Source organism: Bradyrhizobium sp. USDA 4354 (assembly GCF_054060315.1).
Genome location: NZ_JBSSDC010000001.1, coordinates 5959711 through 6014176, shown reverse-complemented (window position 1 = coordinate 6014176; position 54466 = coordinate 5959711). Strand labels below are relative to the sequence as shown.

The 54466-nt window shown below is 64.5% G+C and carries 58 protein-coding genes and 2 pseudogenes (2 of these 60 running past the window's edge); 31 read left to right on the top strand and 29 right to left on the bottom strand.

The genetic code is table 11. From position 1 onward, the window contains the following. The 3 genes and pseudogenes from ACVIIV_RS28105 to ACVIIV_RS28095 all read left to right on the top strand — a co-directional run. Nucleotides 1-200, top strand: partial view of a hypothetical protein gene (locus ACVIIV_RS28105; protein WP_172786391.1) — the 3' portion only. It extends 88 nt beyond the left edge of the window; only the last 200 of its 288 coding nucleotides appear in the window; its start codon lies beyond the left edge, outside the window; it ends in the stop codon at nt 198-200. After that, nucleotides 197-628 carry a PIN domain-containing protein gene (locus ACVIIV_RS28100; protein WP_456747043.1) on the top strand — a complete coding sequence of 144 codons (432 nt, stop codon included), beginning with the start codon at nt 197-199 and terminating at the stop codon, nt 626-628. The genes ACVIIV_RS28105 and ACVIIV_RS28100 overlap by 4 nt, the downstream gene beginning before the upstream one ends. Before the next feature lie 283 nt (nt 629-911). Then, nucleotides 912-2133, top strand: a pseudogene (locus tag ACVIIV_RS28095) (MFS transporter). A gap of 21 nt (nt 2134-2154) precedes the next feature. On the opposite strand, the gene ACVIIV_RS28090 reads toward ACVIIV_RS28095, so the two are convergent. Together ACVIIV_RS28090 and ACVIIV_RS28085 are read right to left on the bottom strand one after the other, a co-directional pair. Continuing rightward, nucleotides 2155-2541 carry an ester cyclase gene (locus ACVIIV_RS28090; RefSeq protein ID WP_456747042.1) on the bottom strand — a complete coding sequence of 129 codons (387 nt, stop codon included), beginning with the start codon at nt 2539-2541 and terminating at the stop codon, nt 2155-2157. A 56-nt stretch (nt 2542-2597) separates the two neighbouring features. Further along, nucleotides 2598-3470, bottom strand: a complete 873-nt coding sequence (locus tag ACVIIV_RS28085; protein WP_456747041.1) for a GNAT family N-acetyltransferase — start codon at nt 3468-3470, stop codon at nt 2598-2600. A gap of 151 nt (nt 3471-3621) precedes the next feature. Here ACVIIV_RS28085 and ACVIIV_RS28080 point away from each other — a divergent pair, with 151 nt between their 5' ends. From ACVIIV_RS28080 to ACVIIV_RS28055, 6 genes and pseudogenes are all read left to right on the top strand, one after another. Next, on the top strand, nt 3622-5286 hold the full coding sequence (locus ACVIIV_RS28080) for an acetolactate synthase large subunit (RefSeq protein ID WP_456747040.1): 1665 nt from the start codon (nt 3622-3624) through the stop codon (nt 5284-5286). Between the two features lie 226 nt (nt 5287-5512). Next, nucleotides 5513-5860 carry a Lin0512 family protein gene (locus ACVIIV_RS28075; protein ID WP_092295005.1) on the top strand — a complete coding sequence of 116 codons (348 nt, stop codon included), beginning with the start codon at nt 5513-5515 and terminating at the stop codon, nt 5858-5860. Between the two features lie 4 nt (nt 5861-5864). Beyond that, nucleotides 5865-6557, top strand: a complete 693-nt coding sequence (locus tag ACVIIV_RS28070; RefSeq protein ID WP_456747039.1) for a GNAT family N-acetyltransferase — start codon at nt 5865-5867, stop codon at nt 6555-6557. A gap of 69 nt (nt 6558-6626) precedes the next feature. Next, nucleotides 6627-7812: pseudogene (locus ACVIIV_RS28065) on the top strand (serine hydrolase domain-containing protein). Between the two features lie 96 nt (nt 7813-7908). Continuing rightward, nucleotides 7909-8118, top strand: a complete 210-nt coding sequence (locus tag ACVIIV_RS28060; protein WP_456747038.1) for a YgaP family membrane protein — start codon at nt 7909-7911, stop codon at nt 8116-8118. Beyond that, nucleotides 8115-8636: an RNA polymerase sigma factor gene (locus ACVIIV_RS28055; protein WP_456747037.1), complete on the top strand. Its 522-nt coding sequence runs from the start codon at nt 8115-8117 to the stop codon at nt 8634-8636. The genes ACVIIV_RS28060 and ACVIIV_RS28055 overlap by 4 nt, the downstream gene beginning before the upstream one ends. Before the next feature lie 51 nt (nt 8637-8687). On the opposite strand, the gene ACVIIV_RS28050 is transcribed toward ACVIIV_RS28055, so the two are convergent. Together ACVIIV_RS28050 and ACVIIV_RS28045 are read right to left on the bottom strand one after the other, a co-directional pair. Then, the gene (locus tag ACVIIV_RS28050) at nt 8688-10028 is read right to left on the bottom strand and encodes an RtcB family protein (protein WP_456747036.1); all 1341 of its coding nucleotides are present in this window, start codon (nt 10026-10028) and stop codon (nt 8688-8690) included. A 116-nt stretch (nt 10029-10144) separates the two neighbouring features. Beyond that, the gene (locus ACVIIV_RS28045; RefSeq protein WP_456747035.1) at nt 10145-11470 is read right to left on the bottom strand and encodes a TROVE domain-containing protein; all 1326 of its coding nucleotides are present in this window, start codon (nt 11468-11470) and stop codon (nt 10145-10147) included. A gap of 1130 nt (nt 11471-12600) precedes the next feature. On the opposite strand from ACVIIV_RS28045, the gene ACVIIV_RS28040 reads away from it, so the two are divergent. Then, nucleotides 12601-13314, top strand: a complete 714-nt coding sequence (locus ACVIIV_RS28040) for a DUF429 domain-containing protein (protein WP_456747034.1) — start codon at nt 12601-12603, stop codon at nt 13312-13314. Between the two features lie 7 nt (nt 13315-13321). Here ACVIIV_RS28040 and ACVIIV_RS28035 read toward each other — a convergent pair whose 3' ends face one another. Next, nucleotides 13322-13549, bottom strand: a complete 228-nt coding sequence (locus ACVIIV_RS28035) for a hypothetical protein (RefSeq protein WP_456747033.1) — start codon at nt 13547-13549, stop codon at nt 13322-13324. Between the two features lie 401 nt (nt 13550-13950). On the opposite strand from ACVIIV_RS28035, the gene ACVIIV_RS28030 reads away from it, so the two are divergent. Beyond that, nucleotides 13951-14655 (top strand): glutathione S-transferase family protein, encoded by a 705-nt coding sequence (locus ACVIIV_RS28030; RefSeq protein WP_456747032.1) that lies wholly within the window; start codon nt 13951-13953, stop codon nt 14653-14655. A gap of 2 nt (nt 14656-14657) precedes the next feature. Here ACVIIV_RS28030 and ACVIIV_RS28025 read toward each other — a convergent pair whose 3' ends face one another. Then, nucleotides 14658-15029, bottom strand: coding sequence for a tRNA-binding protein (locus tag ACVIIV_RS28025; protein ID WP_456747031.1), 372 nt, complete (start codon nt 15027-15029; stop codon nt 14658-14660). Between the two features lie 104 nt (nt 15030-15133). On the opposite strand from ACVIIV_RS28025, the gene ACVIIV_RS28020 reads away from it, so the two are divergent. Beyond that, on the top strand, nt 15134-15493 hold the full coding sequence (locus ACVIIV_RS28020; protein ID WP_456747030.1) for an ArsC family reductase: 360 nt from the start codon (nt 15134-15136) through the stop codon (nt 15491-15493). 3 nt (nt 15494-15496) lie between these two features. Here the strand turns inward: ACVIIV_RS28020 and ACVIIV_RS28015 are convergent, their stop codons facing one another. Beyond that, nucleotides 15497-16177, bottom strand: a complete 681-nt coding sequence (locus tag ACVIIV_RS28015; protein ID WP_456747029.1) for a hypothetical protein — start codon at nt 16175-16177, stop codon at nt 15497-15499. Between the two features lie 309 nt (nt 16178-16486). On the opposite strand from ACVIIV_RS28015, the gene ACVIIV_RS28010 reads away from it, so the two are divergent. The 7 genes from ACVIIV_RS28010 (at nt 16487) to ACVIIV_RS27980 (ending at nt 22971) form a co-directional block, all read left to right on the top strand. Next, nucleotides 16487-17242, top strand: a complete 756-nt coding sequence (locus ACVIIV_RS28010) for an ABC transporter ATP-binding protein (protein WP_456747028.1) — start codon at nt 16487-16489, stop codon at nt 17240-17242. Continuing rightward, entirely contained in the window at nt 17235-17981 is a 747-nt protein-coding gene (locus tag ACVIIV_RS28005; RefSeq protein ID WP_456747027.1) for an ABC transporter ATP-binding protein, read from the top strand. The genes ACVIIV_RS28010 and ACVIIV_RS28005 overlap by 8 nt, the downstream gene beginning before the upstream one ends. Nucleotides 17982-18031: 50 nt before the next feature. After that, a complete protein-coding gene (locus ACVIIV_RS28000; protein WP_456747026.1) occupies nt 18032-19255 on the top strand; it encodes an ABC transporter substrate-binding protein in 1224 nt (407 codons plus the stop codon). A gap of 64 nt (nt 19256-19319) precedes the next feature. Further along, nucleotides 19320-20183, top strand: coding sequence for a branched-chain amino acid ABC transporter permease (locus ACVIIV_RS27995; protein ID WP_212371003.1), 864 nt, complete (start codon nt 19320-19322; stop codon nt 20181-20183). A gap of 1 nt (nt 20184) precedes the next feature. Next, entirely contained in the window at nt 20185-21153 is a 969-nt protein-coding gene (locus tag ACVIIV_RS27990; protein WP_456747025.1) for a branched-chain amino acid ABC transporter permease, read from the top strand. Between the two features lie 155 nt (nt 21154-21308). Beyond that, nucleotides 21309-21953, top strand: coding sequence for a DUF47 domain-containing protein (locus tag ACVIIV_RS27985; protein ID WP_027574217.1), 645 nt, complete (start codon nt 21309-21311; stop codon nt 21951-21953). Between the two features lie 13 nt (nt 21954-21966). Further along, nucleotides 21967-22971 (top strand): anion permease, encoded by a 1005-nt coding sequence (locus tag ACVIIV_RS27980; protein ID WP_456747024.1) that lies wholly within the window; start codon nt 21967-21969, stop codon nt 22969-22971. Here ACVIIV_RS27980 and sugE read toward each other — a convergent pair. Then, nucleotides 22964-23278, bottom strand: coding sequence for a quaternary ammonium compound efflux SMR transporter SugE (sugE, locus tag ACVIIV_RS27975; protein ID WP_456747023.1), 315 nt, complete (start codon nt 23276-23278; stop codon nt 22964-22966). The genes ACVIIV_RS27980 and sugE overlap by 8 nt on opposite strands. 173 nt (nt 23279-23451) lie before the next feature. Here sugE and ACVIIV_RS27970 point away from each other — a divergent pair, with 173 nt between their 5' ends. Together ACVIIV_RS27970 and ACVIIV_RS27965 are read left to right on the top strand one after the other, a co-directional pair. Next, the gene (locus ACVIIV_RS27970) at nt 23452-25074 is read left to right on the top strand and encodes a peptide chain release factor 3 (protein ID WP_456747022.1); all 1623 of its coding nucleotides are present in this window, start codon (nt 23452-23454) and stop codon (nt 25072-25074) included. 300 nt (nt 25075-25374) lie between these two features. Then, entirely contained in the window at nt 25375-25953 is a 579-nt protein-coding gene (locus tag ACVIIV_RS27965) for a hypothetical protein (RefSeq protein ID WP_456747021.1), read from the top strand. 49 nt (nt 25954-26002) lie between these two features. Here the strand turns inward: ACVIIV_RS27965 and ACVIIV_RS27960 are convergent, their stop codons facing one another. Beyond that, a complete protein-coding gene (locus tag ACVIIV_RS27960) occupies nt 26003-26995 on the bottom strand; it encodes a TIR domain-containing protein (protein ID WP_456747020.1) in 993 nt (330 codons plus the stop codon). Between the two features lie 98 nt (nt 26996-27093). Here ACVIIV_RS27960 and ACVIIV_RS27955 point away from each other — a divergent pair, with 98 nt between their 5' ends. The 7 genes from ACVIIV_RS27955 to ACVIIV_RS27925 all read left to right on the top strand — a co-directional run bounded on the left by ACVIIV_RS27955 (nt 27094) and on the right by ACVIIV_RS27925 (nt 34232). Beyond that, nucleotides 27094-27744, top strand: coding sequence for a queuosine precursor transporter (locus tag ACVIIV_RS27955; protein WP_456747019.1), 651 nt, complete (start codon nt 27094-27096; stop codon nt 27742-27744). Between the two features lie 64 nt (nt 27745-27808). Further along, nucleotides 27809-28393, top strand: a complete 585-nt coding sequence (locus ACVIIV_RS27950; protein ID WP_456748849.1) for an NnrU family protein — start codon at nt 27809-27811, stop codon at nt 28391-28393. Between the two features lie 73 nt (nt 28394-28466). Next, nucleotides 28467-30059 (top strand): class I adenylate-forming enzyme family protein, encoded by a 1593-nt coding sequence (locus ACVIIV_RS27945; RefSeq protein ID WP_456747018.1) that lies wholly within the window; start codon nt 28467-28469, stop codon nt 30057-30059. A gap of 168 nt (nt 30060-30227) precedes the next feature. Further along, complete coding sequence (locus tag ACVIIV_RS27940) at nt 30228-30881, top strand: tetratricopeptide repeat protein (RefSeq protein ID WP_456747017.1); 654 nt, start codon at nt 30228-30230, stop codon at nt 30879-30881. 59 nt (nt 30882-30940) lie between these two features. Beyond that, nucleotides 30941-31492: a hypothetical protein gene (locus ACVIIV_RS27935; protein ID WP_456747016.1), complete on the top strand. Its 552-nt coding sequence runs from the start codon at nt 30941-30943 to the stop codon at nt 31490-31492. A 104-nt stretch (nt 31493-31596) separates the two neighbouring features. Continuing rightward, on the top strand, nt 31597-32979 hold the full coding sequence (gene der, locus ACVIIV_RS27930; RefSeq protein ID WP_456747015.1) for a ribosome biogenesis GTPase Der: 1383 nt from the start codon (nt 31597-31599) through the stop codon (nt 32977-32979). Beyond that, the gene (locus tag ACVIIV_RS27925; protein ID WP_456747014.1) at nt 32976-34232 is read left to right on the top strand and encodes a TCR/Tet family MFS transporter; all 1257 of its coding nucleotides are present in this window, start codon (nt 32976-32978) and stop codon (nt 34230-34232) included. Before der ends, ACVIIV_RS27925 begins: the two co-directional genes overlap by 4 nt. A gap of 104 nt (nt 34233-34336) precedes the next feature. On the opposite strand, the gene ACVIIV_RS27920 is transcribed toward ACVIIV_RS27925, so the two are convergent. The 15 genes from ACVIIV_RS27920 to ACVIIV_RS27850 form a co-directional block, all read right to left on the bottom strand. Further along, nucleotides 34337-35563: an ABC transporter substrate-binding protein gene (locus tag ACVIIV_RS27920; RefSeq protein WP_456747013.1), complete on the bottom strand. Its 1227-nt coding sequence runs from the start codon at nt 35561-35563 to the stop codon at nt 34337-34339. A 398-nt stretch (nt 35564-35961) separates the two neighbouring features. Continuing rightward, complete coding sequence (locus ACVIIV_RS27915; protein WP_456747012.1) at nt 35962-36702, bottom strand: SDR family NAD(P)-dependent oxidoreductase; 741 nt, start codon at nt 36700-36702, stop codon at nt 35962-35964. Between the two features lie 159 nt (nt 36703-36861). Further along, complete coding sequence (purF, locus tag ACVIIV_RS27910) at nt 36862-38385, bottom strand: amidophosphoribosyltransferase (protein WP_456747011.1); 1524 nt, start codon at nt 38383-38385, stop codon at nt 36862-36864. Nucleotides 38386-38413: 28 nt separating this feature from the next. Beyond that, entirely contained in the window at nt 38414-39043 is a 630-nt protein-coding gene (locus tag ACVIIV_RS27905; protein WP_158668178.1) for a CvpA family protein, read from the bottom strand. 167 nt (nt 39044-39210) lie between these two features. Then, nucleotides 39211-40656 (bottom strand): DNA repair protein RadA, encoded by a 1446-nt coding sequence (radA, locus tag ACVIIV_RS27900; RefSeq protein WP_456747010.1) that lies wholly within the window; start codon nt 40654-40656, stop codon nt 39211-39213. 68 nt (nt 40657-40724) lie between these two features. Next, nucleotides 40725-41135, bottom strand: a complete 411-nt coding sequence (locus tag ACVIIV_RS27895; RefSeq protein WP_456747009.1) for a hypothetical protein — start codon at nt 41133-41135, stop codon at nt 40725-40727. Nucleotides 41136-41166: 31 nt separating this feature from the next. Then, complete coding sequence (locus ACVIIV_RS27890) at nt 41167-41886, bottom strand: sulfite exporter TauE/SafE family protein (protein WP_456747008.1); 720 nt, start codon at nt 41884-41886, stop codon at nt 41167-41169. Nucleotides 41887-41943: 57 nt separating this feature from the next. Continuing rightward, nucleotides 41944-42861 carry a ribokinase gene (locus tag ACVIIV_RS27885; protein WP_456747007.1) on the bottom strand — a complete coding sequence of 306 codons (918 nt, stop codon included), beginning with the start codon at nt 42859-42861 and terminating at the stop codon, nt 41944-41946. Nucleotides 42862-42870: 9 nt separating this feature from the next. Continuing rightward, entirely contained in the window at nt 42871-43317 is a 447-nt protein-coding gene (gene rpiB, locus ACVIIV_RS27880; RefSeq protein WP_456747006.1) for a ribose 5-phosphate isomerase B, read from the bottom strand. Nucleotides 43318-43386: 69 nt separating this feature from the next. Next, on the bottom strand, nt 43387-44181 hold the full coding sequence (locus ACVIIV_RS27875; RefSeq protein WP_456747005.1) for a transporter substrate-binding domain-containing protein: 795 nt from the start codon (nt 44179-44181) through the stop codon (nt 43387-43389). Nucleotides 44182-44201: 20 nt separating this feature from the next. Beyond that, a complete protein-coding gene (locus ACVIIV_RS27870) occupies nt 44202-44957 on the bottom strand; it encodes an amino acid ABC transporter ATP-binding protein (protein WP_456748848.1) in 756 nt (251 codons plus the stop codon). Nucleotide 44958: 1 nt separating this feature from the next. Next, a complete protein-coding gene (locus ACVIIV_RS27865) occupies nt 44959-45627 on the bottom strand; it encodes an amino acid ABC transporter permease (protein ID WP_456747004.1) in 669 nt (222 codons plus the stop codon). A gap of 7 nt (nt 45628-45634) precedes the next feature. Then, a complete protein-coding gene (locus ACVIIV_RS27860; protein WP_456747003.1) occupies nt 45635-46318 on the bottom strand; it encodes an amino acid ABC transporter permease in 684 nt (227 codons plus the stop codon). A gap of 10 nt (nt 46319-46328) precedes the next feature. Then, on the bottom strand, nt 46329-47228 hold the full coding sequence (locus ACVIIV_RS27855) for an NAD(P)-dependent oxidoreductase (RefSeq protein ID WP_456747002.1): 900 nt from the start codon (nt 47226-47228) through the stop codon (nt 46329-46331). Between the two features lie 49 nt (nt 47229-47277). Beyond that, nucleotides 47278-48018, bottom strand: a complete 741-nt coding sequence (locus ACVIIV_RS27850) for a FadR/GntR family transcriptional regulator (protein ID WP_456747001.1) — start codon at nt 48016-48018, stop codon at nt 47278-47280. 177 nt (nt 48019-48195) lie between these two features. Between ACVIIV_RS27850 and ACVIIV_RS27845 the strand changes: the two genes are divergently transcribed. Continuing rightward, nucleotides 48196-48327, top strand: a complete 132-nt coding sequence (locus ACVIIV_RS27845) for a hypothetical protein (protein ID WP_456747000.1) — start codon at nt 48196-48198, stop codon at nt 48325-48327. A 104-nt stretch (nt 48328-48431) separates the two neighbouring features. On the opposite strand, the gene ACVIIV_RS27840 is transcribed toward ACVIIV_RS27845, so the two are convergent. Together ACVIIV_RS27840 and ACVIIV_RS27835 are read right to left on the bottom strand one after the other, a co-directional pair. Beyond that, nucleotides 48432-48704 carry a hypothetical protein gene (locus ACVIIV_RS27840; protein ID WP_456746999.1) on the bottom strand — a complete coding sequence of 91 codons (273 nt, stop codon included), beginning with the start codon at nt 48702-48704 and terminating at the stop codon, nt 48432-48434. A gap of 256 nt (nt 48705-48960) precedes the next feature. Then, on the bottom strand, nt 48961-49731 hold the full coding sequence (locus ACVIIV_RS27835; protein WP_456746998.1) for an exodeoxyribonuclease III: 771 nt from the start codon (nt 49729-49731) through the stop codon (nt 48961-48963). Between the two features lie 40 nt (nt 49732-49771). On the opposite strand from ACVIIV_RS27835, the gene ACVIIV_RS27830 reads away from it, so the two are divergent. After that, nucleotides 49772-49987 carry a hypothetical protein gene (locus ACVIIV_RS27830; RefSeq protein WP_456746997.1) on the top strand — a complete coding sequence of 72 codons (216 nt, stop codon included), beginning with the start codon at nt 49772-49774 and terminating at the stop codon, nt 49985-49987. A 134-nt stretch (nt 49988-50121) separates the two neighbouring features. On the opposite strand, the gene alr is transcribed toward ACVIIV_RS27830, so the two are convergent. Both alr and ACVIIV_RS27820 read right to left on the bottom strand, forming a co-directional pair. Next, nucleotides 50122-51387 (bottom strand): alanine racemase, encoded by a 1266-nt coding sequence (gene alr, locus ACVIIV_RS27825; protein ID WP_456748847.1) that lies wholly within the window; start codon nt 51385-51387, stop codon nt 50122-50124. 46 nt (nt 51388-51433) lie between these two features. After that, nucleotides 51434-52945, bottom strand: coding sequence for a replicative DNA helicase (locus ACVIIV_RS27820; protein ID WP_456746996.1), 1512 nt, complete (start codon nt 52943-52945; stop codon nt 51434-51436). Nucleotides 52946-53572: 627 nt separating this feature from the next. Here ACVIIV_RS27820 and ACVIIV_RS27815 point away from each other — a divergent pair. Next, nucleotides 53573-53701 carry a hypothetical protein gene (locus tag ACVIIV_RS27815; protein WP_456746995.1) on the top strand — a complete coding sequence of 43 codons (129 nt, stop codon included), beginning with the start codon at nt 53573-53575 and terminating at the stop codon, nt 53699-53701. 9 nt (nt 53702-53710) lie between these two features. Here ACVIIV_RS27815 and ACVIIV_RS27810 read toward each other — a convergent pair whose 3' ends face one another. After that, nucleotides 53711-54466, bottom strand: the 3' portion of a protein-coding gene (locus ACVIIV_RS27810) for a class I SAM-dependent methyltransferase (RefSeq protein ID WP_456746994.1). Its footprint extends 495 nt past the window's final position; the window shows 756 of its 1251 coding nt (coding positions 496-1251); the start codon falls outside the window, past its right edge; it ends in the stop codon at nt 53711-53713.

Here is a 54466-nt window from a genome sequence, read left to right as displayed (position 1 = left end):
AGCGAACGGTCGGGCTGCTCATCCCGCTCAAGGCAACCGATCCGGAGCGGTTGGCTGCCGTGCTGGCGCGCGCGGAGCGGCTGGCCAAGGGACGCGACGCGGCCGCGGACGATGCCGCGCTGGCCGAATTCGGCGAGGTCGATCCGGTCGATTGGTCGATTGCTGCGGTGAAAGCCCTGACGCGCAAGCGGAAGACGTGAGACCACCGTCGGCAACAATCGTCATCGATGCGGCCATTCTGGTCGCCGCTGTTCGCGGCCGAAGTTCCGGGGCGCTTTTGGCCGCCGCGGAGAAGGTGGTCTTCGTGACGACGGACCGTGTCGTCCAGGAGGCACGCCGGCGCATCGCGCTCGGCATGCAGCGGCCCGAACTGCTCGATATGCTCGATGAGCTCGCCGAGCTGTTGACGATCGTTCCCGTTGCGTCGTTGGAGCCGATCATGGCCCGGTGCGAGGAGACCCTTCGCGATGCCGTGCCGAGCCGCAATGGATCGGTGCGCGATGCCCACGTGCTCGCGCTCGCGTGGAGCGTCGATGGCGATGTTTGGACCACCGACCGCGACTTCGCCGGAACCGGCGTGGCAACGTGGTCGACGCCCAATCTCGTGCGTGGTCTTGGCGAGATCTGAGCATCGAACCGCGCAGGATGCGTGGCCCAGCGATCGTCTCGAATGGGGGATGATGCCATTATGCCGGTGTTTTGCCCGACAGGTCAAAATCGCGCCCCTGACATCGCAAATGACCGTCCTCGTAAGTCATTGATCCCGCAGGGGCCGGCTACTGTGCATGGGGTTGTTTTCGAGTTTTTGTTGCCAGGTCACAAAAGCGTGCGGCAAAAAATGACGTGACCGCTGTCGGCCGGCGCCGCTCCCATTCGTCTTCCACGCGAGACAGACCTGACGGGAGACCGAAATGACTTCTTCCAACTATCGCTGGGTGGTCGTCGCGGCCGGCGGCGTGCTTGGCTGTGTCGCGATCGGCGGCATGTTTTCGCTGCCGGTGTTCCTGCAGCCGATCGCAAAGGACACCGGCTGGTCGGTGACCGGCATTTCCAGCGCGATGACGATCGGCTTTCTGGCGATGGCCTTCACCAGCATGGCCTGGGGCACAGCGTCAGACAGGTTCGGGCCGCTGCCGGTGGTGCTGACGGGATCGACCGTGCTGGCGCTCAGCCTGTTCGCGGCGAGTCAGGCGACCTCGCTGATCGTGTTCCAGGTGGTGTTCGGCCTCCTCGTCGGCGCCGCCTGCGCGGCGATCTTCGCGCCGATGATGGCGACCGTGACCGGCTGGTTCGACACAAATCGCGGCCTCGCGGTGTCGCTGGTCTCCGCCGGCATGGGCATGGCGCCGATGACGATGTCGCCGCTGGCGGCCTGGCTCGTCTCCGGCCACGACTGGCGCACCTCGATGCAGATCATCGCGCTGGTGGTCGCTGCCATCATGATCCCGGCGTCCTTCCTGGTCCGCCGTCCGCCGGCGCTCGCGCAGGCCGTGGCCGTGCCGGCGGGCGAGGCCGCCGGACAAAACGAGATGTCGATGGGCGAGGCGCTGCGCTCGCCGCAATTCCTCATCTTGCTTGCCACCAACTTCTTCTGCTGCGCGACCCATTCCGGCCCGATCATTCACACCGTCAGCTATGCCGTGAGCTGCGGCATCCCGCTGGTCGCGGCGGTGACGATCTACAGCATCGAGGGGTTTGCCGGCCTCGGCGGGGCGCATCGCCTTCGGCCTGATGGGCGACCGCTTCGGCGCCAAGCGCGTGCTGGTCTCGGGCCTCCTGCTGCAGGCGTTCGGCGCGCTCGCCTATGTCTTTGCGCATCAGCTCACGACGTTCTATGCGGTCGGCGCGATCTTCGGCTTCATCTACGCCGGCACCATGCCGCTCTACGCCGTTCTCATCCGCGAGAACTTCCCGCTCAAGATGATGGGCACGGTGATCGGCGGCACGGCGATGGCCGGCAGCCTCGGCATGGCAACCGGCCCGCTCGCCGGCGGCCTGATCTACGACGCCTTCTCCAGCTACGCCTGGCTCTACATCGCCTCGTGGGCAATGGGTTTAGGTGCCTTCCTGATGGCGATGACGTTCCGCCCCTTCGCAAAGCCGCAAGGCGAGGTGGCGCCGGCGGCGGCGTGAACTCGAGATCGAGGCGCGGCGTCAGAGCTGCGCCTCGATCGCGGCCTTGTCGATCACCGACCAGACCTGCCGGATCTTGCCGTCCTGAAATTCGTAGAACACGTTTTCGCAGAAGGACACGCGCTTCCCATTGACGGCAAGACCGAGGAATGTCCCGACCGGCGCGCAGTCAAACTTCAGTCGGGCGGCGATGCGGGGAGGGTCGGAGATCAGAATCTCGATGTGGAATTGCAGATCGGGGATCTCCCGAACATCCCGTTCCAGCATTGCGCGATAGCCCGCAAGCCCAAGGAGCCGCGCGTTGTGGGCGACCTCATCATGCACGAATTGTCCGAGTGCCGGCCAATCCCGCCGGTTCAGGCAGGCGATGTAGTCGCGGTAGAGGTCGGTGAGGTCGTCTTTTGTCATGGCGAAGCTCCCTTCGGCCTCGACCATAACGCACGAGCATCGCGAACCGGTCCAGCTCAGAGGCGCTTCTCGAAGAAGAGGTCCGGATAGGGATCATCGTTGAAGCGCGGGATCTCGCGCCAGCCCGTGCTGCGATAGAGCTGACCGGCTTCGGGCAGCGCGCTGTTGGTGTCGAGCCGCAGCAGCGGGATGCCGAGCGCGCGCGCAGCGCTCTCGGCCGCATCCATCAGCCGCCGGCCGAGCCGCAACCCGCGTGCAGCGGGCGCGACCCACAGCCGCTTGATCTCGGCGTAGCCGTGATCGGTTCCCTTCAAGCCGACGCAGCCGATCGGCAGCGTGTCGGACATCGCCACGATGAAGGTGCCGCGCGGCCGGCGCATGTCCTTGGCGTCGGGGTCGCGCGACAGCGAGACGTCAAAGCCCTGGCTGAAGCGGCGGCCGAGCTCGGCATAGTACTCGCCGAGGCAGTAGCGCGCTTCCTCGCAGCGCGGATCCATCTCCTCCAGCGCGACGCGCTCGCGCGTCAGCGCGGAAGCGATCAAGTCCATCGCCGCCAGCAACGCCTCGCGTTGCGAATGCTGCGCGAGGAAGCCTTCGGCCTGCGCGTTCGACAGCGCCTCGTAGGCCGCGAACTCGCGCCGGCCCGCCCGCGTGAGCTTTGCCATGCGCCGGCGCGCATCGTCTTCACGCGCGGCGGTCTCGATCAGCCCTTCGTCCTCGAGGCTGCGGAGCAGCCGGCTCATCAACCCAGAATCGAGCCCGAGATAGTCGCGGATCTCCGCCACGTCCGAGTGCCCGTGCCCGATCGCATTGAGCACGCGCGCCGCGCCGAGCGGCCGGCCGCGCCCGAGAAACGAAGTATCGAGTGCGCCGACGGCAGAGGTGACGGCGCGGTTGAAGCGGCGGACGCGGGAGGCGGGATCGAGCATGATGTCTGACTTTAGTCAGAGATCGTGGCGTGTCAATCGCCCGAGCGTAGATCGAGCTGCGGCCGCGCGCGTCATTGTGAGTTGTTCCCTTGCCGCGAGCCCCTACCATGCGCCCGCTCGGGAGTTTGGGTCGACAACAAGCGGAGGCGACATGGGCGGCCAGCAACGCAAGCTCAAGGGATCGGACCTGTTTGTCGCGGCCCTGGAGAACGAGGGTGTCGACCGCATCTTCGGTATTCCCGGCGAAGAGAATCTCGATCTGGTCGAATCGCTGCGCGCCTCCAGGATCGAGCTGATCCTGACCCGGCACGAGCAGGCCGCCGCCTTCATGGCCGCAACGCACGGGCGGCTGACCGGCAAGCCCGGAGTTTGTCTCTCGACGCTCGGCCCCGGTGCCCTCAACCTGTCTACCGGCGCCGCCTATGCGCATCTCGGTGCGATGCCGATGATCCTGATCACCGGCCAGAAGCCGATCATGAGCAGCCGGCAGGCCCGCTTCCAGATCGTGGACGTGGTCGCGACCATGAAGCCGCTCACAAAACTGTCGCGGCAGATCGTCAGCGCCTCCAGCATTCCGACCGTGGTGCGCGATGCGTTCCGCGCGGCGATGGAGGAGCGTCCCGGGCCGGTGCATCTCGAGCTCCCCGAGGACATCGCGGGTGACGAGGTGCCTGATGTCCCGGTGATCCCCGTCCATCCGATCGAAATCCCGGTCGCTCATCGCGCCGCGCTCGACCGTGCCGCCGAGATGATCATGGCCGCAAAGCACCCGCTGGTGATGATGGGCGCGGCGACCAGCCGGCCGCGGTCGACGCACGGCATCGCAAGCTTCGTGCGGCGGACCGGCATTCCCTTCTTCACGACGCAGATGGGGAAGGGCACCGTGCCCGGCGGCACCAACCTCTACATGGGCACTGCGGCGCTCTCGGAGCGCGATTACGTTCACGACGCGATCGACGCTGCCGATTTGATCGTCGCCATCGGTCACGACCCCGTCGAGAAGCCGCCTTTCATCATGGGTCCCTCGGGCCCGAAAGTCATTCATGTCAGCTACACGCCGGCGAGCGTCGAGCAGGTCTATTTCCCCGATGCCGAGGTCGTCGGCGACGTCGGCCCCAGCCTGGAGCTGCTGGCGGACCGGCTCGAAGGCAAGCTGCCGCAGGCGGCGGCGCTGCTGCCGCTGCGCGAAGAGATCCTGAAGCACATCGCCGACCGTGCCACCGAGGCGCGCTGGCCGCCGACGCCGCAGCGCATCGTGCACGACATCCGTCAGGTGATCCCCGAGAACGGCATCGTCGCGCTCGACAATGGCATGTACAAGATCTGGTTCGCGCGCAATTATCGCACCCGCGTTGCCAACACGCTTCTGCTCGACAATGCGCTGGCGACCATGGGCGCCGGACTGCCGTCCGCGATGATGGCGGCCATGCTCTATCCCGACCGCCGGGTGCTCGCGGTCGCCGGCGACGGCGGCTTCATGATGAACAGCCAGGAGATGGAGACGGCGGTCCGCCTCAAGCTCAATCTGGTCGTGCTGGTGCTGGAGGACAACGCCTACGGCATGATCCGCTGGAAGCAGGCCGTCGATCATTTCGCCGATTACGGCATGACCTTTGGCAATCCGGATTTCGTTCGTTACGCGAAGGCCTATGGTGCCAAGGGGCATCGGATCGAGAGCATCGACAGGTTCGGCCCGACGCTCGATGCCGCCTTCAAGGAGGGCGGGGTGCACTTGGTCTCCATCCCGATCGATTATTCGGAGAACGTCCGGGTGCTCGTGGACGAGCTGCGGGCGCACGAGAAGGCGAAGGCGTGAAAGCGATAGTCTCGTGCCCCGGACGCAGCGCAGCGCCCCTTCGGCGGTGCGCTGCAGAGCCGGGGCCCATGCATCAGCGCACAATGTGGCCTGCTGGGTCCCGGCTCTGCGCCGCAACGCCAAGAGCGTTGCAGCGCGTCCGGGACATGAGAGCGGCGACCGCACTTGTGTCACGCTCCCTGATCGCCGACACTCGCAACCATCAAACCAGCCACAGGATTATGAAATGACTCGCGTTCGTTGTGTCACCGAGATGGGCATGGGCGTCGACGTTCACGGCAGGGATGCCACCAAGGCGGCAAAGCGCGCGGTGTCGGATGCGATCAGGCATTCGAGCCTCGGCTTCTTCCGGATGATCGGCAAGACTGCGAACGACATGTTCGTCGATGTCACGATCGGAGTGCCCAACCCCGAGGCAGTGGACAAGGAAGCCGTCGCCAAGGAGCTGCCTTACGGCACCGTGACCGTGACTGCGGTCAAGGGCGGGTTGGAGATCCCCTCGGCCACTGAAGTCGCCAACGACCCCATCCTCATCGCCAATGCCGCCGTCATCGTCAGCTTCGAGAAGGACTAGGCCGGTGTCCGACAGCGATGAGGCGCTGCTGGATCGCCCGATCTGGAGTGCGCTGACGACAAGCCAGAAGCACCTGGCGGAGGGCGGCCCGCAAGCGCTGCGCTATCCCGTGGATATGACGCCCTTCGCCGACATGGTCGACATGTCCGCGGCAAGCTTTGCAGCGCTCGGTGAGCTGCTGTCCGGCACTCAGGTCGCTGCGCTGTTCACGCCAGAGCCGGTCCAAGTTCCCGCCGGCTTCAACGTGGTGCTCGCCGAGACTGGTGAGCAGATGATCGGCTCACCGGCAGACAGTCCGCTTCGTGATGCCGAGATCGTCACATTGGGTGCTGCCGACGTTCCCGCCATGATGGCGCTGACGGAGCTGACCAAGCCCGGTCCATTCGCGCTGCGTACCCATGAGCTCGGCACTTTCCTCGGCATCCGAGCCGGCGGCGAATTGGTGGCGATGACGGGAGAGCGGATGAAGCCGGGAAATTTCGTCGAGATGACGGCCGTCTGCGTGCATCCGGACTATCGCGGGCGCGGCTATGCACAGGCGCTGCTCGCGGCGGTCGCGCGCCGGATCGAAGCGCGCGGCGAAATTCCGTTCCTGCACGTCTTTTCGAACAACACGTCTGCGATTGCGCTGTACCAGCGGCAGGGAATGAAAATCCGTCGTCGCCTGTACGTCACCGCGCTCATGAAGCAGGGATGAGCTGCACGGTAGGCTTCATATCCTGGGAAATCTCGTTATATCCATCCCAACCAGAATTGGGGGAAACACATGGACGCCAGAACGACAGATTTTTCCGCCGCGCGGACGGCGATGCAGCGCTACGTCGATCAGCAGATCATTCCCGGTGCGTCCTGGGGCGGTGCTGCGGGGGCGCGAGGTGGTCGACCAGCAATGCGTCGGCTTGGCCGACCGCGAGGCGAACACGACGCTTCGGCCCGACCATATTTTCCGCGCGTTTTCCAACACCAAGATCTTCGTCACCTGCGCGATCATGCTGCTGGTCGAGGAAGGCCGGATCGGGCTCGATGATACGATCGAGAAATTCCTGCCGCAGCTCGGCAATCGCAAGGTGCTGAAGCAGGGGGCGACGAGCTTGGCGGATGTTGAGCCCGCAAAAGGCCAGATCACGATCCGGCAGCTTCTGACCCACACATCCGGTCTCAGCTACGGCATCTTCGATCCCGGCACGGTGTTGTTCAAGGCTTACAACGAGGCGCGCGTCCTCAATCCGCTGACATCGCTCGCCGACATGATCGACAAGCTCGCCGATCTCCCGCTGTCCTATCATCCTGGTACGGCCTGGGAATATTCGGTGGCGACCGACGTGCTCGGCCGGATCGTCGAGGTTGTCTCCGGCCAGCAGCTCGACGGCTTCCTCAAAGCGCGCATCTTCGATCCGCTCGGCATGACCGATACCGGCTTCTCGGTGCCGGAAGCGCAGCAGGGCAGGCTGGTCGCGCTCTATAATGGCGCCGACGTGCTTGATCCCATGAAGCCGGGCATGACGCGCGCCGACAATCTGCCGTTTCCGCAAGCCTACCGGCGGCCGTTCCCGCGGCTCTCGGGCGGCGGCGGTCTGGTCTCGACCTTGCCGGACATGCTCGCGCTGGTGCGCGCATTGTTGCCGGGGTCAGACGCGCTGCTGAAGCCGGAGACGCTGCGGCAGATGATGACGAACCAGCTCCCCGCAGGCCAGACCATCCGTTTTGCCAATCTCGGTCCGATCCCCGGCAAGGGCTTTGGTCTCGGCGGCGCCGTGACCTTCGCGCCCACGCCGTTCGATCCGCCGAACTCCACCGGCGAATTCCAGTGGGGCGGGCTCGCCGGCACCCACTGGTGGATCTGCCCCGAGGCCAATACCGCGGGTGTGTTAATGGCCCAGCGCTACATGGGCTTCTGGAATCCGTTCTTCTTCGAGTTCAAGCGCCTGGCCTACCAGGCCGTCGGGGGCTGACCGCCAAAAAAATTGCACGCGCCCGCGAATCCTTTTCGGCCAGCGCGCCCTCTTGATGGTCGAGGTATTCAGCCTCGGCTCATTTCGGAGGATGCGATGGCATTTTACAGGAAGAATATCGGCGGCCTGCACCAGGCGGCGCGGATCGCCCTGGGCGCGGCGGTGGCGGGCGCGGCATTCGTTTATCTGGCCGGCGCGACGGCATGGCTGGTCGCGCTCGGCGGTGCCGGCTTCGCGTTCACGGGGGTCGTGGGCTATTGCCCGATGTGCGCGATGGCCGGGATCGGGCGAGGGGACGTGTCGTGAGCGCGGCTGCGATCTCGCCGAGCCTGTTCGAGGCCGCGCGGCTCGGCGATCCCCAAGCGATCGCGCGCCTGCTCGAGACGGCGCAGCCGGATATCCGCCGTTACGCGCGCGCGACCTGCCGCAGCTCGGCGGATGTCGAGGATGCGACGCAGGAAGCGCTGTGGATCCTGTTCCGTCATGTTGGCACGATCCGCTCGCTGCTGGCATTTTCGGCATGGCTGTTCCGCGTGGTCCGCCGCGAATGCCTGCGGCTGGCGCGCCGGGCCGGCCTTGTGCCGGCTGGCGATGAGAGCGAGGCGGAAGCCGCGCTGCTGCTGCGCCCCGAGGCCGATCTGCGGCTCGACGTGGCCGCGGCGTTCGAGGCGCTGCCGCCGCACTATCGCGATGTCGCGCTGATGCGCGACGTCAAGGAGATGACGATCGATGAGATTGCCGCCGCGCTCGGCGCGACCAGGCAGACCGTGAAGGCACGGCTGCATCGCGCCCGCGCATTGATGCGCGAATATCTGACGAGATGAGGGAAGCAGAGGATGCAGGCGAGAGGCTTGGCCTCCCGCCTGCAATTCGCGTCAGTCCTTCCACGGGTCGAACTCGCCTTCGCCGGCCATGGCGACGGCGAACGGCCGCAGCGTGTGCAGCACCCGCACGGTGCCGGCGTGCTGGGCAAGCACCTCCGGCAGGCGGCGATAGGCCATCGGGCTCTCGTCGAGGTCGGCACCGATCAAGGTGACGCCGCGCTCGTTGAGCCAGCGGTCCATCTCCGCACGCGAGAAGCGGCGCTTTGCTTCCCTTCGTCCGAACAGGCGGCCGGCGCCGTGCACGGTCGAGTAGAGCGAGGCCTTGGCTTCCGGACTGTCGACGCCCTCGAGAATGACGGCGTCGTCGCCCATCGAGCCGCCGACGAATCCCTTCTGGCCGGGAAACGCCGGCGTCGCGCCCTTGCGCACCACCCACAAATCCTTGCCGTCGTGGGTCTCACGCCAGGCATAGTTGTGGTGGTTGTGCACGGTCTCGGTCACGCTACCGCCGATGATCTGGCGGACGCGCTCGACGACCCACTCGCGGCCCGCATAAGCATAACGCCCGGCGAGCTGCATCGCCGCGATGTAGCGGCGGCCGAGCTCGGAATCTTCGTCGACCACGGCGGGCGGGACGTTCATGCCGTCCTTGCCGCCGGCGGCCTTGAGGTAGCGCGTCGCGGAGGTGTGGCCGAGACCGCGGCTTCCGAAGTGGACGCCGATCCAGACAAAGCCATCCTCGTCGCGCATGAGGTCGACATAGTGGTTGCCCGACCCGACCGTGCCGAGCTGGCTCACCGCCTTTTTGCGGTAATCTTCCATGTCGCTCTCGCGCCAGGCATCGCCGTCGTCGAACAGCTCGTGCTCGGCCCGTTCTGCGTTGGTGCGGCCGACGCCGAACGAGATCACCTTGGCGACGTCGCGGATGATCGTGGGTGCGATCTCCGCAATGTCGTCGAAGCGGGTGTCGAGCTTTGCCGCCATGTTGCCGCAGCCGATGTCGAAGCCGACGCCGGAGATGCTGATCTGCTTCTCATAGGCGATGACCCCGCCGACCGGCTGGGCGTAGCCGAGATGGCCGTCGGCGCAGATCACGCCTGATACGACGTTGCCGACCGCCATGCAGTTGCGCATCTGCGCAATCGTCGCCTCCTCGTGTGAGCCGAAGACCTTCAGCGGCGCATTCTGGAAGCGGGCGTCCTGCGTTCGGAATTCGGCGATCAAGCTCGCGGTCGCAATGGCCTCGCGGGCAAGATGCTCCTTGCGCGCAGCATCCTTGTACAGGCACCAGGCCGGCTGGCCGCGTCCTTCGCCGACGCGCGAGTCGGGATCGACACCGGCGGCGAGGCAGAGCTCGCGGGCGCGTTCCATGTAGGGATCGGGTCGTCGCATGGTCGTGTGTCCTGCTTCACGTCCAGCGCGCATCATAGGAGGTGCGCGCGGACCATTTCAGAGATTTCGCTGGCCCCGGGCGCGATGTCGGCGCTCGGGGCCGTCGTCGTTGCGCATCAGTTCAACGCCGTCTCCGACGCCGCGATCCACGCGACCACGGCCTCCGAGAAGCCGTTGACGCGGGTCCAGGCACCGTGGCCGACACCGTGCTGATACGAGGCCACGTTCACCATGGTGCCGCGCGCCTTGGGCTCGGGCACGACGTCGTGGCTCTGCTCGTCGGTGAAGACGATGAGGCGGTCGCCCTTGCGGTCGATCTCCGCCACCGCCTTGCCGAGCCAGGTTCCGCTATGCGCCTGCGAGTTGATGACCGCATCCCGCAGCGCGAAGCCGCGGCGGGGAGGGACCTTCACCACCTCATCGGAGAAGGTGAAGATCTCGACCTCGTCGCAGATCTCGCGGGCGAGGATGGCAAGGCCACACGCCGCCTCCGCACGCGTCATTTCCGACTGCGCGGAGAGGGTCGTGAACATCGAGCCCGACACGTCGATCAGGAGCCGGGTACGGCCCGGGAGCCGGACATGGTCCTTGACCGACTTGAGCATCGCAGCCTCGAGCTCGGGCTCGAAGTCCGGCGCATAGCGCGCCGCCGTGATGAAGCGATAGGGGAGGATACGATCCGTCCGCATCGCCTCGATCGCGCCTGCGATGGTCTCGCGCGGCACCTGCGCATTCTGCATCAGTCGCAGATTGCGCAAGAGCGCCAGGCCGCCGAGCTTCTTCCCGGCGATCAACCGCTCGAAGGTCTCACGCTTGTTCTTGCCGGCCGAGAGCGAGACCTCCCAGGTATCGGGGGAGGCGAGCTCGCCGTCGACGAGCTGCTTCCACAGCTTCTCCTGCTCGGCGTCCTTCGGCTTGGCGTGGACCAGGAACAGAACGTCCCTGATCCGCACCGCGCCGTCCCGGTCCCACTTGGCGAGCTGATAAGCGTCGAACTTGGTCAGGGCGCGGGCAAGGCCCTTCTTGACCTGCGCCGAGACCGGCTGACGCTTGCGCTGCTGCATCGGCCCAAGCGCATCGGCCCAGTAGATCGCCAGCAGCTCCGTCATCTCGTCGGGACGCTGGATCACCTGAGCGAGCGTGTCCGCGACGAGGGCGCGGTGCTTCTCGTTCCGCGCCATCTCGCGGATGACCAGCAGCGGCGCATGCCGCAGCTTCATCACCTCGCGCGCCTCGATCGCGAGCTGCGCGACGCGCTCCGGCGCGACCTTGGGCACCAGCGCCTTGATGCGGTCGGCGATGGAGACGCCGTCCTCGTAGAACTGGTCCTCCCACAGGAGGCAGTTCATCAGCGCCCGCTTCAGCTCCATCTCGGGCGTGGAGCGCATTGCGCGCGCACCCTCCCGCGTGAAGGCACGAGGGATCTTGTTGAGCCTGACCATGACGGCCTCCTCTGGTGTGGTGGTGGAATGGAAACGGTGCCGGGGAACAAGCGAGGCTGTACTGCCCTTGCGAGCAAGTCACATGCTCTACCGCTGAGCTACGGACTTTCATCCGGAAGGAGTCGAACCTTCGACATTGCGATTCGAAGTAACAGCGCTCTTCACCACCGGCGGTGGCTAAGGGGACACGATCCGGGAACAGGCGATTCTGTGACCCGACGAGCCGAAGCTCGCCGGAAAGCGCTCTATCCTCTGAGCTACCGGTGCATGGAACACCGGGCGGGATTCGAACCCGCGACCTCTCGCGTTGCAGGCGAAGTAACAGAAATCTTCACCACGGACCGTGATGGGGGTTGGCGGGGAACGGACGATGCTGTTGCTGCCCGTGTCAGGCAATCCGCCTTTCGGCGCGCAGGAGTCGAACCTGCTCGGCGCTTTTCGCGCCTTTACCATGAAGTAACAGACATCTTCACCACCGCCAGGCCGGCGCTTTCACACCGGCCGTTGATGGGTACGCTGGGGAACAGGCGATATCGCCTTGTTGGGATGGCAACCAAGTGTCCTTCCACCGCTGACTGCAGCGCAGAGCGCGCAGGTCAAAGGCGGAATTCGAGCCCGCTCTTCCATCGTGCGAAGTATTCGATATCCTCACCACCAGCGTCGGTTGAGCCGCGATCGTGGCGGCAAACCGAACTTAAGATAATTCTATCGCGGCGCTGTCGACGCGCCGCATCTTGCGAACCCTCTGGGTTCGCTCTGCCATCGGTGTCCGGCTCATCGCCTCGTTCCCTCCGGCAGGCCCCGCGCGCTTGGGCACGCGCCTCTCGAGCGCGAGCCCCGGGATCCGGGTCTCCCGTTCCGGCCTGTGCCGGGATGTTCGAACGGGCCGCGCGGCGGGCAACAAAAAACCCTCCGGAGCGGCAGGCTCGGGAGGGTCCGTGAGAAGCGGACTGTCGATCTTGCGGTCAGGCAAGATCGCTCCCATGAGCCGGGCATGCGCTATCGAATAGTTTGGGGCTATTCGGCGTGCGGACAATTCTTTCGTAGCGGTACGACATCGCTCGGTTCATGGTGTCTGTCGCAAACGGAAGTGCTTGCGGGGGCGCGGGACATACGCCCGCAACTTGCGGATGTCAAGCGAGACGCGCGCCGAAACTGAAATTGACGGACGCATGACTTGTAAAATCTATTTGGGCCTCGATGGATTTCGCTTCGGCTGGGTCGCAGCCTGGATCGACGACCGCGGCGATCACGGCTTCGACTATTCACCGGATCTCGCGCGCTTGCTGGCAATTCCCCACGTGCGTGCGATGATCGACATGCCGATCGGACTGGATCCGAGCGGCTATCGCGCGTGCGATCTGCGTGCGCGCGAACTGATCGGACCCGCCGTGTTTCTCGGTGCGCGCCGCGATCTCTGGATGTTTTCCGACATGGCCGCGGCCAATCGCCATTACTGGGAGCACGAAGGCAAGGGCAAGGGTGTGTCGGCGCAGCTCTGGAATATCAGAGATAAGCTCAAGGAGGTCGACGATGCCATGACGCGGGCGCGGCAGGCGACGATCGGCGAGGCCCATCCTGAATTGATCTTCTGGAATCTGGCCGGACGAGTTCGGCTTGAGCCGAAGACGTCGCCGCGTGGTCGAGCGCGCCGCATTACTCTGCTGAAAGATCGGGGCTTCGCCAAGATCGAGACATGGCTGACGCAACGCTATCGCACTGGCATCGGCCGTGACGATCTCATCGATGCCTGCGCCTGCGCAGTTGCGGCGCGCGACAGCACGCAACGTGTCGGCGACGACAAGATCGATCCGCGGGGGCTGAGAATGGAGATCAACTATTGAGGCCTCGTTAGCTCTCGCGATCGCCTCCATCTCCCGAGTGGCTGCGATGAGCATGGCTCTGATTCAGGTGAACGCCGTCGTCGTCCAGTCTTGCGTCGTCCAGTCTTGCCGCTCTCTCTTCGTACTCCTCGGCCATTGACTGCAATCGCCGCGCGGCTTCGCTGTGAGCGAGTTCGCCGGCGACGCGGCGACATCGCTCGGCATGGTCGAGCAGGGCACGCTTCTCGATGCTCATCCGGCGATAACGCCTAGAAGGCTCAATGGTCCCTGCGCTGGCGGTCGGAACAGCGCGATTGCCTTGCCTCGATGATCGGGAAAAAGTGGTAGTATTCTCAAGCCGGCGAGGAACATGGTCCTTGACCCGACGTTTACGCCAAAGGCTGCTGAGGGACAAAACACCATGTACGACGTCTGCCAATTGGCGACTGCGATGCTCGCGGTCGCCTTTACGGCCCTGCTATTGATCACGGGTCAACGGTTCATCGAGCACCGACAGCAACATGATGCAATGGCTCCGATCGTGGCGATGGCAACGTTGCCGCGATGAGCGCGAGTTCGCCGGGACGAATAGTGACTTGCGCCGCACGGCGTCTTGCCTAGATTGGGCGCGCCTCAGTTCATGCATCAAAGGTCCCGATGCCCGATCTATCCGCCTTTCCCATCACCAAGCGTTGGCCGGCGAACCATCCCGAACTGCTTCAGCTCTATTCCTTGCCGACGCCGAACGGCATCAAGGTCTCGATCATGCTGGAGGAGATCGGGCTTCCTTACGAAGTTCATCTCGTCGATTTCGGCAAGGACGATCAAAAGACACCGGAATTCCTCTCGCTCAATCCGAACGGCAAGATCCCCGCGATCCTCGATCCCAACGGCCCCGGCGGCAGGCCTCTGCCGCTGTTCGAGTCCGGAGCGATCCTGCAATATCTCGCGGAGAAGACTGGCAAGCTGCTGCCGCAGGATGCTTCGCGGCGCTACCAGACGCTTCAGTGGCTGCACTTCCAGATGGGCGGCGTCGGACCGATGTTCGGCCAGGTCGGCTTCTTCCACAAATTTGCCGGCAGGGATTTCGAGGACAAGCGGCCGCTCGAACGCTACGTCAATGAGTCCAGGCGCCTGCTCGGCGTGATGGAGGCGCATCTTTCCGGCCGGCAATGGTTCATGGATGACGACTACACCATCGCCGACATCTCCATGCTCGGCTGGGTCCGCAACCTCATCGGCTTCTACGGCGCCGGCGATCTCGTTGAGTTCAGTCAGTTCAAGGCGGTCGGCAACTGGCTCGAACGCGGGCTGGCGCGTCCGGCGGTCCAGCGCGGGCTGAACATTCCGAAGCGGCCGTGAGGCTAGAACAGCCGCCCGCCGTTCGGCACGGGCTTGCTCGGCTGCACCAGCACGACCTTGCCGTTCGCATCGGGGAAGCCGAGCGTCAGCACCTCGGAGACGACTGGGCCGATCTGGCGCGGTGGGAAATTGACGACAGCAGCGACCTGCTGTCCCACGAGGGTATCCAGTGGGTGATTTTCAGTGATCTGGGCCGAGCTCTTGCGCACGCCGATGGCGGGGCCGAAATCGATCCACAGCCGCCAGGCCGGCTTGCGCGCCTCCGGAAACGGCTTGGCTTCGACGATGGTGCCGACACGGACATCGACCGCGAGGAAGCTGTTGAAGTCGATGGTCGGTGAGGCGGCAGCTGCGGGATCGTGGGTGACGTGCATGGGATGTCCGTTCGGAGAGTTGGCGTCGTCCGCAATATTGTCGCGCGAACCGGAGTTTCGTACAACGCCACGCACGTCACGATACGCCATGCGCGAGGAACGTCTTGCCCAACATCATCTACGGCATCAAGAACTGCGACACCATGAAGAAAGCCCGCGCCTGGCTCGATGCCCATGGCGTGGCTTACGAGTTTCACGACTACAAGGCGGCGGGTGTGGAGAAGGACCGGCTCAAGCAGTGGAGCGACAAGGTCGGCTGGGAGACGCTGCTCAATCGCGCCGGGACGACCTTCAGGAAGCTCCCCGATTCGGACAAGGAAGGCTTGAGTGAGAAGAAGGCGTTGGCATTGATGCTAGCGCAACCATCGATGATCAAGCGGCCGGTGCTGGAAATCGGAAGCAAGCTACTGGTCGGCTTCAAGCCGGATATTTATGCCAAGGAGGTCGGTGGCAAGGCGCGCTGACGGCTAGTTCAGCTCGATGGTCTCGGTGGCGATGCCGGGACCCGGCTGGTCGGAGAACTCGACCGCCTCGGCGGGCGCAATGCGGCCGGGGGCGCGATGAAACAGCTCGCGATCGATCACCGCACGCATCTTTAGACGCGGCAGCGCGTCATTTCCGCGCATCAGGTTCTTGATCTCGAAGCCGCCGTCCTCGCAGAACGTCTTGACCGAGGCGATGACGTGACAGACTTTGCCGTCGGTCTGGAAGGGCAGCAGCAGCCGTTCATAGGCGACGATGCGTCCGTAGATGTCCTCGACGTCGGCCACGCTGTAGACGGGCAGCCCGCGCGCGACGCATTCATGATAGATCGGCATCACGAACGGAGCGAGCCGCGGTCCGACATAGTCATCGAGCGGAACGCCCTTGCCGGTATGTCCATAGGCACGCGAGATGCGCGTGCCTTCGCTCTGGATGATGAGGCGCGGCGTCGGCGTCGAAAACTCCACTGTATAGTAGATGAGATCCGACAGCTCCTCCTCGAGCCGCGCAGGCTGATACTCCCAGATCGCGGGTGCGACCTGCTGGCGCGCATAAAGTCGCAGCCACGTGTTCAGGAGATCGCGTTGCCGGATCGACTTGACGACGGAGGGAGCCGCGCTTGCAAAATCCAAAACAATATTCTCCGCACGTGAAGACCCGCGCATGATCCCGCTTGCGGGAAAATTTTCTATGAAGGCTGGCGCGGGAGGCGAAAGACCGTTAACGACGGCTTGATGGCCGGTGCCTTGCGAACCGGGAGGCCGGGCAGGCACGACATCGAAACATCTCCGACTAAGGGAGCATTTGTATCCCAGCCGGAGGCCTGATCTGCTCAGCTTTCCGCCTTGCCTAACCCCCGTCACCTCCGGCATATTCCGCGCCCGGAGGCGGCGCTCCGGGTGGGCTGCAAGTCCTCCGGACAGCCGAAGCAACAAGGACAGCCACGCGCCTTGCGCGGGCAGGGGGAAATCTGTTTGGCCGATGAGTTCATTCTCGAAACGGAAGGCTTGACCAAGGAGTTCTCGGGCTTCTTCGCCGTCCGCGACGTTACGCTCAAGGTTCGCCGTGGGAGCATTCACGCGTTGATCGGCCCGAACGGGGCCGGCAAGACGACCTGCTTCAATCTTTTGACCAAGTTCCTCAAACCGTCAGCCGGGAAAATCCTGTACAAGGGGCAGGACATCACGGCGATGGCGCCGGCGGACGTGGCCCGCATGGGTCTTGTGCGTTCGTTCCAGATTTCGGCGGTGTTTCCGCATCTCACTGCGCTGGAAAACGTCCGTGTCGCGCTCCAGCGCCAGCATGGCTCTTCGTTCGACTTCTGGCGCTCCAAGTCGGTGCTCAACCGCTTCAACGATCGCGCGCGCGAGTTGCTCAACGATGTCGGCCTCAGCGAGTTTGCGGGCACGCCCGCAGTCGAGATGCCCTACGGGCGCAAGCGCGCACTGGAGATCGCAACCACGCTCGCGCTCGATCCGGAGATGATGCTGCTGGACGAGCCGATGGCCGGCATGGGCCACGAGGACATCGACAAGATCGCTGCGCTGATCAAACGCATCTCCGCGAAATACACCATCCTGATGGTCGAGCATAATCTGAGCGTCGTGGCCAACCTCTCCGACATCATCACCGTGCTGACGCGCGGGCAGGTGCTTGCGCAGGGCCACTACTCCGAGCTCACCAAGGACGAGCGCGTCAAGGAAGCTTATCTGGGAGCCGGTCATGCCTGACATTGCGATCGCCGAGGCTCCGGCAAAGGCTGCGGGCGGCGGAAACATCCTCCAGGTTCGCAACCTGGAAGCCTGGTACGGCGAGTCTCACATCCTGCACGGGATCAACTTCGACGTGAACGCGGGCGAGGTCGTCACCCTGCTCGGGCGTAACGGCGCCGGCAAGACCACCACGCTGAAGTCGATCATGGGCATCATCGGCAAGCGTACCGGTTCGGTAAAGTTCAACAACCAGGAGATCATTCGCGCCACCTCCGACAGGATCGCGCGGATGGGCATCGCGTTCTGCCCGGAAGAGCGGGGGATATTCTCCAGCCTCGACGTCCGCGAGAATTTGATGCTGCCGCCGGTCGTGCGCGAAGGCGGGCTGCCGCTCGATCAGATCTTCGATCTGTTTCCGAACCTGAAGGAACGGCTCAACAGCCAGGGCACGAAACTTTCCGGCGGCGAGCAGCAGATGCTCGCGATCGCACGCATCCTGCGCACCGGCGCGAGCTTCCTGATGCTGGACGAGCCGACCGAAGGCCTTGCGCCCGTCATCATCCAGCAGATCGGTCATACCATCGCGCGGCTCAAGAAGGAGGGCTTTACGATCCTCCTGGTCGAGCAGAACTTCCGCTTCGCATCCACGGTCGCCGACCGCTATTACGTGGTCGAGCACGGCAAGATCATTGACGGATTCTCCAATTCGGAGCTTGCCGCCAACATGGACAAGCTCCACACCTATCTAGGCGTCTAGAACCGCCAAAGAAGTTGAGACCATCGATAATATCCAGAGAGGGAAGTTTCATGAACACCCGGTCGATCGCTTCGTTTCTACTCGGCACCGCGCTGGCGCTTTCCGCGACAAGCGCCGCAATGGCGCAGGACAAGACCATCAAGATCGGCGTGCTCACCGATAACTCCGGGCTCTATGCCGATCTTGGAGGTGCTGGCTCGACGCTGGCCGCGCAGATGGCGATCGAGGATTCCGGGCTTGCAGCCAAGGGTTGGAAGATCGACCTCATCTCAGCCGACCATCAGAACAAGCCCGACATCGGCACCACGATCGCGCGGCAGTGGATCGATGTCGAGAAGGTCGACGTCTTCATGGACGTGCTGAACTCCGGCGTCGCGCTGGCGGTCAACAATGTCGTCAAGGAAAAGAATTCGATTCTGATCGACACGGGGGCGGCGACGTCCGATCTGACCAACGCGCAATGTTCTCCGAACACGATCCACTGGGTCTACGATACCTACATGCTGGCCAACAGCACGGGACAGGCGCTGGTGAAGGCCGGCGGCGACAGCTGGTACTTTCTGACCGCCGACTACGCCTTTGGTCACGCGCTCGAGCGCGACACCGCCGCGGTCGTGGTCAAATCAGGCGGCAAGGTGATTGGCAGCGTCAAGCATCCGCTCAACACGGCTGACTTCTCCTCGTTCCTGCTGCAGGCGCAGGCGTCGAAAGCCAAGATCGTCGGTATGGCGAACGCCGGTGGCGATACCACCAATACGATCAAGCAGGCGGCGGAATTCGGCATCGTCGCGGGCGGCCAGAAGCTCGCCGGGCTTCTGCTGTTCATCACCGACGTCCATGCGCTCGGATTGAAGGTAGCGCAGGGGCTGAACTTCACGGAAACCTTCTATTGGGATTTGAACGACGGCACCCGGGCCTTCTCCAAGCGTTTCTCCGAAAAGATGAAGAACAAGGCGATGCCTTCGATGGTGCAGGCCGGCGTCTATTCGGGCCTGATCCATTATTTCAAGACGCTGGAAGCGTTGGGTGGCAATCCGCACGATGGCGCCAAGGTTGTCGCGAAGATGAAGGAAATTCCGGCGGACGATCCACTGTTCGGCAAGGGTACGATTCGCGCGGACGGCCGCAAGCTCCATCCCGCCTATCTGTTCGAGGTCAAGAAGCCCGAGGAATCCAAGGGACCGTGGGATTACTACAAGCTGATCGGCACGACGGCCGCAGACCAGGCTTTCAGGCCGCTCTCGGAAAGCGCCTGTCCGCTGGTGAAGAAGTAGTACCGACAGCGTCCGCTGGCGGGCACCGTCGTCAACAAAACGGGACTGGGTACGAGATCGATCGATGCAGGCTCTATACGCTCAGCTACTGGTGGGACTGATCAACGGCTCGTTCTACGCGCTGCTCAGTCTCGGGCTTGCCGTGATCTTCGGCATGCTCAACATCATCAATTTCGCCCATGGCGCACTGTACATGATGGGCGCCTTCGTCGCCTATTTCCTGCTGAACCTCGGCGGCATCAACTACTGGTGGGCCTTGCTGCTGGCCCCCATCATCGTCGGTATCTTCGGCATGATCCTGGAACGGACCATGCTGCAGTGGCTGACGGGGCTCGACCATCTCTATGGTTTGCTGCTGACCTTCGGCATCGCGCTGATCGTGCAGGGCCTGTTCCAGAACTACTTCGGCTCCTCGGGCCTGCCTTACGCCATTCCGGATCAGCTCAGGGGCGGCATGAATCTCGGCTTCATGTTCTTACCCGTCTATCGCGGCTGGGTCGTCGTGTTCTCGCTGGTGGTGTGTCTTGCCACCTGGTTCCTGATCGAGAAGACGCAACTCGGCGCTTACCTGCGCGCCGCCACGGAAAATCCGACGCTGGTGCGCGCGTTCGGCATCAACGTGCCGCGCATGATCACGCTGACCTACGGCCTCGGTGTCGGACTTGCCGCGCTCGCAGGCGTGCTCTCGGCGCCGATCAACCAGGTGCGGCCGCTGATGGGCGCCGACCTCATCATCGTCGTGTTCGCGGTCGTCGTGATCGGCGGCATGGGTTCGATCATGGGCTCCATCATCACCGGCTTCGCGCTCGGCGTGATCGAGGGGCTGACCAAATATTTCTACCCCGAGGCCTCCAACACCGTCGTGTTCGTGCTGATGGTGCTGGTGCTCCTGGTGAAGCCAACGGGATTGACGGGAAGGGCGGCCTGAGATGACAACCCTGACGGACGACACGCTGCCTGCGACCCCGCGGGCGATGCGCGACGAGATGACCGTGTTCGTGGTGATGGCGCTGCTGCTCGCGGCGGTCCCATTTACGGGAGTCTATCCGTTCTTCGTGATGCAGGCCCTGTGCTTTGCGCTGCTCGCCTGCGCCTTCAATTTGCTGATTGGTTACGGCGGATTGCTGTCGTTCGGCCACGCGATGTTCTTGGGCACCGCCGGCTATTGCAGCGCGCATGCGCTGAAAGTGTGGGGACTGCCGCCGGAGCTCGGTATCCTCGTCGGCGTCGCCGCGGCGTTCGTCCTGTCGATCGTCACCGGATACATCTCGATCCGCCGCCAGGGCATCTATTTCTCGATGATCACCCTGGCGCTGTCGCAGCTCCTGTACTTCATCTACCTGCAGGCACCGTTCACCCATGGTGAAGACGGCATCCAGGGCATTCCGCAGGGACACATGTTCGGTGTCCTCGACCTCTCCAAGCCGACGGTTCTGTACTACGTCGTGCTGGTCGGCTTCCTCGCCGGCTTCCTCTTGATCTTCCGTATCATCAACTCGCCGTTCGGCGAGGTTCTGAAGTCGATCCGCGAGAACGAGCCGCGCGCGATCTCGCTCGGCTACCGCACCGACCAGTACAAGTTCCTGGCGTTCGTCCTGTCGGGGACGCTCGCCGGCTTTGCCGGTGCACTGAAAGTGTTCGTGGCGCAGAACGCCTCGCTCACCGACGTGCACTGGACGATGTCGGGCGAAGTCGTGCTGATGACGCTGGTCGGCGGTCTCGGCACCATTTTCGGCCCCGTGGTCGGCGCCTTCGTGATCATCGCCATGCAGCAATATCTGGCGAGCTTCGGCCAGTGGGTGACGGTGATCCAGGGCGCGATCTTCGTGATCTGCGTGCTCACCTTCCGCCGTGGCGTCATCGGCGAAATCGCGCATTACTTGCGACGATCGCTCTAAGCAGTTGATTTTAAATCAGTTTGCTTGCTGCGTGAAAGCGGTGGATGATCCGGCTCCGCGGGCGTGAGATGACACGCGCGCGGATCGAAAATGGTCTATGACGGTTTTGTGACGGCCCCTCGGGCCTGGCCATTTCCAACCGGTAGCCTACCCCCATGATGCGATGGTTTCGTGCGTTCCTGCCGAAGGAAGAACGGTTCTTCGACCTGTTCGACCGGCATGCCCAGACGGTGATCCAGGGGGCGATCGCGCTCCAGGGCATGCTCAATGGGGGCGAGGAGACGCCGGTCTATTGCCAGCGCGTCAACCAGTTCGAGAACGACGCCGACAACATCACCCGTGAGGTGCTGACGGCGGTGCGCCGCACCTTCATCACCCCGTTCGACCGAGGCGACATCAAGAACCTGATCACGTCGATGGACGATGCCATCGACCAGATGCAGCAGACGGCCAAGGCCGTCATGCTGTTCGAAGTTCGCGCCTTCGAGCCTCCCATGCGCGAGATCGGCGGGCTCCTGATCGAATGTGCCAATCTGGTCGGGCGTGCGCTGCCGCTGATGCAATCGATCGGCCCGAACGTCGCCATGCTGACCGCCATCACGGAGGAGCTCGGCAAGCTGGAGGGACGTGTCGACGATCTCCACGACATCGGCCTGAAGGAATTGTTCCTGAAGCATCGCGACGGCAACGCGATGGATTTCATCGTCGGCGTCGAGATCTACGACCATCTCGAAAAGGTGGCCGATCGCTTCGACGATGTGGCGAACGAGATCAACAGCATCGTCATCGAGCAAGTGTAGGGCAGGGCGCGCCGTGGATGCTGCGTTGGGTCTTCCCGTCCTGGTCGGACTGATCGCCGTCGCGCTGCTGTTCGATTTCCTGAACGGCCTGCATGACGCCGCCAATTCGATCGCGACCATCGTCTCGACCCGCGTGCTGCGGCCGCAATTCGCGGTGTTTTGGGCCGCATTCTTCAATTTCATCGCCTTCATGGTGTTCGGTCTCCACGTCGCCCAGACCATCGGCACCGGGATCATCGATCCCGCCGTCGTCGATGCCCAGGTGATCTTCGCGGCGCTCGTCGGCGCCATCGTCTGGAACCTCGTGACTTGGGCGCTCGGCATCCCGTCCTCGTCTTCGCACGCGCTGATCGGCGGGCTCATCGGCGGCGGCATGGCCAAGGCGGGGATCTCGGCCGCGGTGTGGAGCGGCCTGTCCAAGACGGTGCTGGCGATCGTGCTGTCGCCGCTGGTCGGCTTCCTGCTCGCAATGATGCTGGTGGCGATCGTGTCCTGGGCCTCGGTGCGCTCGACGCCGTTCGCGGTCGATCGTGCCTTCCGCATCCTGCAATTCGCCTCCGCCTCGCTCTACTCGCTCGGCCATGGCGGCAACGATGCGCAGAAGACCATGGGCATCATCGCGGTGCTGCTGTATTCGCAAGGCCATCTCGGCAGCGACTTCTCGGTGCCGTTCTGGGTGGTGCTGTCCTGCCAGGCGGCGATGGCGCTGGGCACGCTGATGGGTGGCTGGCGCATCGTCCGCACCATGGGCCTGCGCATCACGAAATTAACGCCGATGCAGGGCTTTTGCGCCGAGACGGGGGGCGCCGCGACCCTGTTCATGGCGACCTATCTCGGGGTTCCCGTCTCGACCACCCACACCATCACCGGTGCCATCGTCGGCGTCGGCGCCGCCCGCCGCGTTTCGGCAGTCCGCTGGAACGTCGCCAGCTCGATCGTCTATGCCTGGGTGATCACGATCCCGGCCTCCGCCATCGTCGCGGCGCTGACCTGGTGGGTGGTCCAGGTCGTCAGGTAACGAGCTTAAGCCCGGCAATCCCGGCGACGATCAGGGCGATGCTGGCGAGACGGAAGGCCGTTGCCGGCTCGCCGAACAGGAAGATGCCGAGCGTCGCAGTGCCGACCGCGCCGATGCCGGTCCAGACCGCATAGGCGGTACCGACGGGAAGTGATTTGAGCGCAAATCCGAGCAGGATGACGCTGCCGGCCATGGCCGCCAGCGTGATGACGGACGGAACAAGCTTGGTAAAGCCGTCGGTGTACTTCAGGCCGATCGCCCAGGTGATCTCGAGAAGACCGGCGACAAACAGGATGCTCCAGGCCACGACGACCCTCCATTCCAGGCAGGGTCGTCCCCGCGGCTGATGTGCTGATGGATGGGGAGGCCGTCCTCCCCAAGACTGATATGACCAAGCGCCGATATGGGGCTGGCCGACGGGCTCCGCAATCACCAAATGAGGCTTGATCAGGCCCGCTTTCCCTGCCACACGCTCCCGCCATGTCCGAAATCGCCGCCACCACAGCCGAATCGCCGGCCCGTTCCCCGCTTGCCGCTGAAGTGGCGCGGCGGCGGACCTTTGCGATCATCTCCCACCCCGACGCCGGCAAGACCACGCTGACCGAAAAGCTGCTGCTGTTCGGCGGGGCCATCAATCTCGCCGGCCAGGTCAAGGCCAAGGGCGAGCGGCGCAACACCCGCTCGGACTGGATGAAGATCGAGCGCGAGCGCGGCATCTCGGTCGTGACCTCGGTCATGACCTTCGAGTTCGAAGGCCTCGTCTTCAACTTGCTGGACACGCCGGGCCACGAGGACTTTTCGGAAGACACCTACCGCACGCTCACCGCGGTCGATTCCGCCGTGATGGTGATCGACGCCGCCAAGGGCATCGAGGCGCGCACCCGAAAGCTGTTCGAAGTGTGTCGCCTCCGCGACATCCCGATCATCACCTTCATCAACAAGATGGACCGCGAGAGCCGCGACGTGTTCGAGCTGCTCGACGAGATCGAGAAGACGCTGGCGCTCGACACCACGCCGATGACCTGGCCGGTCGGCCGCGGCCGCGACTTCCTCGGCACCTATGACGTCGTCAATGGCGGCGTCCGCCTGCTCGAAGGCGGCGGCGCCAAGACCGGCGCGGCGCAGCAGATCGCGATCGAGGAACTGGCCAAGCTCAACGCCAATCTCGACGTCTCCGCCGTGAAGGACGAGCTCGAGCTCGTCACCGAGGCGTCGAAGCCGTTCGAGCTCGAAGCGTTCCGCGAAGGCCATCTGACGCCGGTCTATTTCGGCAGCGCGCTGCGTAATTTCGGCGTCGGCGACCTCCTGGAAGGCCTCGGCAAGTTCGCGCCCGAGCCGCGCGCGCAGGACAGCGACCAGCGCAAGGTCGAGGCCACCGATCCCCGCATGAGCGCCTTCGTGTTCAAGATCCAGGCCAACATGGATCCGAACCACCGCGACCGCATCGCCTTCGCGCGGCTCTGCTCGGGCAAGCTCAGCCGCGGCATGAAGGCGAAGCTGGTGCGCACCGGCAAGAGCATGCCGCTGTCGAGCCCGCAATTCTTCTTCGCGCAGGACCGTTCGGTGGCGGACGAAGCCTTTGCCGGCGACGTTGTCGGCATTCCCAATCACGGCACGCTGCGCATCGGCGATACGCTGACCGAGGGCGAGGATTTCAACTTCGTCGGCGTGCCGAGCTTTGCGCCGGAAATCGTCCGCCGCGTCCGTCTGACCGACGCAATGAAGGCGAAGAAGCTGAAGGAAGCGCTGCAGCAGATGTCGGAAGAGGGCGTGGTGCAGGTGTTCCGCCCGCGCGACGGCGCGCCGGCGCTGGTCGGCGTGGTCGGCGCGCTCCAGCTCGACGTGCTCAAGGCGCGGCTCGAGGCGGAATATTCGCTGCCGGTCGAGTTCGAGGTCAGCGAATTCCAGCTGGCGCGCTGGGTCTCTTCCGAGGATCGCAGGAAGCTCGACACCTTCATCGTCGCGAATACCTCCAGCATTGCGGACGATGTCGACGGCGATCCCGTGTATCTCGCCAGGAACGAGTTCTACCTCGGCTACACCAGGGAGCGCGCCGAGGGCATCGAGTTCACCAACGTCAAGGACGTCAAGAAGAAGGGGTAGGCGGCGGGCGTTCTGCCCGCTTTGCAGTCACACCCTCAGCTGTCATTCCCCGCGAAGGCGGGAATCCAGTACGCCGCAGCCCATCGATTCAATCACTACCGTCTCGGAGTACTGGGTCGCCCGGTCTCGGTTCCGCAAAGCTACGCCGGGCCCCGAAACTACTCGGCCGGCGAAGCTTCAGCGAAGACGGCAAGCCGGGCGAGGACAGCGTGCCTGAACGCGAGCACGTGAACGGCCTCAGACTTGACGTTGTTGGAGGCAATGCCACCTTCAACTCGTGTGACCTTGCGAGTTCACTCCATGTGGCGCGGCATTCTCGTTCTTACCCTGCTGACGATCTCTACGATCGCCGCCGACGCGCGGCCCCGGCAGATCAATCCGATCCCGTTCTCGCACGAGCCGTGCAGCGTGCTCGACGGCCGGCCCTGCACGCCATCATATTGCAGCCCGCTCGAGCCCGGTCCCTGCATTCCCGAGATCGATTACCCCTACGGCCAGAACCTCCAGCTCACGATCGAGAGCGTGCCGTCCGAGGCGGATCGTGCCAAATACCGCAAGCCCGATCACGATCTCGACACGATCGGCGATCTCTTTGCCGAGCTGCGCAGCTGTTGGTCGCCCCCATCGGACAATGCGCGTGAGGGCATGCAGATGTCGGTGCGATTCAGCCTCAACCGATCGGGTGGCCTGATCGGCCCGCCGCGCATGACATTTGCGACCGCGGGCGTTCCCGCCGACACCCGCACGACCTATCTCAACGCGATCAACGCATCGTTGAGAGCATGTCTGCCGCTGAAGTTCACCAGCGGCCTTGGCGGCGCGCTGGCAGGCCGACCGATCGCGATCCGCTATGTCGACAACAGGCAATTCCCGAATTGACCTGCTGTCGAGTTTAGCCCAGCGATATGGCCACCGTGTGAGAGGCTCGTCAGCTCAGCAATTTCCAGCTGTCCAACTTGCGCACGACGGTGGCTTCGATGTCCTCGATCCTTTCGAATTCCTCATAGGTGACCCCGTTGAGATCGGATGGCAGTCTCAGCGGCTTCTTCAGCAGGATGGCGACCCGGTCGAACGCGCGGAATTTGGCAAAGAGCATCCCCATCTCGAAGATGACATTCTCGCGCGCTCGCGCCGCGAGTTGCTCGTTGGGTTTTCCCAGGCGTCCCTCGTCGTCGGGCGTCGCTAGGATGAAGCCTGCCTTGCAAGTCCGGATCAGCTCCTCGAGCGCTGACAGGATCGTTGTTGCATTCTTGTCTTCCCGCAGCAGCACCTTCGGATTGACCTTGTTCTGCCGCAAAATCGATTCCAGTGATATCCGGCTTCTTTCGTCCCTTCCATGCACGATGAAGACGTTGCGGTCGAGCTGGAGCTCCGGATGCGGCGTATGCAGGGCCAGCGCCAGAATATCGGTGTAGGCCTCCAGGACGCGCAGGTCCTCGGGCGAGAACGCCTTCTCCGGGATGTTATTGTGGAAGCAAGCAACTCCAAACGGGCTCCGGCTGGGTCCCAGTTTGATTGGGAAGCAGACCATGTTCTGGATGGGGCTGTCGCCGTAGAACTCGCCGCCTTGCGCACGCGAGAAGACGGTCTGCGTACCCGTGCGGAAGCAATTGCCCGCGATGGTTCCGAAGTAGCCCAGCGTGGTGGAAACTTGGCCCGGGCATGAGAATCCAGCAATTCCTCGCGAAACAGGAAGTCGCCCTCGTTGAAGAGCACCAGCCTGTTCATTTTGGGATGGTCGATCAGGACCGATCCGGCGTCGGCGGCCGGGCTGATCGCGATCGCCGTCTGCAGGAATTCCACGATGATGGCCTCCTGCGAACGGCCGTGGGAGGCTCGAAGAAAATCCAGTATTCTGGCATCGAAACTGATTTTGTCGGCCATAATGAACCGCCCGATTTATCTGCAATGTCTGGATCATATTCCGCCAGACGCCGAATTCAACAACAAGTTGTCTTTCCGGGTTTTGGCTCGTAGCCTTGACCTATCAACGCCATACTGCCCCGGGGCCGTTATTCGATGGACGCCAGGACCAGCTATTTCTTATTCTTGCTCACACTCCATTCGTCACTGCTGATCACCAGCACGATCGCCGGCTCGAAATTGTTCGCGCTGCCTTTCGGCCTGGACGCCAGTGCGACGGTCTTCAGCTATCTGCTGACATTCATCATCATCGACACGATCGCCGAGCTGTTCGGCAAGGAGTATTCCAGGCGGGTGATCAATCTGGGCCTGCTCAGCATGGCCTTGTCCGCCGCCTATTTCGAGTTTGCCGCCTATCTCCCGCCAGCTCCAGGCTGGCACCACCAGCAGGATTTCGAAGCCGTCGTCAGCTCTTCGGTTCGAATCTGGATCGGTGGCTGGATCGCCTACATGGTCAGTCAGCACTTTGATCTGTCGTTCTTCCTTCTGCTGCGCCAGACGGCGTTCGGCAGGAGGTCCGTGGTGCTGTCGGCCTGGCTCAGCCTGATGTTTGCTCAGCTGCTGGACACCGTCATATTCGTGTCGATCGCGTTCTACGGTACCGGCGTCGTCCTGCCGACAATCGTCGGTCAGTATCTGATCAAGCTGCTCTTCTCCACCGTTACCGCGCCTCTGGTGAAGTTGAGCATCTCGATGGGGCGAGACTGGATCGAAGCGCGAAGCGGAAAGCTGGCCGGGAAGGACTGATGCATTGCGCTTCGCGGGGTCAAGATGATACCTGATGGAGCAAGGTCTTACGCAAGGGGATGTCGTGGGTCTGCTGGTCATGATTCTGGGGCTGGTGCTGTTCTTCGCAGCCCATATTTTCACGACGAAACGCGAGGCGCGCGCGCAGGCGATCGCGAAGCTGGGCGAGGGGACTTACAAGATCCTCTATTCGCTGGTCTCGCTGGCGGGGCTGGCGCTGATCATCTGGGGCTTTGCCCACTATCGCAGCTCCGGCTGGATCGACGTCTGGTATCCGCCGAAGGCAATGAAGCACATCGCGCTCGCGCTTATGCTGCCCGCGGTCGTCCTGGTAGTGGCGTCATATTTGCGCGGCCGCATCTATGCGACGCTGAAGCATCCGATGCTGGCCGGCATCAAGCTGTGGGCGGCGGCGCATCTGCTCGCCAATGGCGATCTCGGCTCCATCATCCTGTTCGGCTCGTTCCTGGGCTGGGCGGTGTATGATCGCATTACGCTCAAGCATCGCACCGACAGCGGCGGGCCGCCGATACCGGTCGGCGGCGTCACCAACGATTTGATCGCGGTCGCGGTCGGCGTGGTTGCCTATATGGCCCTGGCCTTCGCGTTCCATCCGGTCGTGATCGGTGTCCCTGTCGTCGGCGTCTAGCCGGTCAGCACAAGACACAACCCGGATGTCCATGCGCGGAAGCTAACAAGAGCAACAAGCCAAGGCCCCTTCGATGGATTGGTCGCAATCTCAGATCCCGCCGATGCGGCTCGAGGCGCGCTTCGGCGATCGCGTAGTGCCGGCATTTTCAGATCGGCCCGCGAGCCTCTGGGCGATGATCGCCGAGGCGCGGGGCCGCAATGCCGATGGCGAAGCGTTGATCTGCGGCAATGTCCGCCTGAGCTGGCGGCAGGCGATGGAGCAGGCCGCGAGGATCGCGGCGGGCCTTCGCAAGCTCGGCCTTGAGCGCGGCGACCGTGTCGCCATCCTGCTCGGCAACCGCATCGAATTTCCGCTGCTGCTGTTCGCCGCCGCGCATGAGGGGCTCGTCACCGTGCTGCTCAGCACGCGCCAGCAAAAGCCGGAGATCGCCTATGTGCTCGCCGATTGCGGCGCCAAAATCCTGATCCACGAGGCATCGCTCGCCGAGCGGCTGCCCGATGCGCAGGACGTGCCCGATCTGATCCACCGCATCGCCGTGGACGACGATCCGGCCCGGTCTCGCTTCTCCGCGCTCGCCGACAATGCGCCGGCGCCTGCACCGGTCGAGGTGAGCGAAGAGGATACCGCGATGATCCTCTACACCTCGGGCACTACGGGCAAGCCGAAGGGCGCGATGCTGGCCCATTGCAACATCGTGCATTCCTCGATGGTGTTCGTGTCCTGCCTGCAATTGACGGAAGCCGACCGCTCGATCGCGGCGGTGCCGCTCGGCCACGTCACCGGCGTCGTCGCCAACATCACGACCATGATCCGCTGCGGCGGCGCGCTGATCATCATGCCGGAGTTCAAGGCGGCCGATTACCTCAAGCTCGCCGCGCGCGAGCGCGTCACCTACACGGTGATGGTGCCCGCGATGTACAATCTCTGCCTGCTGCAGCCGGATTTCGACGGCTACGATCTGTCGAGCTGGCGCATCGGCGGCTTCGGCGGCGCGCCGATGCCGGTTGCCACCATCGAGAAGCTCAAGGCCAAGATTCCCGGCCTTAAGCTGATGAATTGCTACGGCGCGACCGAGACGACGTCGCCCTCGACCATCATGCCGGGCGAGCTGACGGAGAGCCACATCGACAGCGTCGGCCTGCCGTGTCCCGGCGCGCGCATCATTGCGATGGGGACGGACGGGCGCGAGCTGCCGCGCGGCGAGATCGGCGAGCTCTGGATCCAGAGTGCCTCCGTCATTAAGGGCTATTGGAATAACCCAAAAGCCACGGCCGAAAGCTTCACCGGCGGGTTCTGGCACTCCGGCGACCTCGGCTCGGTCGACGCCGAGGGGTTTGTCCGCGTGTTCGACCGGCAAAAGGACATGATCAATCGCGGCGGCCTGAAGATCTATTCGGCCGAGGTCGAATCCGTGCTGGCCGGCCATCCCGCGGTGGTCGAGAGCGCGATCATTGCCAAGGCGTGCCCGGTGCTGGGCGAGCGCGTCCACGCCGTGGTGGTGACGCGCGCACCCGTTGCCGACGCGGACCTGCGCGCCTGGTGCGCCGAGCGGCTGTCCGACTACAAGGTCCCCGAAACCATGGCGATCACATCAGAGCCGCTGCCACGCAATGCCAATGGCAAGGTGCTGAAGCGGCAGCTGCGGGAGCGCCTCGGAACCTGAGCCGGGCAGGCGGCTCTCCGGGTCTTCCCGGGTGGTTAACGCCTTGATCGGGCTCGCTTTGCCTTGCCACCGCCATATCGTTAGGGTACCTCGCCGCCACACGGGGGACGGGATTCCTGACGCGAACGCTTCCGCGCGCGTATCCGGACGGGCATGGGATTGGCATAAGTGTCTGAATTATTTGACGAAGTAAACGAGGAAGTACGTCGCGAACAGCTCAAGAAGCTGTGGGACAAGTATTCGATCTACTTCATCGCCCTGATGGTGCTGGTCGTGGCCGCTGTCGGTGGCTGGCGCGGCTACCAATATCTGGAGGCCAAGAAGGCGGCCGAGGCCGGCGCCGCCTTCGAGAAGGCCGTCGAGCTGTCCGAGCAGGACAAGCATGGCGAGGCCGAGGCGGCCTTCACCGAGCTCGCTGCCAAGGCTCCGTCCGGCTATCGCACCCTGGCGCGGCTGCGTGCTGCAGCCGAGGCCGCCAGCCGCGACCCCAAGGCCGCCGCGAAGATGTATGACGACATTGCCGCCGATCGCAGTGTTGGCGGCGAGTGGCAGGATCTGGCGAAGATCCGTGCCGCCGGCCTGCTGCTCGACAGCGCCAGCTACGCGGACATGCAGCAGCGGCTGGAAGCCTCCGCGGCGCCGAAATCGACCTTCCGCCACACCGCTCGCGAGATGCTGGCGCTGTCGGCCTGGCGTAACAACGACATGACCGCAGCCCGCAAATGGCTCGAGGCGATTGACGGAGACGGCGAAACGCCGCCCGGCCTGCGCTCGCGCGCCGAGGCGCTCCAGGCGCTGCTGCCGCCCGTCGCCAAGAGCTGAGCAAGAAGAGCTGAGCAAGTAGAGCTGACGACGGCTCTCTGACCTAGACGAGACACGATATGCGCCGCACGCCACGCTTGATCGCAGCCGCCGTCCTGATCGCCTTCACGGGCGTCCTGGGCGGCTGCTCCAGCTTCGATCCAAGCGACATGCTCGACTTCCTCGACACCAAGAAGAAGCTGCCGGGCGACCGCAAGCCGGTGTTCCCCGAGGGCGTGCCCGGCCTCGAGCAAGGCGTGCCGAGGGAGATGTACAAGGGCGCGCAGCAGCAGCCCGATGCGAACGCGCCGGCCGTCGCGGCCCTGCCTGCGGAGCCCCCGCCGGAACCGGCCAAGCCGGCGAAGGGGGCCAAGGCGGCGAAGTCCCGACAACCCGCCGCCACGGCGGCCGCGCCGGCTGAAGCGCCCGCCGGCGAGATCGACGGCGAGGCCCAGCCGGAGGCCGCGCCGGCGACGTCCGCTCCGCCGCCCAAGCACAAGATCGTCCGCAGGCGCACCACCGCGCCGCCGCCGGATCAGCCCGTCCAGCAGGCGCAACCGGCCCAAACCACGCAGCAGCAATCGCAGAGCGCTTTCCCGGCGCCGCTGCCGAGCGGCAGCTTCTCGCGCTAGAGCATGATCCGGAAAAGTGTGAAGCGGTTTTCCGAAAAGATCATGCTCAAACAATTATCCTCATTGCATTGACAGGCGCAGCTCTGGCAGCGCACGAATGACCGATGTCCTTCACGATCGCCATCATCGGCCGGCCCAATGTCGGCAAATCGACGCTGTTCAACCGCCTGGTTGGACAGAAGCTCGCGCTGGTCGATGATCTGCCGGGCGTCACCCGCGACCGCCGCGAGGGTGAGGCCAGGCTCGGCGACCTCCAGTTCACGATCATCGACACCGCCGGCCTCGACGAGGGCGCCAAGGGCTCGCTGACCGCGCGCATGCAGGAGCAGACCGAGACCGCGATCGCGCAAGCCGACGCGCTGTTCTTCGTCATCGACGCCCGCATTGGTCTCACACCCACCGATCGCGCCTTCGCCGATTTCGCGCGCAAGGCCAACAAGCCGGTGCTGCTCATCGCCAACAAGAGTGAGGGCAAGCATGGTGATGCCGGCGCGATGGAGGCTTTTGCGCTCGGCCTCGGCGATCCCATCCAGATCTCGGCCGAGCACGGCGAGGGCATGGGCGAGCTCTATGATGCGTTGGCCAAGCTGATGCCGGAGCCCGTCGAGGATGATGAGGACGAGGACGACGAGCCGCTCTCCGAGGAAGAAGCCGCGACGCGCCCGATCCGGGTCGCGATCGTCGGCCGGCCCAATGCCGGCAAGTCGACGCTGATCAACCACCTGCTCGGCGAGGAGCGGCTGCTGACGAGCCCCGAGGCCGGCACCACGCGCGATTCCATCGCGGTCGAGATCAACTGGAAGGGCCGCGATTTTCGCGTGTTCGACACCGCCGGCCTGCGGCGGCGCTCGCGCATCGAGGAGAAGCTGGAAAAGCTCTCGGTTGCGGATGCGCTGCGCGCCGTGCGCTTTGCCGAAGTCGTCGTGCTGATGATGGACACGCAGAACCGCTTCGAGGAGCAGGATCTGCGCATCGCCGATCTGATCGAGCGCGAGGGAAGGGCGGTCGTGCTTGCCGTCAACAAATGGGATCTGATGGAGACCAAGGGCGGCGGCGCGATCTCGGGCCTGCGCCGCGACGCCGACCATTGGTTGCCGCAGCTCAAGGGCGTGCCGATCGTCGCCGTCTCGGGCCTGATGGGTGAGGGCATCGACCGCCTGATGCAGGCGATCCAGGACGCCTATGCGGTCTGGAACAGGCGCGTGCCGACGGCCGCGCTCAATCGCTGGTTCGAGCAGGCGATCCAGGCGAATCCGCCGCCGGCCGTCTCCGGCCGCAGGCTGAAGCTGAACTACATCACCCAGAACAAGGCGCGTCCGCCGAGCTTCGTGCTGTTCTGCTCGCGTGCCGACGCGGTGCCGCAATCCTACTTGCGCTATCTCACCAATTCCATGCGCGAGACCTTCGAGCTGCCGGGCACGCCGGTGCGCATCACCCTGCGCGAGAAGGCCAATCCCTTCGCCCACAAGCGCAAGCGGCCGTCGTGAGCAACGAGGCCGGCGAGGCGCCAGCGGCAAGTGCTGCGCCGGTCCGGCGCGGCGCGGTGGCCTTCATCTTCGTCACCATCCTGCTCGACATGCTCGCGCTCGGCGTGATCATGCCGATCCTGCCGAAGCTGATCGAGAGCTTCGTGGACAACGACACCGCGCATGCGGCGCGCATCTTCGGCCTGTTCGGCACCGCCTGGGCCTTGATGCAGTTCGTGTTCTCGCCCGTCCTCGGCGCGCTGTCCGATCGCTTCGGGCGGCGGCCGGTGGTGCTGCTGTCGAATTTCGGGCTCGCGGCCGACTACGTCTTGATGGCGCTGGCGCCATCGCTTGCGTGGCTGTTCATCGGCCGCGTGATCTCCGGCATCACCTCGGCCAGCATCTCGACCGCCTTTGCCTATATCGCCGACATCACGCCGCCGGAGCGGCGCGCGGCGATCTTCGGCAGGATCGGCGCGGCCTTCGGCGCCGGCTTCATCTTGGGCCCGGCGCTCGGCGGCCTGCTCGGCGATATCGATCCGCGCCTGCCGTTCTGGGCCTCGGCGGCCCTAAGCTTCGCCAATGCTTTGTATGGATTGCTGGTGCTGCCGGAATCGCTGGCGCCGGAAAGACGCGCACCGTTCCGCTGGAAGAGTGCCAGTCCGGTGGGCGCCCTGGGTCTGCTCCGCAGCAACGCGGCACTGGCCGGGCTGTCGATCGTCAATTTCATCGCGCAGGTCGCGCATGTCGTGCTGCCCTCGACCTTCGTGCTCTATGCGACCTATCGCTACGGCTGGGATTCCAAGACGGTCGGGCTGACGCTTGCGATGGTCGGCATCTGCGCCATGGTGGTGCAGGGGCTCGCCATCGGCCCGATCGTGCGCGTGCTCGGCGAGCGAAAGGCCCTGTTGCTGGGCCTGTGCTGTGGTGCAATCGGCTTCGTGGTCCTCGGCGCCGCGCCGACCGGACCGTTATCCTGGCTCGGCATTCCCATTTTGGCGCTGTGGGGCATCTCGGGGGCCGCCTCGCAATCGCTGATGACGCGGCTGGTCGCGCCCGATCAGCAGGGCCAGCTGCAGGGCGCGACCGCAAGCGTGCAGAGCGTGTCGCAGCTCGTCGGCCCGTTCCTGTTCACCCTGACGTTCTCGTATTTCATCGGCGCCAGCGCGCCGCTGCATCTGCCCGGCGCGCCGTTCCTGCTCGCAGCGGTGCTGATGGTGGTGTGCGTGGCGATTGCCGTGCGGACGCTGGGTGGGACTAAGCCGGTCTCGTAGGGTGGGCAAAGCGAAGCGTGCCCACCGCTGCTTGGTCAATTCGCGGAGAGAGGTGGGCACGGCGCCTGGGCGCCTTTGCCCACCCTACGAAAGCGTTGGCTGGTTTATTTCTTCACCAGCGGGCAGTCGCTGTCCTTGAGCGGCTTGGCCGCGTCTTCCGGCGCGATGGTGGCAACCAGCTTGTAATAGTCCCACGGCCCCTTCGACTCCTCGGGCTTCTTCACCTCGAACAGATAGGCCGGGATGAGGCGGCGGCCGTCCTGGCGCAGCGGGCCCTTGCCGAACAGCGGATCGTCGGTCGGCAGCTCCTTCATCTTGGCGACGACCTTGGCGCCGTCATGCGGATTGCTGCCGAGCGCATCCATCGCCTTCAGGTAATGCAGGATCTCGGCATAGAGGCCCGCGACCGTCATCGAGGGCATCGAGCCCTTGGGCGAGACCTTCTGGAAGCGCTTCGACCACTCTCGGGTCTGGTCGTTGAGGTCCCAATAGAAGGACTCGGTGAAGGTCAGGCCCTGCGCGGTCTTCAGGCCGAGCGAGTGCACGTCGTTGATGAACAGCAGCAGCGCGGCGAGCTTCTGACCGCCCGAGACGATGCCGAACTCGGCGGCCTGCTTGATGGCGTTGGTGGTGTCGCCGCCCGCATTGGCAAGGCCGATGATCTTGGCCTTGGAGGACTGCGCCTGGAGCAGGAAGGAGGAGAAGTCCGCAGTGTTGAGCGGATGCTTCACGCCGCCGAGCACCTTGCCGCCGGTCGCCGTGACGACGGAGCCGGTGTCGCGCTCGAGCGCATGGCCGAACGCGTAGTCCGCGGTGAGGAAGAACCAGCTATCGCCGCCGGCCTTGGTCAGCGCCTTGCCGGTGCCGTTGGCGAGCATGTAGGTGTCGTAGGTGAAGGAGATCGTGTTAGGCGTGCAGGCCTTGCCGGTGAGGTCCGCGGTGGCCGCGCCCGAATTGAGCAGCACCGCGTTCTTTTCCTTGACGAGGTTGCTCACCGCGAGCGCAACGCCTGAGCTCGGCGTGTCGGCGATGGCATCGACCTTCTCGGCGTCGATCCATTGCCGGGCGATGTTGACGCCGATGTCGGGCTTGTTCTGGTGATCGCCGGAGAGGACCTCAATGGTCCAGCCCTTGGCCTTCAGGCCGGAATCCTCGACCGCCATTTTCACCGCCGCGACCGAGTTCGGACCGCCGATGTCGGCATAGAGGCTGGACATGTCGTTGAGCACGCCGATCTTGACGGTTTTGTCCTGCGCGTAGGCGGATGTTGCAAAACCGAAGGCGGCACAGGCCAGAAGGGCCGCGGAGCGGCGCGCGAGGGTGGTCGTCATGAAAGGTCTCCTCCATTGTCAAATATGCGAACGGCTCTCTTGCGGAGCCTCTTGTTCCGGCTGATGGCTCTAGCCCGTCCAACGGCCGGCGGCAATGCACCTAAAGCCGGATGGCGCTACGTCATAGAGCATGATCCGGACCCGGAGGGCCGCGTTAGCGCAAAGTGTGAAGCGGTTTCCCGAAAAGATCACGCTCAAATAATACCCTAAAGCGCGATGGCTATTCGCCGCAATCTCATCGCGCATTAGCGTCATCCGTCCGTTAACTTTTGGGAAAAATGCGTTGAGACGCTATTTCAGCGCGTCCGATGCCAGCTTGAATTTCTGAATGCGCTTTCCGGTATCGACCTCGGCGGTATAGGCGTTACCCTCAATCGTGGGCATGCACGTCGAGTCAATCAGGCCGGCGCGCGGAAGCTCATCAAGGTGCGGGTCTTGTAGTCGTAGAACTTGCCGGTCTCGGTCCAGTCGGGTGCGCACAGCGGCACGATGAATTCGGCGACCTGCTCGGGCGTGTCGAGCGTCGCCGGATCCTCGCCCGGCATCAGAGTGGCGCGCATGCGGGTGCGGACCGGGCCGGGATTGAACAAGTTGACGCGCAGAGGGCTGTTCGCGGTCTCCTGCGCCCAGGCGCGCGCCAACGTTTCCAGCGCGGCCTTGGAGGCCGCATAGGGGCTGACATAGGCGGTCGCCTTGTTGGCGGCGCCGGAAGTGATGAACACGGCGCGGCCGGCATCGGACTGCTTCAGCAGCGGCTCCATGCAGCGGATCAGCTGGAAATTCGCGGAGATGTTGACGGCCATCACGTCGTTGAAGGTCTTCAGCTCGATATGGCCGATCGGTGAGGAAGGGCCGAGCACGCCGGCATTGCCGACCAGGATGTCGAGCTTGCCGTAGCGCTCGTGCAGGCCGGCGCCGAGACGCGCGATGCCGTCGGAATCGGTGAGATTGAGCGGCACCAAGGTGGCGCTGCCGCCGATTTTCCGGATCTCGTCATCGAGCTCTTCCAGCCCACCTTGCGTGCGCGCGGTGGCCACGATATGCGCGCCGGCTTTGGCGAGCGCGATCGCAGTGGCATAGCCGATGCCGCGCGAGGCGCCGGTGACGAGAGCGATGCGGTTGGCGAGGGGCTTTGTCATGGCGCTGGTTTTACAGGCGTGGATGGCCGGGACAAGCCCCGATCACGCCGTCATTCCGGGGCGATGCGAAGCATCGAACCCAGAATCTCGAGATCCTCAGGTGCGCAATTGCGCACCATTGTTCGGTCCTCCGGACCGCCCGGAATGGCGCCTTCGCCGTCAGCTCGCCTCGGCCAGCAGCGACAATTGCCGCGGCTGCGGCTCGGTCTGGGTCTGGTCGGTGAGGTGGGTCGGATACGCCCCGGTGAAGCAGTGATCCGAGAACTTCGGATTGGCGGGGTCGCGGCCGGGCTCGCCCATGGCGCGGTACATGCCGTCGATCGACAGGAAGGCGAGCGAGTCGGCGCCGATGATCTCGCGCATCTCCTCGAGTGAATGCGTCGCGGCGAGCAGGCCGCCGCGGTCGGGCAGGTCGATGCCGTAATAATCGGGATAGAGGATCGGCGGCGAAGCGAGGCGGAAATGGACTTCCTTGGCGCCCGCATCGCGCATCATGCGCACGATCTTCTTCGAGGTGGTGCCGCGCACCAGCGAGTCATCGATCAGGATGATGCGCTTGCCCTCGATCGCGGCGCGGTTGGCCGAGTGCTTCATGCGCACGCCGGATTCGCGGATCGCCTGCGTCGGCTGGATGAAGGTGCGGCCGACATAGTGGTTGCGGATGATGCCGAGCTCGAACGGCACGCCGGAATACTGGCTGTAGCCGACCGCGGCCGGCACGCCGGAATCCGGCACCGGCACCACGACGTCGATCGGCACGTGGCTCTCGCGCGCGAGCTGCGCGCCGAAATTCTTGCGCACCTCGTAGACCGAACGGCCGTGGACGATGGAATCCGGTCGCGCGAAGTAGATGTATTCGAAAATGCAGGGGCGTGGCGCCATCGGCGGGAACGGCTTGTGGATGTCCTGGCCGTTCTCGTCGAACACGATGACTTCGCCCGGCTCGATGTCGCGCACGAAGCGCGCGCCGATGATGTCGAGGGCGCAGGTCTCCGAGGTCAGGATCGGGCAGCCGTCGAGCTCGCCGAGCACGAGGGGACGGATGCCGCGCGGATCGCGCGCGCCGACCAGCTTCTTGTTGGTCAGCGAGACCAGCGCATAGGCGCCCTCGATCTCGCGCAGCGCGTCGATATAGCGCTCGATGAAGCGTGCGCGCTTGGAGCGTGCAACCAGGTGCAGGATCACCTCGGTGTCGGTGGTCGACTGCATCATCGCGCCGTGCTTCACGAGCTCGCGGCGCAGCGTCAGGCCGTTGGTGAGATTGCCGTTATGCGCGACCGCAAGGCCGCCGGCATTGAGCTCGGCGAACAGCGGCTGCACGTTGCGCAGGATGGTGGCGCCGGTGGTGGAATAGCGGACATGGCCGACCGCCACGCTGCCGGGCAGGCGGTCGATCACCTCGCGGCGGGAGAAGGTGTCGCCGACGAGGCCGAGGCGGCGTTCTGAGTGGAAGCGGCTGCCGTCGTAGGAGACGATGCCGGCGGCCTCTTGGCCGCGGTGCTGCAGGGCGTGAAGGCCGAGCGCGGTGATGGCGGCCGCATCAGGGTGACCGTAGATGCCGAACACGCCGCATTCCTCGCGCAGCGTATCCCCTTCCAGATCGTCCTGAAGCTCCAGCGCGGCCGGTCCCTCGCCGGCGTTTGGATCGAGATCAAGTTGGGCGTCCTGGTCAGGGTGTCGCATCTCGTCCGCGCCTCTCTTTAGGGCTCTATCAACGCGCCGCAGGTTTCTCGATCAGCTTCTTCATGCCGTCACGAGCCGATTTACTGTATCCGTCGCCGCTGCCCGAAGGCTGCTGCTCGGATTCAGCTTGATCATCATCTGGTTTGTTTTTCTTGAATCTCTTCAAGATGGTGTTCTCGGGGTCGTCAGGCAAGAGGGCCATCAGCCAATCGCCGGTTCCCTGGAGCACGACGCGGGACTTGGCCCCGGTGACCCAGTCCGGGCGCTGCTTGTCCGGAACCAGCCAGGTGAAGAACAGGAAGGCGACCACGACGATCAAAAGCCCGCGAGCCAGCCCAAACAGAAAGCCGAGGGTGCGATCCAGCGCGCCGATCCGCGAATCCAGGATCATGTCGGAGATCCGGACCGTGATCACGGACACCACGACCAGGGTGCCGACGAACACGCCGGCCACCACGACCACGCTCGCGACCGTGTCGTTGTTGAAATAGGTCTTGGCGGTCGGCAGCAGCTTCGAGAACGAGTACAGCGTCACGATCGCCGCCGCGCCCCAGGCCGCGATCGACAGGATTTCGCGCATGAAGCCGCGGACCATGGCGAGCAGGCCCGAGATCAGCATCACACCGAGCAGGATCAGGTCGAGGAGTGTAACTGGCATCGGCTGGTCTGGTCCGCTCGTACTCTCAAAGGCGCTCAGCGAATCGGTGTTTGGCCGCTGCCCTAAAAGAAGGGCAGACGGCGTTCCCGGCAAGGCCGCAACTACGCAATCCCATGCTGCTTTTGTGACGGCTGTATAGCGGCGAGGGCCTCCGGCGTCACCTCCGCCTAGCCCTCTCCACGGCGGAATCTTGCCGGTGTGGCATTTTTCTCTGCCGGCGGGGTCGATTCGCCCCGGCGAGAGCCGCGTGCGGCGATCTCGGCCACCAATGTCGTCAGGCTGTTCACCGCGTTGAGCGACAATCCGGCATCGCCGCCGGGCTCGCCCCGTGCCGATTCGGGCAGCACGGCGCGCTGGAAGCCCAGTTTTGCCGCTTCCTTCAGCCGGGCCGGGGTCTGCGCCACCGGGCGCACCACGCCTGAGAGCGAGATCTCGCCGAAATAGACGGCATCAGTCGGTAACTGCGCATTAACCAGGGAGGACACCAGCGCCGCGGCAGCAGCGAGATCAGCCGCCGGCTCGTGGATGCGCAGGCCGCCCGCGACGTTCAGGTAGACGTCGTGGCCGGACAGCTTGACCCCGCAATGGGCCTCCAGCACCGCCAGCACCATCGAGAGCCGGCTCGGATCCCAGCCGACCACGGCCCGGCGCGGGGTACCGAGCGAGGTCGGGGCCACCAATGCCTGCAATTCGACCAGCACGGGCCTTGTGCCTTCGATGCCGGCAAAGACCGCGGTGCCGGGCGTGCCGAGATCGCGCTCGGACAGGAACAATTCGGAGGGGTTGGTAACCTCGCGCAGGCCAAGGCCCGTCATCTCGAACACGCCGATCTCGTCGGTCGGGCCGAAGCGGTTCTTGACGGCACGGAGGATGCGGAATTGCTGCGAGCCTTCGCCTTCGAACGACATCACCGCGTCGACCATGTGCTCGACCACGCGGGGACCTGCGATCTGGCCGTCCTTGGTGACGTGGCCGACCAGGATGATGGCTGCCCCCGTCTTCTTGGCGAAGCGGATCAGCGCCTGCGCCGAGGCGCGCACCTGCGTCACCGTGCCGGGCGCGGACTCCACCGTGTCGGTCCACATGGTCTGGATCGAGTCGATCACGATCAGCCGGGGCACCGCGCCCTCCGACAGGGTCGAGACGATGTCCTCGACCGAGGTCTCGGCGGCGAGCTGCACCGGTGCGTCCGACAGCCCGAGCCGCTCGGCGCGCAGGCGCACTTGGGCGACCGCCTCTTCGCCGGAGATGTAGACGACGCGGTGGCCGCCACGGGCCAGCAGGCTGGTCGCCTGCGTCAGCAGCGTCGACTTGCCGATGCCGGGATCGCCGCCGACCAGCAGCACCGAGCCGCGGACGAAGCCGCCGCCGGTGACGCGGTCGAGCTCGGTCATGCCGGAGGACAGGCGCGGCGCATCCGGGCTCTTGCCGGCGAGGCTCTCCAGCGCAAACGTCCGGCCCTTGCGCTTGGAGCGGATCGACACCGGCACGCTGCCGCTGGTGTCTTCTTCCGCAAGCGTATTCCACTCGCCGCAGGACTCGCACTTGCCCTGCCAGCGATTGTAGGCCGCGCCGCAGTTCTGGCAGACGAAGGAAAGCGTGGATTTGGCCATGGAGGTGAGTCGTTGCTGCGTTCGGGGTGCTTAGCACGATCAGAGATGGGAGCGCCAAGCGTTCCACGCTACCGTGCTTTCGGCAATTCGTCCTTGCGCTTGCACAATACGTATGGCTTCCCGTCGATCTTGATCGTGCCGTTCGCGCCTGGCGCCAGCTTGATCGTGACCTTGCTGCCGTTCACGCCCTTGTTGTAGTCGTCCCAGAATTCGAAGCAGGTGGCGGACAGGACGAGGCGGTCGCCGGCCGGCGTCTGGCGGTCGATGCGGCAGTGATTTTCGTACCGGTCGACCAGTGGGGCCGGCTTGCCCTTGATGACGTTGTCGAGGTCGATCATCGTCTTGCTGTCCGGGACCTCCCTGTCGCGGCAATCCTTTTCCGTCGAGGCCCACAGGCCGTCGAACGGTTGCGCGGCGAATGCCGGCTGTGTTGCGAAGAGGACGATGCCCGCGGCGGTGATCATGAGAACGGTGCTCATGCACTGGTGTCCTTTACCCGGATGGACGCACTCAGAACGCATTGAACAGCATCGTCAAGCCTGCCGCGAGCATGATGCCGTCCATCAGCAGCCGAAACATCTCCGGCCTCAGATGCAGCACGAAGCGCTTGGCGACGAATGCCCCAAGCATCAGCGATGAGCCCGCGATCAATCCCTTCAGGGCGACGTCGGTGGTCAGCGCCCCGAAGCGTTCGAATGTCACCGACTTGCTGAGGTAAAGCCCCAGCGATGAGGCCGCTTCGGTGGCGAGGAAGGCACCCTTGGACAGGCCATAGAACAGGAACAGCGGCACGCTGAGCGGGCCGGTCGAGACCACGATGCCGGTGAGATAGCCGATCACCGCGCCGCCGATCGCGAGATGCCAGAGATTGGCCTTGAGATCGTGCCGCGCCAGCCAGTGCCGCACCGGCACCATCGCGATCAGGAAGATGCCGATGGTGAGATCGACGGCATGCGAGGGCAGCGCCAGCAATGTCCGCGCGCCGAGCGCGGCCGCCGGAATGCCCGTGACCGAATAGGCCGCACAGGCCCGCCAATCGACCTCGCGCCACCACGCCAAGATTCGGGAAAAATTCGCCATCACGGACGCCACTGCCATGATCGGCACGGCCTCCTTCGGCCCATAGGCATAGACCAGCACCGGCATCAGCATGATCGACGAGCCGGTGCCGACGATGCCGGAAATGGTGCCGGCGATGAGGCCGACGCTGAGGACGAAGAGAAAGGCCAAGGCGGTCTCCACGAATCGGGAGAGTTTAGCCGCGGGCCGCGACGCCAGCGATGCGTTCTACGCGAGGGAACCTATTGCGCTGCGCATCGGCATGCCGGTCTGCGCGCCGGCCTTGAGGCAGTTCAATGCGGCCGCTTCGCAGCTCACCGCGAGCGCGCGTTGCAGCGCTACGCCCTCGCTCAGCATGGCCGCAAACGCGCCGACGAAGGTGTCGCCGGCGCCGGTCGTGTCCACTGGCGTGATGCGCCGCGAGGAGGCGCGCAGGCGGGCGCCGTCGGCCGTCACGGCCAGCGCGCCTTGCGCACCGGCAGTCACGATGCAGGTGAGACTGCCGGCCTTGGCGAGATCCGCGGCGGCGGTTTCGTAGCTGGCCGTCCCAAGGTCGATGGCCATGGCGGCGTCGATCGCCTCGTGCTCGTTGACGAGGAGATAGTCGGTCACGGCGAGAAGATCCGTGAGCGTCTCGCGGGTCATCTTCTCCGGGACCGGTGCGAGATTCCAGATGACGGTGCCGGAGGCCGAATTCGTCCGGCGCGCCGCTTCCAGCGCCTCTGTGAACGGGACCTCCATCTGGAGCACGAGCACCGTGTCGGGACTGAAGAGCTCGGCTGGCAGGTCACCGGCGCTGGCAGTCAAGTTGGCGCCGCTGGCCACCGTGATCGCATTCTCGCCGGACTGATCGACCGTGATGAAGGCACAGCCGGTCGGCTCGTCGGCCCTGATGACGAGATCCGCGTCGATGCCGTTCGTCCGGAGATTCTCGATCGCGCTGTCGCCAAATTGGTCCCGGCCGACACGGCCTGCCATCCGGACTCGTCCTGCTCCAGCGATCCGCGCGGCGGCGACGGCCTGGTTGGCGCCCTTGCCGCCGAAATGCGTCTGGTAGGACGAGGCGAGCACTGTCCGGCCGGGGCCCGGAATGATCGGGACCTGCGCCACCAGATCGACGTTGAGCGATCCGAACACCAGGATCATGGCGGGACGTCAGCCTTGCTCGTCCATGACGCGCAGCTTCTCGACGCGGCGGCGGAAATCCTCGTCGGTGGAGAATTCGGCGGAGAGGTAGGACGAGACGAGATCCACGGCGAGCCAGGCGCCGACGATCTGCGCGCCGATGCACATGACATTCACATCATCATGCTCGACGCTCTGATGCGCGGAATGGACGTCGTGGCAGACCGCGGCGCGGATGCCCTTCATCTTGTTGGCGGCGATCGAGGCGCCGACGCCGGTGCCGCACACCATGATGCCGCGCGCGGCTTCGCCCGACGTCACCTTGTGCGCCACGGCGCGCGCGATGTCGGGAAAATCCACCGGCTTGTCGTCATAGGAGCCGACGTCGATGATGTCGTGGCCGAGCTTGCGGATGTGGTCGATGACGGTCTGCTTGAGCGGCCAGCCGGCGTGGTCGGATCCGATGACGAGACGCATATGATGTCCTTCTTGATCTTGCATTGACCGTGACAGCCGCGTGCGGCTGCCACGGTTGTCCGTTCGGTTTCAGCTGCGCATGTCGGGCGGCAGCTCGACCCCGTGGAATTTCTTGTAGATCGCGTTCAGCTTGCCGTTTTTGACGTTCTCGGTGATCCAGGCGTTGAGCTTGTCCATCAAAGGCTGCTCGCCCTTCTTCAGGCCGATGGCGAGGTCGAAGGTCGCCAGCGGAATCCTGGACTCGAAGACGCGCGTGGGGTTCTTGACGCCGATCTGGTTGATGATCGTCGCGGACGAGCCGACGCAGTCGACCTGGCCGGACACGGCCGCCGTGACCATGGTGGCGTCGTCGTCATAGCGGGCGATCTTGAGATCCTTGTCCTTCATATTGGACAGGGTGGTGTCCTGCGTGGTGCCGCGCGAGACGCCGATCGACTTGTCCTTCAGGTCGGCCCAATCCTTCACGGTCGATGATTTCAGGCAGCCGACATCGGATTGCAGCGTCGCGTAGCGCTTTGTGAAGTCGATCACCTTGGCGCGCTCCGCCGTCACCGACAGGGTCGAGACGATGATGTCGGCCTTGCCGGTCAGGACGTTGGGGATGCGGGTCGCGCCGGTGGTCTGGATGAATTCCAGCTCGAGCCCCCAGTCCTTGGCGAGCAGCTGCGCGACTTCGACGTCCGAGCCGGTCGGCTTCATGCTGGAATCCATCATGCCCGAGGGCGGGATGGCAAGGTCGGTCGAGATGCGGATCTTCTTGGCCTTCATGATGTCGTCGAGCAGGTCGGCCGAGGCCGGCGTCGCCGCCATCATGATGAGGCCGCACAACGCGGCGGCGGTCCACAAAAGTCTCTTGTTGGTCATCCTTGGTTCTCCTCTCCCTGTTATGATTTGAGGTTTCCCGTCCCCACGAATTGCGTGAGTTCGGGCGTGGTCGGCGACGTCAGGATCGAGGCGGATCCGGTCTCGTGGACCTTGCCGCGATGCATGAAGACGATCCGGTCGGCGATGCCTTTGGCAAAACCCATCTCGTGGGTGACCATCACCATGGTCATGCCGTCGGCCGCGAGCTGTTCGATCACCTTCAGCACCTCGCCCGTGAGCTCGGGATCGAGCGCGGAGGTGACCTCGTCGAAGAGCATGACCTTGGGCTGCATCGCCAGCGAGCGGGCGATCGCGGCGCGCTGCTGCTGGCCGCCGGAGAGCTGCTCGGGATAGGCGTGCAGCTTCTCCTCGAGCCCGACCTGCGCCAGCACTTTTCGCGCGAGGTCTTTGGCGTGCGAGCTTGCCATGCCCTTCACCGCGCAGGGCGCGAGCGTGATGTTCTGCTCGATCGTGAGATGCGGAAACAGGTTGTAGCTCTGGAACACGATGCCGACGTCCTGGCGCAGCGCGCGCAAGTTCACGTCGGGACGGTCGACGCGATGTCCGCAGACGACGATCTCGCCGCCGTCGACCTTCTCGAAACGGTCGATGCAGCGCAGCGCCGTGCTCTTGCCGGAGCCGGAGCGGCCGATCAGCGCCAGCACCTCGCCGCGTTCGACGGCAAAGGAAACGCCATCGAGCACCCGGAGCGGGCCGAAGCTCTTCTGCACGTTGCGGAGCGACACGATGGAGTCGGAGGAGGGGTTCTGCTGCATGTCAGGCCGTTGCGAGGTTGGACCTGCCACGCCCCATCCGCCGTTCCAGCCTCTGGCTGAACAGCGACAGCGGATAGCACATGGCGAAATAGGTAACGGCGATGATGGCGTAGATGGCGAACGGCTCGAACAGCGAGTTGTTGACGATCTGGCCGGAACGCATCAGCTCGACGAAGCCGACGACGGAGGCGAGCGAGGTGTTCTTGATGATCTGCACCATGAAGCCGACGGTCGGCGGCGTCGCGATGCGGATCGCCTGCGGCAGGATCACCTTCATCATGCGCTGGGTCCGGCTCAGCGCCAGGCCCTCGGCGGCCTCCCATTGCGGCTTCGGCACGGACTGGATGCAGCCGCGCCAGATCTCGCCGAGATAGGCGGCGACATAGAGCGTCAGCGAGGCGCCGGCAGCGACGAGCGGCGAGACCTTGAGGCCGATGGCGGCGAGGCCGAAATAGCCGAGGAACAGGATGACGAGCAGCGGCGTGCCCTGGATGAGCTGGACATAGACGGCGCTGGCGATCCGCACAGCTTTGAGCGGCGAGATCCGCGCCAGCGCGATCGCGAATCCGACGATGCCGCCGCCGATCAGCGCGATCAGCGATAGTCCAATGGTCCACAGCGCGCCCTGGCCGAGGAACATCAGATGGTTGATGTTGAGATGTCCGCCCATGGTCATCTCACAATGGCGTGCCGAGCCGGCGCCGGCGCGGAAACAGTATGAGGCCGAGACCCCAGAAGCCGGCACGCATCACCAGCGACAGGATGACGTAGAGCACCGCGACGATGATGTAGGTCTCGAACGCGCGATACGTGTCCGACTGGATGTAGTTGGCGACCGCGGTGAGCTCCTCGGCCGAGATCTGCGAGCAGACCGAGGAGGCCAGCATCAAGAGCACGAACTGGCTGGTGAGTGCGGGATAGACCTTCTCGACCGCCGGCAGCAGGATGATGTGCCAGTAGATCTGTAGGCGCGACAGCGCCAGCCCCTCGGCCGCCTCGATCTGTCCGCGCGGGATCGCCTCGAAGCCGGCGCGCATGATCTCGGCGGTGTAGGCGCCGACATTGATCGTCAGCGCGGCCACGGCCACGGTGAAGGCGGAGTATTTCAGGCCAAGGCTGGCGAGGCCGAAATAGACCAGGAAGATCTGCACCAGGAGCGGGGTGTTGCGGATGGTCTCGACATAGACCTTGCAGGCGCCCGCGATCAGCGCGTTGTGCGTGCCGCGTCCGACCGCCGCGAGGGTGCCGAGCAGGGCGCCGAGCACGGTCGCGAAGAACGCCAACTCCAACGTGAGCACGGCGCCGGCCAGGAAACTCGGCCAACGCTCCAGCACTGCGGGAAAGTCGAGTTGGAGGCTCATCGTGTCAGATTCAGCCGGTTGTCTGGTTGGTCATGCGGTCATAGACGCGGAACAGCGCCTGATTGCCGTTGCTGCCCTCGCCATGGGCGCGCGCATCGACATATTGGCTGGTGACGAGCGCGGTGCCGGGCAGCGGCACGTTGAGCGCCTGCGCGTGCTCCTGCACGAGGCGGAGGTCCTTCAGCATGAGATCGATGCGGAAGCCGGCGCCGACGTCGCCCGCGATCATGGACGGGCCGAGCTTGTCCAGCATCCACGAGGCCGCCGAGCCGCCGAGCAACACCCGGCGCAGCAGATTGAGATCGACGCCCGAGGCGCGACCGAGCGCGAGCGCCTCGCAGATCGCCTGGATGTTGATGCCGCAGATCAGCTGATTGCAGAGCTTGACGCTCTGGCCGGCGCCGGATGCGCCGACATGCGTGATCGTCGTGCCCATCGCACGGAAGAACGGCTCGGCTTTGGAAAAGCCTTCGGCATCGCCGCCGGCCATGATCGAGAGCGCGGCGTTCTTGGCGCCCACCGGACCGCCCGAGACCGGCGCGTCGATGAAGCCGACGCCGGCCTTTTGCAGATCGGCATGGATACGGCGGACGGCAACCGGCGAGATCGTGCTCATGTCGACGATCAGCTTGCCGGGCGGAGGGGACTTCAGCAGGCCGTGCTCGCCGTAAATCGTCGCCTCGACGTGAGGCGTGTCGGGCAGCATGGTGATGACGATGTCGGCGCCTTGCGCGGCATCGGCGGAGTTCTTAGCACGGATCGCACCTTCCTTGACGCTGTCCGTCACCGCGGCTTCGTTCAGATCGAAAACGCGGACCACGTGGCCGGCCACCAGGAGGTTGCGCACCATCTCCCGTCCCATCGTGCCGATGCCGATGAAGCCGACATTGCCGTTGCCGTTCCGTCCCATGTTGTCAGTCCGTTTCTTGATGGTTTCTTGTTGGAATGGCCTGCCGCGATCAGCGTGAGGCGCTGGTCTTGTCGACGTCGCCGACGACGGCACGCCTGCGGTATTCGTCGCCGATGGCAAAATGCTTGCGCAGCGTCGCATCCGCCCGCTCCGGATCGCGCGCGATGACGGCTTCGAAGATGCGGCGGTGGTCTTCGATCAGATAGGTCTTCATCGACGGGAAGGCCTGCACCAGCTCGCGGCGGCTGCGATGCGAATGCGTCAGCAGACCCGCCATCGAAGAGTGCAGCACCGCCAGCGTCTCCGAATGCGAGGCGACCACGATGGCGCGATGGAAGTCGAAATCGGCCATGCCGCCGGCGTCGGCTTCGTCGATGGTCTCGCCGATCTTGGCGAGGGCACGCTGCAGGCGCTCGAAATCGGCAATGTTGGCGCGCTCGCAGGCGAGCCGGATGGCCTGGCATTCGATCGCGACGCGCGCCTGCATGACGTCGTCGAGCATGTCGGCCTGCTGGGCCAGCGCGAAGGTGAAGAAGTCGTTCAGCACCGAGACGTCCGGCCGCGTCACCACGGTGCCGATGCGGTCGCGGATCTCGACGATGCCGAGCACGGTGAGGGCGCGCAGCGCCTCGCGCACGATCGGCCGGCTGACACCGAGCAGGGTGGCGAGCTCGCGTTCCGAGATCAGGCGGTCGCCCGGCTTGAGCGAGCCCGCAAGCAGGCGTTCGCGCAAGAAGGCGAACACCTTCTCGAACCCTTTTTCGCCTTCGGCGGTCCGCTTGAGCTCCATCCCGGTCTCTTGGTCTGATCTTGGTCAGACCAATATGCTGACCAAGGCATGGAGGTCAAGAGGCTCGGCTCTCAACCCGGGTCGAAATCGCGGTTGCTCTGGTTTGCCTAGGCGGGCGCGTGGGCTACGCCGCAGGTCCGGCCCGAGACCACCGGTGCGCTGCCTATGGCCAAGTCGATGTCGACATCACCCATTCCCGCGTCTCCGCTTAGCTCCGCGAGCGGCTATCGCGATGACCGTGGCGGTTGGGTTCTGGGCGGCGGCATCGAGGCGGCGCTCGCGGCAAACTGGACGGCGAAGCTCGACTAGCTCCACATCGATCTTGGCAGCACGTGTTCGACGAAGACATTCATTCTCGACACGACGACTTACCGCTCTCGCGGTTTGCGAGAGCGGTCTAGATTGCGAAAGCCTCAGGCGGCTTTCTCTTTGAGTTCGAATTCCATCTTCCAGGTCGACTGTCCGGGCTGTTTTCGGAATATCCAGACGGTGAGGGTTGAGCCGGGCGGAATTACGATACTGTCGCCTTCATGCATCGTGAATTGGCGAATATTGCTCTCTGTTGCCCATATCGAATGAGAGTAAACGTCTTTGTCGCTGGCCTTGGTGCAGCTCAGAACTCCTCCGTTCATGACTGCGCGGGTGACAGTCTGGCTAACGGAGGAGTCCATGTGGATGGTAGTCATATGGCGTTCTCCAAAAAAGCTTGAATGAAACGCCTGATGCTTCCTCAAGTTGTATCAATGTGTCAATGAGCGAGAGCCAAGATTCTAGGTTGTTTATTCCCTGGGATGCTGGTTCGCTGCCTTCAGGGCATATCCCGACCGGCCATCCTCGCGCTCTCCTGGCTTTCAACGAACGCGAGGAGACCAAGCTGGCTTGCCAGCGCGAGATAGGCATTGGCAACGCTGAGAAGGACACGGCAGGAATTTGTGGTGAGGGTCACCGCAATACCACCCACGCCGGCGCGTGATCGCTCGCGCCGTCTTCGCCGCGGATGTTCTTGTCGACGCCGGCTCTTGCCAGACGCGGGGCGAGGGCGGGGCTGAGCAGGAGATGATCGAGCCGCAGGCCCGCATCGCGCAGCCAGCGGTTTCGCTTGTAGTCCCAGAACGTGTAGATGCGCCTGCCCGGATGCAGCTCGCGGATCGCATCGCACCAGCCTTGTTCGACCAGCGAGGCAAAGGCCGCGCGGCTCTTCGGCTGGATCAGCGCATCCTTGTCCCACGAGCGCGTCGGGTAGATGTCAATCTCATCAGGGGCGACGTTGTAGTCGCCGGCGAGCACCACCGGCAGATCCTGCTTGATGAGAGTCTTGGCGTGGCGCCTCAGCCGCGCGAACCAGTCGAGCTTGTAGTCGAATTTCGGTCCCGGCTGCGGATTGCCGTTGGGCAGGTAGATGCTGGTGACGATGATGCCGCGCACGGCGGCTTCGATGTAGCGGGCTTCGAGATCGTCAGGCTTTCCCGGCAACCGGTCGCGCGTCAGCACGGGCTCGGCGTTGCGGGCGAGGATGGCGACGCCGTTCCACGTTTTTTGTCCACACCACACTGCGCCGTAGCCGGCCTTTTCGATTGTCGCAGCCGGAAATTCGCCATCACTTGCCTTCAACTCCTGAAGTGCGACGACATCGGGCTTCGCGACGCGCAGCCATGCCAACAGATTGGGCAGGCGGCGGTTGATGTTGTTGATGTTGAATGTCGCGATCTTCATGTAGAGCTAGCGGCTCCTGCCTTCCGTCACCGGAGATACAATGTCCAAGTTGAGCTTTGCCGCACTCGCATTCGTCGTCGCGTTTTCCGGGGCCACGGCACACTCAGCCGAAACGCGCGGCGCGTGCAAGGCGGACTATGACAAATTCTGCGCCGGCATCGCGCCGGGCGGCGGCATCGTCGCCTGTCTCAACGCCAAGCGCGACCAGCTCAGCACCACCTGCAAGACAGCGCTGGACAGCAGAAAGAAGAAATAGTCCTCGTGTCCCGGACGCGCGGAGCGCGAGCCGGGATCCAGCAGGCGACACGTACAATACGGAGAGATGGGCCCCGGCTCTGCAGCGCACCGCTGAAGGAGCGTTGCGCTGCGTCCGGGGCACGCGCGCAGCCGCTAGCTCGGCAGTGGCGGTGGGTTTGCGGGCTGCTCGACCGGCGGCAGCGCGGCCGCTTGCACAGGTTCAGGCTTGACCAGCGGCTCCTCCACATTGCCGCCCTTGTAGACGCGGGCATAGCGGTGGCCGAGGCTGGTCAGCACCTCATAGCCGATCGTGCCGAAATGGTGCGCGAGCTCGTCGACGGTGATGCCCTCGCCGAGCAGCGTCACCATGTGGCCGCGCCGCGCCGCGTTCGGCGGCAGATCGGTGATATCGATCGCGATCAGGTCCATCGAGATTCGGCCCGCGACCGGGCAGCGCTTGCCGGCCACGACGACCTCGGCGCCGCGGGTGCCGTCATTGGAGCTGGCGGCACGGAAATAGCCGTCGGCATAGCCGACCGCGATGATCGCAAGCTTCGTCGGCCGCCGCGCGGTCCAGGTGCCGCCATAGCCGACGGTCTCGCCGCGCTCGATGGTGCGGATCTGCACGATGCGCGCCTTGAGGTCGACCACCTGCTGCATCGGATTGTCGGCCTCCGGCGTCGGGTTGACGCCGTAGAGCGCAGCCCCCGGTCGCACCAGGTCGAACTGGAAGGGCGCGCCCAAGAAGATGCCGGAGGAATTGGCGAGGGCCGCCGGGACGCCTGAGAACTCGCTGGCAATGCTGCGGAAGGCCGCGAGCTGTCTTGCATTGACCGGGCTGTTGAGCTGCTCGGCCGCGACCAGATGGCTCATCACCAGCGTGATGCCGTGATCGCCGGCATTGATGCGGGGGATGATGGCCTGCGCTTCCGATAGCGTCAGCCCGAGCCGGTTCATGCCGGTGTCGATGTGGATTGCGGCGCCGCCGTTCCAGCCGGTGCGGCGGCAGAACACGTCCCATTCGGCGAGCTCGTTGAGATCGCCGATCACGGGCCGGCAGTTGGTCTTGGCGTAGTGCTCGCCGGTGTTCTGGAAATAGCCGCCGAGCACGTAGATCGTGGGCTCCGGAACGGCCGCGCGCACCTTGCGCGCTTCCTCGATGGTGGCGACGAAGAAGGTCTTGCAGCCGGCCTTGCTCAGCGCGCGCGCGACCTGCTCGGCGCCGCAGCCATAGGCGTCGGCCTTGATCACCGCCGCGCATTCGGCCGGCACCGCCGTCTTCTCGAGCTTGCGCCAGTTAGCGATGATCGCGTCGAGATCGACGGTCAGCACGCCGCCATAGGCCGCGAGCGCGGCGGCCTGATTGGCCTCAGCGGAGAGAGGGCCGGATTGCGAGATCGTTTTCGGGTCGGACGCCATTGTCATGGCGCCGTTTTACGCAAGAGGCAGGTCCTGTTCAAGGAACTCAGTAGTCGTTGCCGCTGCGAGCCGGGAGCTGACTGTCAGGCGCGAGGTCGCCAAACCGCGTGACCGAGGCTTCGAAGGCCAGGTCAACGGTGCCTGTCGGGCCGTGACGCTGCTTGCCGATGATGACCTCCGCCTTTCCGTGCGCAAGACTCATGTCAAGCTGCCACTTCTCGTGCTCAGGCGTGCCCGGGCGCGGCTCCTTCATGGCGAGGTAATATTCCTCGCGATACACGAACAGCACGACGTCGGCGTCCTGCTCGATCGAGCCTGATTCGCGCAGGTCGGAGAGCTGCGGCCGCTTGTCGTCGCGGGATTCGACCTGTCGTGAAAGCTGCGACAGCGCGATCACGGGAACGTTGAGTTCCTTCGCCAGCGCCTTCAGGCTGGTCGTGATCTCCGTGATTTCCTGCACGCGGCTGTCGCTGGCGCGCTTGCCCGAGCCCGACAGCAGCTGGATGTAGTCGATCACAAGTAGGTCGAGGCCCTTCTGTCGCTTCAGTCGGCGCGCGCGCGCCATCAGCTGCGCGATCGACAGGCCGCCGGTCGCGTCGACATAGAACGGCAGCGATTGCAGCTCGATCGAGACCTCCCGGATCTTCTCGAAATCGGCTTCCGAGATGCCGCCGCGGCGGATGTGGGAGGAGGGAACGCCGGTGCGCTCGGCCACGATACGCGTGGCGAGCTGGTCGGCCGACATTTCGCAGGAGAAGAAGCCGATGACGCCGCCATTGGCGGCCTTCGTAGTGCCGTCGGCCTGGAGTTCCGGAACGTAGGCTTGCGCGACATTGTAGGCGATGTTGGTCGCCAGCGACGTCTTGCCCATGCCGGGACGTCCCGCGACGATGATGAGGTCGGAGTGCTGCAGGCCGCCCATCTTGGTGTCGAGGTCGCGCATGCCCGTCGAGATGCCGGACAGCTTGCCGTCGCGCTGGAACGCCTTGGCAGCCAGATCGACCGCGACCGCCAGCGCCTGCGAGAATTTCTGAAAGCCACCGTCATAGCGGCCGGATTCGGCGAGCTCGTAAAGCTTTCGCTCGGCGTCCTCGATCTGCGCCCGCGGCTGGAAGTCGACCGGCGCGTCATAGGCGACGTTGACCATGTCCTCGCCGATGCCGATCAGGTCGCGCCGCAGCGACAGGTCGTAGATGGTGCGGCCGTAGTCCTGGGCGTTGATGATGGTGGTGGCTTCGGCGGCGAGCCGCGCCAGATACTGTCCGATGGTCATGCCGCCGACATCGGTATCGGCGGGCAGGAACGTCTTCAGCGTCACCGGCGTCGCGATCTTGCCCATCCGGATCAGGCTGCCGGCGGTCTCGAAGATGGTCTGGTGCAGCGGCTCGAAGAAATGCTTAGCCTCCAGGAAGTCGGAGACGCGGTAGAAGGCGTCGTTGTTGACCAGGATCGCGCCCAGAAGGCTCTGTTCCGCCTCGATATTATGCGGCGCGCTCCGATAGGTCGGAGTTCCGGCATCGGGCGCGAGTTTGAGAACGTTCGAATCAGTCAGGGCCATGGTCGGACGTGCTTAGCAATTTTCTTGGGCGGATGCGGGGCCGGGATAAAGCGCCGCCTCAAGCCAAAGCGGAAGCGAAAGCTGGCCGCTATCAACCGCTCAGTTAAAATGGTGGATGATTGGCAGTCGCGGCACGCGCCGCGCTTGACGGATTTTCGCGGCACCGGTGCGCCTGGAAGCGGCCGGCCGCGCCATGGAAAAATCCTGAAACCTGTGAACCCTGTCGACTGGCGCGCAGACCTATCGAGAAGCGCGCGAAATTGACGCACGCTGGCCAGCTTCGGCTCGGGTTCAGACCAGCAGGAGGTAGACCAGCGCAACCAGAGCCGCCCCGACGCCGGTGGCGATCAGGGCGTAATCGGTGCGGAGGTCGTCCTGCACGTCGAATGAGGTTTGGGTCTCTTTGCTCATGGCGACGGTCTAAGCCAGGCCCGACCAGACATATGTGAAGCAGATCACATCTCCCCGGATTCTTTCGGGGATCATGCCGGAACAGGCAGGCGGGCTGGAGATTGTCCTATTCCCCGCCAACAGGACACGAGGCGAGCGATGCGGCCAGAACGGCAGCACCAGAATTGGCGAAGCGAGGCGGGCAGCCGGCTTTGGCTGTCCGGGTTGATCGCGGCCATGAAGCACGCCGAACAGCCTGATGTGCGCCGCCAGCCGGTCGCACCCGAGATCCTGCTGGAACTGCGGGCGCAACTGGCGCTAACGGCCTCTTTCCGGACTTCCGGGATTTCGACCCTGCGTCACTAAGATCTGGCCCTATTCACCGGCCAGCTTGAGCCTGGGCTTGGTCGCCCCTTCGCGAGCCCGCAGCCGGGCTTCTTCCCGCGGGATGTAGTCGCGGATCATCGGCACCACGCCCTGGCGACGGGTGAGCTGGATCTGGAAGTTCATCATGGCTTGCTTGCGGAACGTCATCTCGCAGGCCGCCAGATAAAATTCCCACATCAGGGCGAAGCGTTCGTCGTAGAGCTGCACGGCCTCCTCACGCCGCGCCATGAAGCGCTCCCGCCAGGCCTTCAGCGTCTCGGCGTAGTGAAGGCGCAAAATCTCGATGTCGCAGGCCAAAAGGCCCGCGCGCTCGATCGCCGGCAGCACCTCCGAGAGGGCGGGGATGTAGCCGCCGGGGAAAATGTATTTGGCGATCCATGGATTGGTCGAATCCGGGCCCTGCGAACGGCCGATCGAATGCAGCAGCATGACGCCGTCCTCGCTCAGCAGCTCTGCGCAGCGCCGGAAGTAGGCGTCGTAGAACCTTGCCCCGACATGCTCGAACATGCCGACCGAGACGATGCGGTCGAACTTGCCGTCAATGTCGCGGTAATCCTGCAGCAGGAATCTGGCCGAGGCCGTCAGGCCCTTTTCGGCTGCGCGCGCATTGGCGACCTGCAACTGCTCGGACGACAGCGTGACGCCGGTGACATCGGCGCCCGCGACCTCGGCGAGATAGAGCCCGAGGCCGCCCCAGCCGGAGCCAATGTCGAGCACCCGCTGGCCGTCCTTGATGAGGAGCTT

Bases quoted from the DNA above. Each gene is read 5' to 3' on its own strand.
- ACVIIV_RS28090 (WP_456747042.1), bottom strand. From the start codon at position 2,541: ATGACAAAAGACGACCTCACCGACCTCTACCGCGACTACATCGCCTGC.
- ACVIIV_RS28085 (WP_456747041.1), bottom strand. From the start codon at position 3,470: ATGCTCGATCCCGCCTCCCGCGTCCGCCGCTTCAACCGCGCCGTCACC.
- ACVIIV_RS28080 (WP_456747040.1), top strand. From the start codon at position 3,622: ATGGGCGGCCAGCAACGCAAGCTCAAGGGATCGGACCTGTTTGTCGCG.
- ACVIIV_RS28075 (WP_092295005.1), top strand. From the start codon at position 5,513: ATGACTCGCGTTCGTTGTGTCACCGAGATGGGCATGGGCGTCGACGTT.
- ACVIIV_RS28060 (WP_456747038.1), top strand. From the start codon at position 7,909: ATGGCATTTTACAGGAAGAATATCGGCGGCCTGCACCAGGCGGCGCGG.
- ACVIIV_RS28050 (WP_456747036.1), bottom strand. From the start codon at position 10,028: ATGCGACGACCCGATCCCTACATGGAACGCGCCCGCGAGCTCTGCCTC.
- ACVIIV_RS28045 (WP_456747035.1), bottom strand. From the start codon at position 11,470: ATGGTCAGGCTCAACAAGATCCCTCGTGCCTTCACGCGGGAGGGTGCG.
- ACVIIV_RS28040 (WP_456747034.1), top strand. From the start codon at position 12,601: ATGTCAAGCGAGACGCGCGCCGAAACTGAAATTGACGGACGCATGACT.
- ACVIIV_RS28035 (WP_456747033.1), bottom strand. From the start codon at position 13,549: ATGAGCATCGAGAAGCGTGCCCTGCTCGACCATGCCGAGCGATGTCGC.
- ACVIIV_RS28030 (WP_456747032.1), top strand. From the start codon at position 13,951: ATGCCCGATCTATCCGCCTTTCCCATCACCAAGCGTTGGCCGGCGAAC.
- ACVIIV_RS28025 (WP_456747031.1), bottom strand. From the start codon at position 15,029: ATGCACGTCACCCACGATCCCGCAGCTGCCGCCTCACCGACCATCGAC.
- ACVIIV_RS28015 (WP_456747029.1), bottom strand. From the start codon at position 16,177: ATGCGCGGGTCTTCACGTGCGGAGAATATTGTTTTGGATTTTGCAAGC.
- ACVIIV_RS28005 (WP_456747027.1), top strand. From the start codon at position 17,235: ATGCCTGACATTGCGATCGCCGAGGCTCCGGCAAAGGCTGCGGGCGGC.
- ACVIIV_RS28000 (WP_456747026.1), top strand. From the start codon at position 18,032: ATGAACACCCGGTCGATCGCTTCGTTTCTACTCGGCACCGCGCTGGCG.
- ACVIIV_RS27995 (WP_212371003.1), top strand. From the start codon at position 19,320: ATGCAGGCTCTATACGCTCAGCTACTGGTGGGACTGATCAACGGCTCG.
- ACVIIV_RS27990 (WP_456747025.1), top strand. From the start codon at position 20,185: ATGACAACCCTGACGGACGACACGCTGCCTGCGACCCCGCGGGCGATG.
- ACVIIV_RS27985 (WP_027574217.1), top strand. From the start codon at position 21,309: ATGATGCGATGGTTTCGTGCGTTCCTGCCGAAGGAAGAACGGTTCTTC.
- ACVIIV_RS27970 (WP_456747022.1), top strand. From the start codon at position 23,452: ATGTCCGAAATCGCCGCCACCACAGCCGAATCGCCGGCCCGTTCCCCG.
- ACVIIV_RS27965 (WP_456747021.1), top strand. From the start codon at position 25,375: ATGTGGCGCGGCATTCTCGTTCTTACCCTGCTGACGATCTCTACGATC.
- ACVIIV_RS27960 (WP_456747020.1), bottom strand. From the start codon at position 26,995: ATGATCCAGACATTGCAGATAAATCGGGCGGTTCATTATGGCCGACAA.
- ACVIIV_RS27955 (WP_456747019.1), top strand. From the start codon at position 27,094: ATGGACGCCAGGACCAGCTATTTCTTATTCTTGCTCACACTCCATTCG.
- ACVIIV_RS27945 (WP_456747018.1), top strand. From the start codon at position 28,467: ATGGATTGGTCGCAATCTCAGATCCCGCCGATGCGGCTCGAGGCGCGC.
- ACVIIV_RS27935 (WP_456747016.1), top strand. From the start codon at position 30,941: ATGCGCCGCACGCCACGCTTGATCGCAGCCGCCGTCCTGATCGCCTTC.
- der (WP_456747015.1), top strand. From the start codon at position 31,597: ATGTCCTTCACGATCGCCATCATCGGCCGGCCCAATGTCGGCAAATCG.
- ACVIIV_RS27920 (WP_456747013.1), bottom strand. From the start codon at position 35,563: ATGACGACCACCCTCGCGCGCCGCTCCGCGGCCCTTCTGGCCTGTGCC.
- ACVIIV_RS27915 (WP_456747012.1), bottom strand. From the start codon at position 36,702: ATGACAAAGCCCCTCGCCAACCGCATCGCTCTCGTCACCGGCGCCTCG.
- purF (WP_456747011.1), bottom strand. From the start codon at position 38,385: ATGCGACACCCTGACCAGGACGCCCAACTTGATCTCGATCCAAACGCC.
- ACVIIV_RS27905 (WP_158668178.1), bottom strand. From the start codon at position 39,043: ATGCCAGTTACACTCCTCGACCTGATCCTGCTCGGTGTGATGCTGATC.
- radA (WP_456747010.1), bottom strand. From the start codon at position 40,656: ATGGCCAAATCCACGCTTTCCTTCGTCTGCCAGAACTGCGGCGCGGCC.
- ACVIIV_RS27895 (WP_456747009.1), bottom strand. From the start codon at position 41,135: ATGAGCACCGTTCTCATGATCACCGCCGCGGGCATCGTCCTCTTCGCA.
- ACVIIV_RS27885 (WP_456747007.1), bottom strand. From the start codon at position 42,861: ATGATCCTGGTGTTCGGATCGCTCAACGTCGATCTGGTGGCGCAGGTC.
- rpiB (WP_456747006.1), bottom strand. From the start codon at position 43,317: ATGCGTCTCGTCATCGGATCCGACCACGCCGGCTGGCCGCTCAAGCAG.
- ACVIIV_RS27875 (WP_456747005.1), bottom strand. From the start codon at position 44,181: ATGACCAACAAGAGACTTTTGTGGACCGCCGCCGCGTTGTGCGGCCTC.
- ACVIIV_RS27870 (WP_456748848.1), bottom strand. From the start codon at position 44,957: ATGCAGCAGAACCCCTCCTCCGACTCCATCGTGTCGCTCCGCAACGTG.
- ACVIIV_RS27865 (WP_456747004.1), bottom strand. From the start codon at position 45,627: ATGGGCGGACATCTCAACATCAACCATCTGATGTTCCTCGGCCAGGGC.
- ACVIIV_RS27860 (WP_456747003.1), bottom strand. From the start codon at position 46,318: ATGAGCCTCCAACTCGACTTTCCCGCAGTGCTGGAGCGTTGGCCGAGT.
- ACVIIV_RS27855 (WP_456747002.1), bottom strand. From the start codon at position 47,228: ATGGGACGGAACGGCAACGGCAATGTCGGCTTCATCGGCATCGGCACG.
- ACVIIV_RS27850 (WP_456747001.1), bottom strand. From the start codon at position 48,018: ATGGAGCTCAAGCGGACCGCCGAAGGCGAAAAAGGGTTCGAGAAGGTG.
- ACVIIV_RS27845 (WP_456747000.1), top strand. From the start codon at position 48,196: ATGTCGACATCACCCATTCCCGCGTCTCCGCTTAGCTCCGCGAGCGGC.
- ACVIIV_RS27840 (WP_456746999.1), bottom strand. From the start codon at position 48,704: ATGACTACCATCCACATGGACTCCTCCGTTAGCCAGACTGTCACCCGC.
- ACVIIV_RS27835 (WP_456746998.1), bottom strand. From the start codon at position 49,731: ATGAAGATCGCGACATTCAACATCAACAACATCAACCGCCGCCTGCCC.
- ACVIIV_RS27830 (WP_456746997.1), top strand. From the start codon at position 49,772: ATGTCCAAGTTGAGCTTTGCCGCACTCGCATTCGTCGTCGCGTTTTCC.
- alr (WP_456748847.1), bottom strand. From the start codon at position 51,387: ATGGCGTCCGACCCGAAAACGATCTCGCAATCCGGCCCTCTCTCCGCT.
- ACVIIV_RS27820 (WP_456746996.1), bottom strand. From the start codon at position 52,945: ATGGCCCTGACTGATTCGAACGTTCTCAAACTCGCGCCCGATGCCGGA.
- ACVIIV_RS27815 (WP_456746995.1), top strand. From the start codon at position 53,573: ATGAAGCACGCCGAACAGCCTGATGTGCGCCGCCAGCCGGTCGCACCC.